Origin of the sequence: Castellaniella sp., from assembly GCF_041677825.1 — a bacterium.
Classification (GTDB): domain Bacteria; phylum Pseudomonadota; class Gammaproteobacteria; order Burkholderiales; family Burkholderiaceae_B; genus Castellaniella.
In genome coordinates this window covers 1-56,763 of sequence record NZ_JBAYPG010000008.1, presented here as the reverse complement: position 1 = coordinate 56,763, position 56,763 = coordinate 1, and the positions used below count along the sequence as shown (strand labels likewise).

Annotated in this window: 54 protein-coding genes, 1 pseudogene and 1 riboswitch (1 of these 56 only partly in view); of the genes and pseudogenes, 29 read left to right on the top strand and 26 right to left on the bottom strand. The window is 63.1% G+C overall.

From position 1 onward, the window contains the following. The 7 genes from WCY17_RS05315 to WCY17_RS05285 form a co-directional block, all read left to right on the top strand. A protein-coding gene (locus tag WCY17_RS05315; RefSeq protein ID WP_372701136.1) for an SMP-30/gluconolactonase/LRE family protein crosses the window boundary here: on the top strand, positions 1-863 show its 3' portion. It extends 13 nt beyond the left edge of the window; the window shows 863 of its 876 coding nt (coding positions 14-876); its start codon lies off the left edge, out of view; the stop codon is at positions 861-863. Positions 864-904: 41 nt separating this feature from the next. Further along, positions 905-1,828, top strand: coding sequence for a 3-hydroxyacyl-CoA dehydrogenase (locus WCY17_RS05310; RefSeq protein ID WP_372701135.1), 924 nt, complete (start codon positions 905-907; stop codon positions 1,826-1,828). A 67-nt stretch (positions 1,829-1,895) separates the two neighbouring features. Continuing rightward, positions 1,896-2,828: a 3-keto-5-aminohexanoate cleavage protein gene (locus WCY17_RS05305; protein ID WP_372701134.1), complete on the top strand. Its 933-nt coding sequence runs from the start codon at positions 1,896-1,898 to the stop codon at positions 2,826-2,828. A 285-nt stretch (positions 2,829-3,113) separates the two neighbouring features. Further along, a complete protein-coding gene (gene dctP / locus WCY17_RS05300; RefSeq protein WP_372701133.1) occupies positions 3,114-4,199 on the top strand; it encodes a TRAP transporter substrate-binding protein DctP in 1,086 nt (361 codons plus the stop codon). 98 nt (positions 4,200-4,297) lie between these two features. Further along, positions 4,298-4,813: a TRAP transporter small permease gene (locus tag WCY17_RS05295; protein WP_372701132.1), complete on the top strand. Its 516-nt coding sequence runs from the start codon at positions 4,298-4,300 to the stop codon at positions 4,811-4,813. After that, the gene (locus WCY17_RS05290) at positions 4,810-6,090 is read left to right on the top strand and encodes a TRAP transporter large permease (RefSeq protein ID WP_372701131.1); all 1,281 of its coding nucleotides are present in this window, start codon (positions 4,810-4,812) and stop codon (positions 6,088-6,090) included. The genes WCY17_RS05295 and WCY17_RS05290 overlap by 4 nt, the downstream gene beginning before the upstream one ends. Before the next feature lie 48 nt (positions 6,091-6,138). Continuing rightward, positions 6,139-7,404, top strand: a complete 1,266-nt coding sequence (locus WCY17_RS05285; protein ID WP_372701130.1) for an alanine racemase — start codon at positions 6,139-6,141, stop codon at positions 7,402-7,404. A gap of 923 nt (positions 7,405-8,327) precedes the next feature. Here the strand turns inward: WCY17_RS05285 and WCY17_RS05280 are convergent. The 3 genes from WCY17_RS05280 to WCY17_RS05270 form a co-directional block, all read right to left on the bottom strand. Beyond that, positions 8,328-9,551: a type II toxin-antitoxin system HipA family toxin gene (locus tag WCY17_RS05280; protein WP_372701129.1), complete on the bottom strand. Its 1,224-nt coding sequence runs from the start codon at positions 9,549-9,551 to the stop codon at positions 8,328-8,330. Further along, complete coding sequence (locus tag WCY17_RS05275; RefSeq protein ID WP_372701128.1) at positions 9,548-9,880, bottom strand: helix-turn-helix domain-containing protein; 333 nt, start codon at positions 9,878-9,880, stop codon at positions 9,548-9,550. Before WCY17_RS05275 ends, WCY17_RS05280 begins: the two co-directional genes overlap by 4 nt. A gap of 99 nt (positions 9,881-9,979) precedes the next feature. Then, positions 9,980-10,333 (bottom strand): hypothetical protein, encoded by a 354-nt coding sequence (locus tag WCY17_RS05270; protein ID WP_372701127.1) that lies wholly within the window; start codon positions 10,331-10,333, stop codon positions 9,980-9,982. A 34-nt stretch (positions 10,334-10,367) separates the two neighbouring features. Here WCY17_RS05270 and ada point away from each other — a divergent pair, with 34 nt between their 5' ends. From ada to WCY17_RS05255, 3 genes are all read left to right on the top strand, one after another. Further along, positions 10,368-11,456, top strand: a complete 1,089-nt coding sequence (ada, locus tag WCY17_RS05265) for a bifunctional DNA-binding transcriptional regulator/O6-methylguanine-DNA methyltransferase Ada (RefSeq protein ID WP_372701126.1) — start codon at positions 10,368-10,370, stop codon at positions 11,454-11,456. Beyond that, the gene (locus WCY17_RS05260) at positions 11,453-12,847 is read left to right on the top strand and encodes an MFS transporter (protein WP_372701125.1); all 1,395 of its coding nucleotides are present in this window, start codon (positions 11,453-11,455) and stop codon (positions 12,845-12,847) included. The genes ada and WCY17_RS05260 overlap by 4 nt, the downstream gene beginning before the upstream one ends. A gap of 309 nt (positions 12,848-13,156) precedes the next feature. Continuing rightward, positions 13,157-14,107: a hypothetical protein gene (locus WCY17_RS05255; RefSeq protein WP_372701124.1), complete on the top strand. Its 951-nt coding sequence runs from the start codon at positions 13,157-13,159 to the stop codon at positions 14,105-14,107. Positions 14,108-14,429: 322 nt separating this feature from the next. On the opposite strand, the pseudogene WCY17_RS05250 reads toward WCY17_RS05255, so the two are convergent. The 6 genes and pseudogenes from WCY17_RS05250 to WCY17_RS05225 form a co-directional block, all read right to left on the bottom strand. Beyond that, positions 14,430-14,750: pseudogene (locus WCY17_RS05250) on the bottom strand (MFS transporter); the annotation flags it as partial. Between the two features lie 71 nt (positions 14,751-14,821). Continuing rightward, entirely contained in the window at positions 14,822-15,937 is a 1,116-nt protein-coding gene (locus WCY17_RS05245) for a P1 family peptidase (protein ID WP_372701123.1), read from the bottom strand. A 57-nt stretch (positions 15,938-15,994) separates the two neighbouring features. Then, positions 15,995-16,723 (bottom strand): carbonic anhydrase, encoded by a 729-nt coding sequence (locus WCY17_RS05240; RefSeq protein WP_372701122.1) that lies wholly within the window; start codon positions 16,721-16,723, stop codon positions 15,995-15,997. Positions 16,724-16,868: 145 nt separating this feature from the next. After that, positions 16,869-17,525 carry a hypothetical protein gene (locus tag WCY17_RS05235; RefSeq protein ID WP_372701121.1) on the bottom strand — a complete coding sequence of 219 codons (657 nt, stop codon included), beginning with the start codon at positions 17,523-17,525 and terminating at the stop codon, positions 16,869-16,871. A gap of 489 nt (positions 17,526-18,014) precedes the next feature. Continuing rightward, the gene (locus WCY17_RS05230) at positions 18,015-18,596 is read right to left on the bottom strand and encodes a hemerythrin domain-containing protein (protein ID WP_372701120.1); all 582 of its coding nucleotides are present in this window, start codon (positions 18,594-18,596) and stop codon (positions 18,015-18,017) included. A 224-nt stretch (positions 18,597-18,820) separates the two neighbouring features. Further along, a complete protein-coding gene (locus WCY17_RS05225) occupies positions 18,821-19,558 on the bottom strand; it encodes a TrmB family transcriptional regulator (protein WP_372701119.1) in 738 nt (245 codons plus the stop codon). 216 nt (positions 19,559-19,774) lie between these two features. Between WCY17_RS05225 and WCY17_RS05220 the strand changes: the two genes are divergently transcribed. The 8 genes from WCY17_RS05220 (at position 19,775) to WCY17_RS05185 (ending at position 26,904) form a co-directional block, all read left to right on the top strand. Then, positions 19,775-21,064, top strand: a complete 1,290-nt coding sequence (locus tag WCY17_RS05220) for an ABC transporter substrate-binding protein (RefSeq protein ID WP_372701118.1) — start codon at positions 19,775-19,777, stop codon at positions 21,062-21,064. A gap of 81 nt (positions 21,065-21,145) precedes the next feature. Next, entirely contained in the window at positions 21,146-22,042 is an 897-nt protein-coding gene (locus tag WCY17_RS05215) for a branched-chain amino acid ABC transporter permease (protein ID WP_372701117.1), read from the top strand. After that, on the top strand, positions 22,042-23,013 hold the full coding sequence (locus WCY17_RS05210; RefSeq protein WP_372701116.1) for a branched-chain amino acid ABC transporter permease: 972 nt from the start codon (positions 22,042-22,044) through the stop codon (positions 23,011-23,013). Before WCY17_RS05215 ends, WCY17_RS05210 begins: the two co-directional genes overlap by 1 nt. Next, on the top strand, positions 23,010-23,789 hold the full coding sequence (locus WCY17_RS05205) for an ABC transporter ATP-binding protein (RefSeq protein ID WP_372701115.1): 780 nt from the start codon (positions 23,010-23,012) through the stop codon (positions 23,787-23,789). Before WCY17_RS05210 ends, WCY17_RS05205 begins: the two co-directional genes overlap by 4 nt. Then, positions 23,786-24,436 (top strand): ABC transporter ATP-binding protein, encoded by a 651-nt coding sequence (locus WCY17_RS05200; protein ID WP_372701114.1) that lies wholly within the window; start codon positions 23,786-23,788, stop codon positions 24,434-24,436. Before WCY17_RS05205 ends, WCY17_RS05200 begins: the two co-directional genes overlap by 4 nt. Positions 24,437-24,452: 16 nt before the next feature. Further along, entirely contained in the window at positions 24,453-25,427 is a 975-nt protein-coding gene (locus WCY17_RS05195; protein WP_372701113.1) for a carbon-nitrogen hydrolase family protein, read from the top strand. Positions 25,428-25,564: 137 nt separating this feature from the next. Continuing rightward, positions 25,565-26,110: a cytochrome b gene (locus tag WCY17_RS05190; RefSeq protein WP_372701112.1), complete on the top strand. Its 546-nt coding sequence runs from the start codon at positions 25,565-25,567 to the stop codon at positions 26,108-26,110. Between the two features lie 68 nt (positions 26,111-26,178). After that, a complete protein-coding gene (locus WCY17_RS05185; RefSeq protein WP_372701111.1) occupies positions 26,179-26,904 on the top strand; it encodes a uracil-DNA glycosylase family protein in 726 nt (241 codons plus the stop codon). A gap of 107 nt (positions 26,905-27,011) precedes the next feature. Here WCY17_RS05185 and tehB read toward each other — a convergent pair whose 3' ends face one another. Both tehB and queG read right to left on the bottom strand, forming a co-directional pair. Next, the gene (tehB, locus tag WCY17_RS05180) at positions 27,012-27,575 is read right to left on the bottom strand and encodes a tellurite resistance methyltransferase TehB (RefSeq protein WP_372701110.1); all 564 of its coding nucleotides are present in this window, start codon (positions 27,573-27,575) and stop codon (positions 27,012-27,014) included. A gap of 33 nt (positions 27,576-27,608) precedes the next feature. Then, complete coding sequence (gene queG, locus WCY17_RS05175; RefSeq protein WP_372701109.1) at positions 27,609-28,694, bottom strand: tRNA epoxyqueuosine(34) reductase QueG; 1,086 nt, start codon at positions 28,692-28,694, stop codon at positions 27,609-27,611. 217 nt (positions 28,695-28,911) lie between these two features. Between queG and WCY17_RS05170 the strand changes: the two genes are divergently transcribed. From WCY17_RS05170 to WCY17_RS05160, 3 genes are read left to right on the top strand one after another with little or no spacing between them, the layout of a single operon-like run. Continuing rightward, positions 28,912-29,796, top strand: coding sequence for an amino acid ABC transporter substrate-binding protein (locus WCY17_RS05170; protein WP_372701108.1), 885 nt, complete (start codon positions 28,912-28,914; stop codon positions 29,794-29,796). Next, a complete protein-coding gene (locus tag WCY17_RS05165; protein WP_372701107.1) occupies positions 29,793-30,917 on the top strand; it encodes a GGDEF domain-containing protein in 1,125 nt (374 codons plus the stop codon). Before WCY17_RS05170 ends, WCY17_RS05165 begins: the two co-directional genes overlap by 4 nt. A gap of 44 nt (positions 30,918-30,961) precedes the next feature. After that, entirely contained in the window at positions 30,962-31,798 is an 837-nt protein-coding gene (locus WCY17_RS05160; RefSeq protein WP_372701106.1) for a class I SAM-dependent methyltransferase, read from the top strand. A 47-nt stretch (positions 31,799-31,845) separates the two neighbouring features. On the opposite strand, the gene WCY17_RS05155 is transcribed toward WCY17_RS05160, so the two are convergent. Both WCY17_RS05155 and WCY17_RS05150 read right to left on the bottom strand, forming a co-directional pair. Next, positions 31,846-32,310: a YbaK/EbsC family protein gene (locus WCY17_RS05155; RefSeq protein WP_372701105.1), complete on the bottom strand. Its 465-nt coding sequence runs from the start codon at positions 32,308-32,310 to the stop codon at positions 31,846-31,848. Between the two features lies 1 nt (position 32,311). Beyond that, positions 32,312-33,388 carry a linear amide C-N hydrolase gene (locus WCY17_RS05150; RefSeq protein ID WP_372701104.1) on the bottom strand — a complete coding sequence of 359 codons (1,077 nt, stop codon included), beginning with the start codon at positions 33,386-33,388 and terminating at the stop codon, positions 32,312-32,314. A gap of 244 nt (positions 33,389-33,632) precedes the next feature. Here WCY17_RS05150 and WCY17_RS05145 point away from each other — a divergent pair, with 244 nt between their 5' ends. Next, entirely contained in the window at positions 33,633-34,445 is an 813-nt protein-coding gene (locus WCY17_RS05145) for an MOSC domain-containing protein (protein WP_372701103.1), read from the top strand. A gap of 141 nt (positions 34,446-34,586) precedes the next feature. On the opposite strand, the gene WCY17_RS05140 is transcribed toward WCY17_RS05145, so the two are convergent. After that, positions 34,587-35,018 carry a hypothetical protein gene (locus tag WCY17_RS05140; protein ID WP_372701102.1) on the bottom strand — a complete coding sequence of 144 codons (432 nt, stop codon included), beginning with the start codon at positions 35,016-35,018 and terminating at the stop codon, positions 34,587-34,589. A gap of 260 nt (positions 35,019-35,278) precedes the next feature. Between WCY17_RS05140 and WCY17_RS05135 the strand changes: the two genes are divergently transcribed. The 3 genes from WCY17_RS05135 (at position 35,279) to WCY17_RS05125 (ending at position 38,106) form a co-directional block, all read left to right on the top strand. Continuing rightward, positions 35,279-35,455, top strand: coding sequence for a hypothetical protein (locus WCY17_RS05135; protein WP_372701101.1), 177 nt, complete (start codon positions 35,279-35,281; stop codon positions 35,453-35,455). Positions 35,456-35,661: 206 nt separating this feature from the next. Further along, positions 35,662-35,773: riboswitch (TPP riboswitch) on the top strand. 91 nt (positions 35,774-35,864) lie between these two features. Next, positions 35,865-37,304, top strand: a complete 1,440-nt coding sequence (locus tag WCY17_RS05130; protein ID WP_372701100.1) for a sodium:solute symporter — start codon at positions 35,865-35,867, stop codon at positions 37,302-37,304. Positions 37,305-37,392: 88 nt separating this feature from the next. Continuing rightward, on the top strand, positions 37,393-38,106 hold the full coding sequence (locus WCY17_RS05125; protein WP_372701099.1) for a TenA family protein: 714 nt from the start codon (positions 37,393-37,395) through the stop codon (positions 38,104-38,106). Positions 38,107-38,158: 52 nt separating this feature from the next. On the opposite strand, the gene WCY17_RS05120 is transcribed toward WCY17_RS05125, so the two are convergent. The 7 genes from WCY17_RS05120 to WCY17_RS05090 form a co-directional block, all read right to left on the bottom strand. Continuing rightward, on the bottom strand, positions 38,159-39,157 hold the full coding sequence (locus WCY17_RS05120; RefSeq protein WP_372701098.1) for an asparaginase: 999 nt from the start codon (positions 39,155-39,157) through the stop codon (positions 38,159-38,161). A gap of 23 nt (positions 39,158-39,180) precedes the next feature. Next, positions 39,181-39,960 carry an IclR family transcriptional regulator gene (locus tag WCY17_RS05115; protein ID WP_372701097.1) on the bottom strand — a complete coding sequence of 260 codons (780 nt, stop codon included), beginning with the start codon at positions 39,958-39,960 and terminating at the stop codon, positions 39,181-39,183. Positions 39,961-40,001: 41 nt separating this feature from the next. After that, entirely contained in the window at positions 40,002-41,276 is a 1,275-nt protein-coding gene (locus WCY17_RS05110; protein ID WP_372701096.1) for a TRAP transporter large permease, read from the bottom strand. 44 nt (positions 41,277-41,320) lie between these two features. Then, the gene (locus WCY17_RS05105) at positions 41,321-41,827 is read right to left on the bottom strand and encodes a TRAP transporter small permease (protein ID WP_372701095.1); all 507 of its coding nucleotides are present in this window, start codon (positions 41,825-41,827) and stop codon (positions 41,321-41,323) included. 21 nt (positions 41,828-41,848) lie between these two features. Then, positions 41,849-42,868 (bottom strand): TRAP transporter substrate-binding protein, encoded by a 1,020-nt coding sequence (locus WCY17_RS05100; RefSeq protein WP_372701094.1) that lies wholly within the window; start codon positions 42,866-42,868, stop codon positions 41,849-41,851. Between the two features lie 122 nt (positions 42,869-42,990). Next, positions 42,991-44,517, bottom strand: coding sequence for an LVIVD repeat-containing protein (locus tag WCY17_RS05095; protein ID WP_372701093.1), 1,527 nt, complete (start codon positions 44,515-44,517; stop codon positions 42,991-42,993). 36 nt (positions 44,518-44,553) lie between these two features. Continuing rightward, a complete protein-coding gene (locus WCY17_RS05090) occupies positions 44,554-45,453 on the bottom strand; it encodes a polysaccharide deacetylase family protein (protein WP_372701092.1) in 900 nt (299 codons plus the stop codon). 381 nt (positions 45,454-45,834) lie between these two features. On the opposite strand from WCY17_RS05090, the gene WCY17_RS05085 reads away from it, so the two are divergent. Further along, on the top strand, positions 45,835-47,073 hold the full coding sequence (locus WCY17_RS05085; RefSeq protein WP_372701091.1) for a CynX/NimT family MFS transporter: 1,239 nt from the start codon (positions 45,835-45,837) through the stop codon (positions 47,071-47,073). 38 nt (positions 47,074-47,111) lie between these two features. Here WCY17_RS05085 and WCY17_RS05080 read toward each other — a convergent pair whose 3' ends face one another. Then, positions 47,112-49,997 (bottom strand): adenosylcobalamin-dependent ribonucleoside-diphosphate reductase, encoded by a 2,886-nt coding sequence (locus tag WCY17_RS05080; RefSeq protein WP_372701090.1) that lies wholly within the window; start codon positions 49,995-49,997, stop codon positions 47,112-47,114. A 414-nt stretch (positions 49,998-50,411) separates the two neighbouring features. Between WCY17_RS05080 and WCY17_RS05075 the strand changes: the two genes are divergently transcribed. Together WCY17_RS05075 and WCY17_RS05070 are read left to right on the top strand one after the other, a co-directional pair. After that, positions 50,412-51,683, top strand: coding sequence for an O-acetylhomoserine aminocarboxypropyltransferase/cysteine synthase family protein (locus WCY17_RS05075; RefSeq protein ID WP_372701089.1), 1,272 nt, complete (start codon positions 50,412-50,414; stop codon positions 51,681-51,683). Between the two features lie 47 nt (positions 51,684-51,730). Then, positions 51,731-52,105 carry a tautomerase family protein gene (locus tag WCY17_RS05070; RefSeq protein ID WP_372701088.1) on the top strand — a complete coding sequence of 125 codons (375 nt, stop codon included), beginning with the start codon at positions 51,731-51,733 and terminating at the stop codon, positions 52,103-52,105. 135 nt (positions 52,106-52,240) lie between these two features. On the opposite strand, the gene WCY17_RS05065 is transcribed toward WCY17_RS05070, so the two are convergent. Then, complete coding sequence (locus tag WCY17_RS05065) at positions 52,241-53,119, bottom strand: ZIP family metal transporter (RefSeq protein WP_372701087.1); 879 nt, start codon at positions 53,117-53,119, stop codon at positions 52,241-52,243. A 98-nt stretch (positions 53,120-53,217) separates the two neighbouring features. Here WCY17_RS05065 and WCY17_RS05060 point away from each other — a divergent pair, with 98 nt between their 5' ends. Beyond that, a complete protein-coding gene (locus WCY17_RS05060; RefSeq protein ID WP_372701086.1) occupies positions 53,218-53,820 on the top strand; it encodes a 2-hydroxychromene-2-carboxylate isomerase in 603 nt (200 codons plus the stop codon). A 35-nt stretch (positions 53,821-53,855) separates the two neighbouring features. On the opposite strand, the gene WCY17_RS05055 is transcribed toward WCY17_RS05060, so the two are convergent. The 3 genes from WCY17_RS05055 to WCY17_RS05045 all read right to left on the bottom strand — a co-directional run. Then, positions 53,856-54,914, bottom strand: coding sequence for a 5'-methylthioadenosine/S-adenosylhomocysteine nucleosidase (locus WCY17_RS05055; RefSeq protein WP_372701085.1), 1,059 nt, complete (start codon positions 54,912-54,914; stop codon positions 53,856-53,858). Continuing rightward, on the bottom strand, positions 54,911-56,485 hold the full coding sequence (locus tag WCY17_RS05050) for a DNA recombination protein RmuC (RefSeq protein WP_372701084.1): 1,575 nt from the start codon (positions 56,483-56,485) through the stop codon (positions 54,911-54,913). The genes WCY17_RS05055 and WCY17_RS05050 overlap by 4 nt, the downstream gene beginning before the upstream one ends. A 10-nt stretch (positions 56,486-56,495) precedes the next feature. Further along, a partial coding sequence (locus WCY17_RS05045; protein ID WP_372701083.1) for a zinc ribbon domain-containing protein occupies positions 56,496-56,763 on the bottom strand: 268 nt, incomplete at its 5' end.

Here is a 56,763-nt window from a genome sequence, read left to right as displayed (position 1 = left end):
TGTTTGTCGATGTCAAAACGACGCTTGGCGAGGGTCCTCTCTGGGATATCGACGAGCAGCGCCTCTACTGGATAGACAGTGCCGATGGCCGGATCTTCCGCGCAACCGTCGATGGCCGGGACATCAGAGCCTGGCAGGTGCCCCAGAAAATCGGCTCGATGGCCCTGCGGCGTTCAGGTGGGGCCATTGCGTCATTGGCCAACGGCTTGCACACCGTCGATTTCAAGACGGGGCACGTCGAACTGCTGCATGACCCGGAGCCCGATTCGCCCAACAACCGGCTCAATGACGGCAAGGTCGACCAGAGAGGTCGTTTTCTGTTCGGCAGCATGGATACCATGGAAGACGGCCCCAACGGCGCGTTATATCGCCTGGACACGGATCTTTCAGTGCACAAGCTGCAAGAAGGGATCGTGGTTTCCAATGGGCCCTGCTGGAGCCCCGACGGCCGAACGTTCTATTTTGCAGACACCTGGGCCGAAGAAATCTGGGCCTACGACTATGATCTGGACACCGGCGCCATCGCCAATCGGCGCACCTTCGCAACCATCCAGGGCAAGAATTTCCGCTCTCCGGATGGCTCGACCGTGGATGCAGAAGGCTGCCTGTGGAATGCCCAGGTGTATGAAGGCCAGTTGGTACGTTACACCCCCGATGGACAGATCGAGCGGATCATCGAGATGCCCGTCAAGAATGTGACCAGCGTCATGTTCGGCGGTGAAAATCTGGATATCCTCTTCGTCACGTCCATGTCGCGCCCTCCCCTGCCACGGTTCCCCACCGATTCGGTGCTGGGGGGCAGCGTCTTCATGATCACCGGGCTGGGCATACAGGGCGTGCCTGAACACCGTTTTGGGGGCTGACCCACACCCCCGCTCACCCACATTGTCAGGATCACGAAATCATGAAGATCGCAGTCATAGGCGCCGGCCTCATCGGCCAGGCATGGTCCATCGTATTTGCCCGAGGTGGCCTCGATGTCGCCCTCTGGGATGGTGACCCGCGAGCGCTGGAACGTGCGGATGAAATGGTGCAGCAGCTCACCGACAAACTGCAGCGCTCCGGTCTGCTGGCCTCCAGCACACAGACCCAGGCAAGGATCCGCTGTGTACCGACCCTGGAAGAGGCCCTTGCCGAGGCGGGATACGTGCAGGAATGCTTGCCGGAGTCCGTCGAGATCAAGCAGGAGATTTTCGCCCGCATGGACGCACTGACCCGTCCCGAGGCGATACTGGCCAGCTCCACATCCAGCATCGCGGCTTCGCGGTTCACCGAAAGCCTGCCCGGCCGTGCCCGCTGCCTGGTGGCACACCCGGTGAATCCGCCCTACCTGATTCCAGTCGTCGAGCTGTGCGGCGCGCCGTGGACGGATCCAGCGGTGATCTCGAAAGCGCATGACCTGCTGACGCAAGTGCAACAAACCCCCATCATCGTCAAGAAGGAAATCAAGGGCTTCATCCTGAATCGGCTGCAGGGCGCCGTATTGCGGGAAGCCTTCCGTCTCGTCGAGAACGACTATGTGTCGGTCGAGGATCTGGATCTGACCATCAAGAACGGCCTGGGATTGCGATGGTCATTCATGGGGCCGTTCGAAACCATCGATCTGAATGCCCCTGACGGTCTGCAGGATTATTGTGAACGATACGGCGGCATCTACAACGAACTGGCGTTGGAACAGACGGACACCACACCGTGGTCTGACACGCTGATCCACGCTCTGGACGCCGAGCGGCGTGACATCCTGCCGCGCGAGCAACTCCGGGAGAGGCGGGTCTGGCGCGATGAACGCCTGATGGCCCTGCTCAGGCACAAGGCAGGCAAGGATTGATGCCACCCGCGCAACGCCCGCATCCGCTGAACGCATATCAATCACGAATTTTTCAAGGAGCATCACCATGGCAAGCAAGAAGAAGGCCATCATCAGCTGCGCCGTCACCGGCGCCATTCACACCCCCAGCATGTCACCCTACCTGCCGGTCACGGCCGAGCAGATCGCCGATGATGCCATTGCGGCCGCACAGGCCGGCGCTGCGGTCCTGCACCTGCATGCGCGCGACCCGAAGGATGGCAAGCCCACTCAGGATCCGGAGTTCTTTCGCCCGTTCCTGGAGAAGATCAGGCAGGCCACCGACGCAGTGATCAACATCACGACGGGTGGCAGCCCGCACATGACGGTCGAAGAACGCATGCAGCCCGCGATGACCTTCAAGCCCGAACTGGCGTCGTTGAACATGGGTTCGATGAATTTCGGACTGTTCCCCATGCTGAATCGCTTCAAGACCTTTCAGCACGACTGGGAACGCCAGCACCTTGAAAACAGCCGTGACCTGATCTTCAAGAACACGTACAAGGACATCGAGGCCATCCTGCGCAAGGGTACCGAAAATGGCACGCGCTTCGAGTTCGAATGCTACGACATCAGCCACCTGTACAACCTCGCACATTTCATGGACCGTGGCCTGGTGCAGAGCCCGCCGTTCATACAGTCCGTGTTCGGCATTCTGGGCGGCATCGGCCCCAACCCCGAAGACCTAATGCACATGCGTCGCACGGCCGACCGACTGTTCGGCACCGACTACCAGTGGTCCATCCTGGGTGCTGGCCGCAACCAGATCCCGCTGGCCACCATCGGCGCCGCCATGGGCTCGAACGTGCGCGTCGGGCTCGAGGATTCCCTGTGGATGGGGCCCGGTGAGATGGCGCACTCCAACGCCGATCAGGTGACGCGCATCCGCACGATCCTGGAGGCACTGAACCTCGAGGTGGCCACGCCCGATGAGACCCGGGCGATCCTGCACCTGAAGGGGGGGGACAAGGTCGCTTTTTGATTTGGCTTTTCAAGGGATGTTCCTGCGACCGACAAATAGCTGAAACTGCAGTATTGTATTCTTGGAAATATCGATTTCGTGGCATATCATGCCGAAACATGATGACCACACCATCCGAATCGGCACCACATCCCAAAAAGCGTACCCTATAATGAACTCGTGCGGGCCCGGTCACCGGGCCCGCCAGCCATCACCAAGGAGACCCCTCACCCCCCTCACCAGCAGCATCAGAATTCAATAAAAACCAGGCCCGTACAAAAAGGGCGACTCATCGGAGGATCTGACATGCCCAAGCTGAACCCATCGCCGCTGCTGCGGCCACTGGCATCCCTGTTCATCGCGGTTTCCGCATCCGCCTACTGCGTGGGCGCGGCGGCAGCCAGCTACACCATGAACATCAACTACCTGTACCCATCGGACATCATGTCCAACGAGCAGGCGGCAGCACTCACACACTTCAAGGCGCTGGTCGAATCGGCCACCAACAATGATGTCGAAGTCAAGCTGTTTTCCAACCTGCAGCTGGGCTCCGAGGTCGAAACCACCAAGCAGCTCAAGGACGGCGTACTGGTCCAGTCGACACTGATCTCGTCGGGGGCCATGTCGTCGTTCTACAAGCCCTATCAGATCACGTCCACGCCATTCCTGTTCACGGATTACGCGACGGCCTGGACATTCTATGATTCGCAGTGGTTCGCCGACTTCATGAAACCCATGATCAAGGACAGGGGCATTCGTTACCTGGGCACGTTTGATGACGGCGGCGGCTTCGTGGCGTTCACCAACAACAAGCACCTGATCAAGACGCAGGACGATCTCAAGGGCCTGAACATCCGCGTCGAGCAGAATCCGGCGGCCGTCGAGATCATAAAATCGCTGGGGGCCAGCGCCACGCCGCTGGCCTGGGGCGAGGTGCAGACCGCCCTGGCCACCAACCTGGTCGACGGCCAGTACAACGCGCCGGGCACGAATGCGGCCTTCAAGCTGTGGGACGTCACCAAGTTCACCACACTGGCCGGGCTGGTCTACAACACGACCAGCTGGCTGGTGAGCGAGAAATGGTTCTCCAGCCTGCCCGACGACTACAAGGCGGCCATCGTGCACGCCGCCCGCGAATCGGTATTCCTGGGCCACGGGGTGTCGGCATTGGTGTCGCTGTACGGCTGGCAGCAATCCTGCCAGCACTTCGAGCAGTGCTACATCCTGCCCACGGCCGAGCGCGAAAAATGGAAGGCTGTTGCGCGACCGGCCTACAAAGAGTGGATCAGCGGCAGCTTCGGCATCCCGGCCGCTGATGTCGAGGCGTTCTGGGCCCAGGTCGATCAGGTGGCCAAAGAGATCGCCGAGGCCGAGGGCCCCTTCCTCGAATAGGCACACATAGCGCATCGCACACCGGTTTCCGTAGCCGGTCGCGATGCTTCACCATACCTGCGGCCGGTCACCCGGCCGCAGCGCACGGGACCTTCCCCATGCCATCTCCAGCCGTCCGCATCAGCGATGCCGCCAACCGTGTCGTGATTGTCCTGGCCGCGTTGCTGCTCACCGTCATCTTCGGCATCACCATTCTCGCAGCGGGCTACAAATACACGACAAACACCTCACTGACCTGGGCCATAGGCATCAACCAGGTCCTGCTGCCATGGGTGGCAGCCCTGAGCACCACGGTCGCCCTGAAATACGGCGAACACATCGCCATGTCCTTCCTGGTCGATCGGGTTCCGGCCCGCGTGGCTGCGTTGCTGCGCCACGTCAATTACGTGCTGGTGGGCCTGCTGGGGATCCTGCTGCTGGTCTACGGCTATGAATTCATGCTGTCGTCCGACCAGATGATCATGATCTCGAGCTCGCTGCAGATTTCCGGGCGCTGGCCTGCCGCTGCGCTACCGGTCACCGGCCTGGTCTATTGCATCCACTTGCTGGCCGGGCCACAACTGCTGGCCACGCATTCCATCGTCGAGGAACTCGAACGGGAGCTCACCCCATGACTGCAGCCCTGACCGCGTTCGCGGCGTTCCTCATCATCGGCGCCCCCATCGGCATCGTCATGATTTTCGGGGCACTCTCCGGGGTTCTTGGCCTGGGGGGCCTGAACCAGCTGATCATCCTCCCGTACCAGTTCTTTGCCGGGATCTCCGATTACGTCCTGATCGCCATCCCATTCTTCATCCTGACCGCCGAACTGATGAACCGCTCGCAGCTCACCAGCCGCCTGGTGGACTTCAGCAACAGTCTGTTCGGCACTGTTCCGGGCGCGCTGTCGCACATCAACGTCGTGGTCAGCATGCTGTTTGCGGGTATCACGGGCGCAGCGGTCACCGACGCCATTGCCATTGGCAAGACGCTGATCCCATCCATGAAGAAAGAAGGCTACAGCGCGGCCTACTGCGCTGCGGTCACGGCAAGCGGGTCGATCATCGGCCCTATCATTCCGCCCAGTATCGTGATGATCGTGTATGCCTCGTCGATGCAGAACGTGTCGGTCACCGCGCTGTTTGCGGCCGGCGTGATCCCGGGGCTGCTGATGGCACTGTCCCTGCTGGTGCTGAGCTTCTGGATCTCGGTGCGCAGGAACTACCCGCGCCATGATCCCATCCGCCTGCGCCGCATCCTGCAGACCGGCCTGCGGGCCGCGCCCACCATGGCCATTCCCATCGTCATCCTGGGCGGCATCCTGTTCGGCATCACGACCGTGACCGATGCCAGCGCCCTGGGTGCCCTGATGGCCCTGCTGCTGGGTACGGTCATCTACCGGACCCTGACGCTGCGCGACATCTGGGAATCCGTCGTTGCGACCATCTCGTTCTCGGGCGTGGTCTTCCTGCTGCTGGGCGCGGCCACCCTGCTGGGCTGGCTCATCACGCGCAGCGGCCTGGCGGCCGAGTCGGCCCACTTCATCGCCTCGCTCAGTTCGAACCGAACCATCGAGCTGTTCATCGTCGTGGCGTTCCTGATCGTGCTCGGGATGTTCATCGATGTCATTCCGGCGGTGGTGGTGGCCGGGCCGGTGCTGGTGCCCGCACTCATCACCCTGGGTTTCGACCCTTTGCACGTCGCCATGGTCATCATCCTGGCCCTGAACATCGGCAATCTGACCCCGCCGGTAGGCATGTCCCTGATGACGACGGCGCGCATCAGCAATGTGCCCTACGAACATGCCATCCGCGAAGTCATCCCCTTCATCTTCAGCCAGATCGTCATCGTGCTGCTGGTCTGTCTGCTGCCGGGCCTGGTGATGTGGCTGCCCAGGGTCCTGGGCATGTGACAGGCTGGCACAATACCCAAATCGAACTCGGGACGGAGCCCGCGCACCATGCTGCTTGAACACACCACCAAGGGCATTCCGCCCTACGCCTGCGTCGATGCACAAGCCATCGCCCACCAGCGCTGGAATCTCCTGCATGAGGATCTCGACCTCCCGGTCTGCGTCCTGGATCGCAGCGCCCTTGAAAACAACCTGGCATGGATGCAAAGCCTGGTCGACGACAAGGGGGCCCTGTTCGCCCCCCATGGCAAGACGACGATGAGCCCGGAACTGTTCCAGATGCAGATCAAGGCAGGCGCCTGGGCCATCACGCTGGCCACCGGGCATCAGGTCCGGGTGGCGCGGGCCTTCGGCATCCAGCGCATTTTCTACGCCAACCAGCTCGTGGGCGGGCCCCTGATTCGGTACATCATCCAGGAAATGCAGGCCGATCCCGGCTTCGAATTCATTTTCCTGGTCGATAACGAACAAAACATCCAGGCCATCGAAGCGCAGGCGCAGGCCATGGGCCTGGACAGGCGTCTGCAGGTGCTGGTCGAACTGGGCTATCCGGGCGGGCGCTGCGGCTGCCGTACGGCAGACGAAGCCCTGGCACTGGCGGCCCGCGTTGCCGCCAGCCCCGTCCTCGATCTGATCGGCATCGAGGGGTTCGAAGGCTATATCCACGCCGGCCCCGGCGAATCACAAGCCGCCCTGATCCGGGCATTTCTCCAGTCGATGGTCGATCTGATGCACGCGTGCCACGAGGCAGGCCATTTCGCGCCTGGCCAGACGCTGTTCTCGGTGGGCGGATCGGCCTTCTATGACCTGGTCTTCGATGAAACCGATGTGGGCACGCTGCCGGCCGGCACCCGGGTGCTCACGCGCAGCGGGTGCTACCTGACGCACGACGCAGGCCTGTATCAGCGGTACTTCAGCGAGATCATGGCCCGCAATCCGGCCATCGGCCAGCGCGGCCATGGTCTGTTGAATGCCCTCGAGGTCTGGGGCTATGTGCTGTCGCGCCCCGAGCGCGAAAGAATCATCGTCAATGCAGGCAAGCGCGACATCTCACCCGATGACCTGCCCGTGGTGCTGGGCATGGTGCGCTTCGGCGAGTCGGCGACAGGCCCGCTGCCCCTGCCCGGGCACAGCGTGGTCGACCTGAACGACCAGCACACCCACATCCGCTGCCCGGCCGATTCGCCCGTGCAGGCCGGGGATGCCATCCTGCTCGGCATGTCGCATCCCTGCCTGACCTTCGACAAATGGCGACGCATCCTGGTTCGAAACGATGCCCACGACATCGTGGGTGCGATATCGACCTGGTTCTGAGCATGACCCGCAGCCTGGCCCGACTCAGCCATGCGGTCGGATCGGGCCCAGCCGAGATCCTGTCGATGCGCCCCGGCGGCTTGTCTTCGCAGCAGCAGGCCCCGGCAGCGACTTGCCACAGGTCACCGGATCAGCGCCAGGCACATTTTCCTGCGATCGTCGTCTCGAATGGAATAACAGTAGGCGCTCCTGGAAGTCAGCACTGCCAGGCAGAAGTTCCTTTCATCCTGGTGCCTGACTGCATGGCAGTATGCCGATCGCCCCGTTGTGCGCGCCAGGCAGATGTTTTTCTTGTCCTGATTCTGAATCGCGTGGCAATCGGCCTCTGCAGCCAGGGCAAGTGACGTCAACAGACAGCCCCCGAGCACCCCTGTGGCCAAGGCTTTCATGGCGTTTTTCATTGGTCTGTGCACCCCCTGACGAGCATGAGATTTGAACGACATCCATATGCGGCATTGCTGCCGATATCCAACACTTCTTGCTGCAATGAATTGACATCCTCCCCTCCGTCTCGCTGATGCTCGGCACCCAAGGGTGCAAAGAAAGGGGATTCCTGCTGTGTTCAGCCCGACAGGGCTGGCTCACTTCGGTGGGTTCCTGAGTAAGCGCTTGCGGCGCAGCGCGGCTTCATGCCGCTTGAAACTGCCCAGCGGCGCGTAGAACGCGCGGTCCGAGAGCGTGGCACACGCTGCGCTCGCCGCCGGCCTTGCCGCCGGCGTACGGGCCACTGCACGACAGGATTTTCGCGCTGTATACCGCTAACGGTCATATAGCGCGAACTGATTGCCGTCAGCTTCCTCGTCACGCTAGGGGGTCATATCGGTGCCGAGGATGTCCATCCATAACCTACCCAAACAACATCGTTCATACGCCCTCAGAAAACATCTGATGCATGATCGGTCATTGGGCCACCGCTGACAACCTCAGCATTGCAGGCGCAGGCGACAGGCGTCAATGGCAGATTTGATCTCCTGTGCCATCATCTGCCTGATCGGAGCGCGCTCAAACCGCTCGCCCAATGAACTTGCCTGCAGCAACATCCGGTCGATAGCCTCTTTCGCCCGTTTCGTCGGGACGCCACCTTCCTTCGCCAAGCGCAACAGATGCCGACGTTCGATGGCAGCACCTTCACCGCAAACGTCCAGGTGGTGCTGGCCCATCGGGCCTTCGCTGAAGGTCAGATCGAATGCCGGCGCCAGACGCCAGCGCCGGTCACGCCCGAGACGCCAGGCGAAGTTCTTGGGGTGGTCATCACGATTGCGGAACAGCACATTGAAGACTGCTCGCGTGTAGGCTTTCTCGACTTCGCGTTCGTCTCGTGTCAAAAAGCGGGTAGCCCGCAGAAGGGCAGTGTAGTCGGTTGCGCCAGGTAATCGGAAATCCACCTGCAGCAATCCAGCCAGACTCTGCATCGGGACACGTTGCCCACCCTCCCGGTCGAAGCGCGCGACGCCGAAGGCGGCCAGTTCAGGACCAAGGTCGAACCAGCGGCTTTCGGGTACATCCAGTCCGCAATCACGAGCCAGCTCGGCATAGAGCTGCTCGATGGCACAGACTTCCTTGTGTTCGTTCCGCGCCGGAAACTTGACCAACCAGGGACTGCCGGGCGCATCCGAGCGAGTGCTGACGTGACCCGTCGCGACGTCGTACTGCACCAACGCCTTGGGTCGGGCCCCTTGGGGCGAACCGCCGGTGAGCGCGAGTTCACGCAGGGTGGCACCCGCCTCGCCCGCAAGCGCCAGCCGGCTTTGCTCGGCCAGCGCCAGCAAGGACCAGTCGGGCTCCTGTACACCGGCCTCGCTTGCCGGAACGAAGCGTAACGCGCCCATGGCGCGCTCACCAATGAAGGCCAGCCGGTCCAGCGGCCGGGGATGACGCAAGCCCTGTTGACGGAACAGGCGATCCATCAGCAGCAAACCCCAGCCGTCAGGCAGGCTGTCGGCGATCAAGCCAGGGAGTCGATGCAAATGGGCCGGAAAACTTCCGTAGGCATCTGCACGCAGCTTGAGGTGCAAGGGTGACAGTTCCAGATCCTGATCCAGGGCTTCGGGGGAATATTCGAAGAGCAGGGATTGACCGTCATCAGCCAGGCGCCCCAAGGGCCAGTCTTCTCCCCAGCCGCAATAATGCACAGTAAGCAACTTCATGATGTTTTCCTGCGCGGCGCACGCTGGCGTCGGCGGGCAAGCTCAGCCTGCTCCATCTGGGCGATGGATTGCCGTTTGAGTACGAATAGATCGTCCAGCTCCCCCTGCAACCCAAGCGCCTGCGTGACGCGGATCAGTGTTTCCAGCGAGCACTGCCCGTCAGTTTCGAGTTTGCGCAACGCCCCCAACGACAGCCCGGCCATTTGCGCCAGTTCGCGCTGCGTAAGCGACTGGGCAAGCCGCTGCTCGCGTAAACGAGTACCCAAGGCCTGTAGAATTTCTGTGAAAGTTGCGAGATTAAAAGTCGATTCCATAACTCTTAATGACATGAGCACTATTTAAGTGACATTGTAATGCTCTTTATCTGCTCTTGAAAATAAGTGACTGGGATAGCGGACGCGAGCGATCAGGCAGTGACCATCGTATCGTTACGTCAACTTTCGTGAGTCGGGGGTGCTGCGGCCATGTGTCGACAGGCAACCGCCAGACACAAGCACGGTTTGTCTGTGAAGTGAGCGATGCAGCAAGGTCGCCAGCAGCAGGAATCCTCTTCCTTTGCGCCTTTGCGTGCCGAGCATCAGCAAGAGAGAGAAGAAGATGTCGAACAAAAGATGATCGCGTAGACGGTTGGCCCAAAAAAAGGCGCCCCCGAGAACGTCAGGTACGATGTGGTCGATGACTTTGGCAGGCTGATGGAAATCGTGAAGTAGCCCTTCACCGATGCAATGCAGATGCAATTTGCAGAGACGTTTCGAGGTGCGCAATTGCGCCGCATGCGCCATCCTGCACACATGACGGACAACGAGGATGCGCGTGATGCCCTACACAACTGACGCCGAGCGCTGGCAGGCCGTGCAGCAGCGCGACACGCGCGCTGTGGGTGCCTTCTGGTATGCAGTGAAATCAACCGGCATTTATTGCCGCCCGGGCTGCCCTGCCCGCCTTCCGGCGCGTCACAACGTGGTGTTCCATGCCACGCCCGAAGCCGCAGAACTTGCGGGCTATCGCGCGTGCCTGCGTTGCCACCCCAAGGCGCCTGCGGCCAGGCACACCACGGCGGTCGTGCGTGCCTGCCGCCTGATCGAGCGCGCCGATACGGCACCAGCGCTGTCCGAACTCGCCGATGCAGTCGGGCTGAGCCGCTCGCACTTTCATCGTGTCTTCAAAGCCGAAACGGGTGTAACGCCGCACCAATACGCTGTTGCATGCCGGGCGGCCCGCGTGCGCAACGCCCTACGCGACAGCGCCAACGTGACGACAGCGATCCACGATAGTGGTTTCAGCTCCAGTGGCCGATTCTACGCCGCTTCGACAGCGCTGCTGGGCATGACACCACATGCATTTCGGGCAGGCGGCACGGGCGAGACCATCCGTTTTGGCGTGGGCGCATGCGCGCTTGGCGCAATTCTGGTGGCTGCGACCGCGCGCGGCGTGTGCGCCCTGTGGCTGGGTGATGATCCGGATGCGTTGGTGCGTGAACTGCAGGATCGCTTCTGCAGTGCGCACCTGGTGGGCGGCGACCCGGAATTCGAGCACTGGATGGCGCTTGCCGTCGCTTCGGTGGAATCGCCGTGCATGGGCCAGGACTTGCCACTTGACGTGCGCGGCACCGCCTTTCAGCAACGCACCTGGCAAACGCTGCGCACGATCCCTTTCGGTGCCACGGCAAGCTACGCCGAGGTCGCTGCACGGCTCGGCATGCCGCGTGCGACGCGGGCTGTCGCCAACGCCTGCGGCGCGAACCCCGTGGCCGTGGTCATCCCCTGCCACCGCGTAGTACGCCGCGACGGCGCGCCCGGGGGCTACCGCTGGGGCGTGGCACGCAAGCAGGCGCTGCTCGCACGCGAGCAGCCGGCGGACGATTCCGCCGAGCTTCCACAGCACCTTGATCGCACCTCATCGTGAAGCATACCCATCTGGTAACGACGGCCGGGCGACCGGGAACTGCACTGCTGTGCGTGCTGCTCGTGGCGCCCTTCATGGCACAGATCGACGCAACCATCGTGAACGTCACGATTCCGTCCATCCAGGCGGAGTTCAGGGCCAGCAGCGCGGTGCTGCAATGGGTGGTGGACGGATATCTCGTGCCGTTTGCGGTATTGCTGGTCACGTGCGCGCGGCTCGGGCGCATTCATGGTTACCGGCGTATCTACATTCTGGGGTGCACGGTGTTCGGGCTGGCATCGCTGGCGAGCACGCTGGCGCCGAATGGCCCGGTGCTGATCGCCGCGCGGGTGGCGCAAGGGGTCGGTGCCGCGCTCATGTACCCGCAGGCACTCACCGGGATTCAGCTGAATTTCGAGGGCAAGGCACGCACCCACGCGGTGGCGCTGCTGGCGATGGCACAGTCGGTCGGCGCCGTAGGCGGGCAAATCCTGGGCGGCGTGCTGGTGGCGTACGACCTTGCGGGTATCGGCTGGCGCGCGATCTTCATCATCAACGCCCCGATCTGTCTGGCCGCGACCCTAGGGGCGTGGCGCTACCTCCCGGATGCGCAGCGCCAGAGCGCGCCCCAGACGCTCGACGCCGTGGGGGTGGGGCTGTTGTCGATCAGCTTGCTGCTCCTGGTGCTACCCCTCTCGCTTGGCCACAGTGCGGGTTGGCCGCCACTTGCGTGGCTGGCGCTGGCGGCGTGCATCCCTGCATTTGCGCTCTTCCTGCGCAGCCAGGCGCGTGGCCGCAATGCAGCCCCCTTGGTCGATCTGGCATTGCTGCGCCGCCCGACGGTGTATTTTGGTGTGCTGGCGTTACTGGTGACCAGCGGCACTTATTACGCGCTGCTGTTCACGCTGGCGCAGTACCTGCAACGCGGCGCCGGGCGCAGCGCATTGTTCTCCGGCCTCATTCTTGTACCGTGGGTGGCGGCGTTCGGCCTGGCAGCGCACTTGATGCGCCTGGCGACGCCACCCCTGGCACCGCGACTGCCATTGATTGGCTGTATCGTGCTGGCGCTGGCATATGCAGCACTGGGTGTGAGTCTCACGTTCGCGCCCGGGGCCGACGCGTTGCTGGCCGCCCTGCTGGCGCTGGGCGGACTTGGGTTGGGGCTCAATTTCAGCGCGCTGATCGTGTATTTGACCAACGCAACGCCCGTCGCCCAGGCCGCCGACATGAGCGGGCTCATCACCACGACGGCGCCGGTGGGTGGTGCCGTGGGCGTGGCGACGCTGGGGTCCTTCTACCTGGCACAAATGGGGGTGGGCGCAGTCCCGGCATTTGCCTGGACTTGTGCTCTCATGGCGGTCGCTGCGGCGGGCGCGGCGCTGCTGGCACATGCGTCCACACGCAGGCCATGACAGTCGGACCACGATTCCCGATCATCGTCATCGCACGGCTCGTCTGCGTCTGAAACTGAATCTGCCGCTGCAACGCGCCTGGGCGCCACGGTTCATTACCTGCAAACAGGGGTATGTGCTCATGCACCTTTGGGCAACAATTCAGCTTGACCGAAAATATTTCAATTCGACGACGGAGACTTTGGTATGAAGCACGTGCTTGGCAGTCTGGCGCCTTTGGCATTGGCGGGCCTTCTGGCAGGTTGTTCCACGGTGCAGACATCGCATGATTCAACGACAGCGGAAGCCGAATCGCGTAGTTCCGGTTTCATGAATCTTGTCACGAACGATGATATCGAAGTCAAAAACGCCAAGGCGTTCGCCGGCATTCAGGATGTGGTGATCGGCGGCTTCAAGGTGGGTTTCAATGAAAGCAAGACGGTCACAGGTTCGTCCAGGCTGGTGGGTGGCAGAACCACAGGCGAAATGAAACTGGAAGGTATCGATGGTGCAACCTTGCAGCGCATTACCGACCAGGCCTATGAAGACTTTGTAAACCGACTTGAAGCCAGTGGCTACAGAATCCTGCCGCGCGAAACCTTCACCTCACACCCCTTGTACGCCAAGCTCAGCGAGCACGACTTTCCATTCCGTGACGACAATTCATCGCTGTTTTCCTCATATGGTGTGGGCAACTACTACATCCCGACCACAATGGGCAGCAAACAGGTGTTTTTCCCCGACGAGGTCCCACAGTCCAAATCCAGCGACCTGAGTGCAATGTTCAAAAGCACCCCTGGTCAAGGTCTGTCTGCCATAGGCCTGACAGGCACCCTCCAGGAGTTCAGCGAGAAAACCAAAGTGCCCCTGATCAACGTCACCTATCTGGTCGATTTCGCTGCAGGCAGCAGCGCCGGGTTTTCAATGCAGCAGCTCAAGCTTGGGCAACTGATGTCGGTGGATTATGGCGTGCTGGGTCTCACCACGGGTTACGGTGGCACGTTCAGCAGCAACAACGGCAAGCTTGCACTGGGCCAACCAGTGCCATCCGACAAGCCCTTTGCCACCATGGAAGACGAAACGTCCACCGGTTCGCAGGTAGCCGAAGGCGCTTTCAACCTGCTGTTCAAGGGCGGCATACTGGGCGCGGCCGGTGTAGGTGGCGATCATACCCGTACCTACGTATTTCGCACCGAACCTGAAAAATTTGCGGCGGCTGCGCTCGATGTGCTGGACAAGACAAACGAGCTGATGGTAAGCAAGCTGGCGCAATTGCACTGAGCCGGTGGCCATCGTCCACCTGTGCGCCCGCCCGGGCTTGCCTCATGAGGCGGGTCCAGGGCTGCCGCCCTGGGCACGTGGCCAGGGCGCCTAGCGTTGGGCGTATTTTCTGCGCACGACGCCCAGACCCACCAGGGAAACCACGGCGATGGCCATGGTAAAACACCATGATGGTACCCAGAACGGCAATGACGAAGATCATGGTGGGTACGGCAGGCGTCGAGATCATCAGGCGAAACAGGGGCCACGCCAGAATCAATGCCCCGAATGCAGCATACGTCATCAACCCGCCCCAGGCGCCGACCATGTCATGGCTGGGCGCGAGCGCCATGATCAAGGTACCCGCCATCATGAGCATCAGGGTCAGGCTCAGGGCTGCCCGGCGGCCCTTGCGGTCTGAATGGCTACCCAGTACCAGACCGCCCAGGGGGCGAATGACATAAGAAATGACGAAAGTGGCAAAGGTGAGGATGAGCGCGAAACCCGGGTCGGATTCGGGAAAGAAGACCCGCGCAATCACCGGAGCGAAAGAGGCATAGACAATGATATCGAACCATTCCAGCGTGGCGCCGATGGATGACGAAACAACGGCCTTGTATGCCGCCTGCACCTGGGCTGCCGTGACCTGATCCGGTGCGCTCATCGGTCTGTGTATGTTCGCCGCTCCTGATGGATATCTGTTGGAATTTGATCAGGCCGCAGCGTGCGGCTGGATCATGTCGTGGCGTGTGGGCGGAGCATGTCCCGGTGTGCGGGCAAATTCAGCTCGGCGATGCCCTGGGCGTTGATGGTGGCGTGGACCACGGCTTGTGCCATGACAATGGCGGCAATGGTTCCGAGCGCCGTGATGTCGGCGTCGTGGCCGCTTTCCCGGCCTGTTGAAACGGCGAAAATGGTGTCGCCGTCCCACATGGTATGGATGGGGTTGATTGTGCGCGCAAAACCATCGTGCGCCATGGCCGCGATTTTCCTGAGTTGCGCCTTGTTCAGGGATACATTGGTGGCAATGGCACCAATCGTGGTATTGGATGACTGAAGATTGCCGACCCGATAGCCCTGCATGATGGCCTGTGCCGTGCTGCGAAAACCCCGGCCATCTGGCGTACGGGCGCCGGCGAGAATCGTCGGCGAATCGGGCGCCTGGATATCCCCGACCGCGTTCACCGCCACGACGGCCCCCACCACGATGTTCGTACCTGGCACCGTGTGGCTGGCAGTGCCCAGACCCGCTTTCATGGCATGCGCCATGCCGAACATCTTGCCTACGGTTGCACCCGCGCCTGCGCCAATATTGCCTTGTGGCGACGGGGCCGCCGTGGCGGCCTGACAGGCCAGATACCCCGCCTGTGCGTCAGGACGCACGGCAAAATCCCCGACTTCCAGATCCATGAGAACCGCAGCAGGCACGATGGGAATGACGCCATTTCCGAGTGCGAACCCAGCCTTGTTTTCTTCGAGGTACTGCATCACGCCCTGCGCTGCTGCCAACCCATAGGCGCTGCCGCCCGACAGGACAATGGCGTGGACCTCCTGGACGAAATTCACCGGATCCAGCAGATCTGTTTCCCGTGTTCCGGGTGCTGCGCCACGCACATCGACGCTTGCACATGCACTGTCTTCAAACAGGAGCACCGAACACCCCGTCGGGCGGGCAGACAATGTGCAATGCCCCAGTCGGATCCCGGGCACATCCGTTATGCAGGTCTTTGCCCATTCTGTCACGGGAGTGCCTTGGCATGCTTCATGATCGTTGCTGGTGTGATGACTGCTCAGCGCAGCATGACTGCTCTTCGCAGCAGGTTCATTCCTGGTGTCATGTCCATTCTTCATGTGCGTTGCAAGCCTGTCTATATTGGAATACCCGGGTTCAACGGACAATACCCAGGTTCAACGGACAATCACCCGTCCGTTCAAGGGCTGAATCGGCCGATTGGTGTCCTGGCCCATGACGCTGCGAAAGGTCTCGATCTGCTGCGACGAGGCCTGCACCGGATTCTCCAGCACCAGCCAGCGCACGCCTTCCGAACAGGGCGGCGTCGTCAGGGATCCGGAGAAACGGTAGTGATCCAGTCTGGCAGGCAGCAGGCTGGACGGTAGAACCTTGATCTGCATGGGCTGGGTGACCCCTGCGTCGACGGGCATGTGGGACCACAGGCGCATCAGACCCAGATGGGGGGCACCTTCCTCGAACAGGACACCGAGCACAGCCAGATCGCCGTTGTCATTGGCATGAACCAGGTGCGCTTCAAACGGATATTGCCGGCCGTTGATGGTGTGTTCGGCGGGCGCATGAAAGTGCATCTGGACCAGCGCGAAACTTTCACCATCAAGAATCAGATCATTGCCTCGTTCAAAATCCACCTGAATCGTGTGGCCATTATTCGTGATCCGTGCGCCTGGACCTGCATCATATTGCAGGCTCAGGGGCGCCATGCTGGCGGGCAACGCATTGTGGATATCCACCGGAGACTGATTGCGACCTGTATCGCAAACGCCAAACTCCGGACTCAATGCCCCCCAATGCGAGGGCCCTGCATCCCCTTCATAGCCCCATGAGGCCGCCAGGACCGGCGTAGCCAGCCCGACCCATATCCACAGCAAAAGCAGTGCACGCATATCGAGTCTCCCAGGGAACACGCGGCAACGCACAAAGAGTGTTGAATGTTCATTAATATTCATTCGGCGCCTGCCCCCCAGGCTCCGCAGGGACACCATGGCGCTGGCCACAAGGTAGCGGCCCGGGATGAATGATACAGGAGGCTCAGCGCACCGAGAATGGCCGGATCATCCCGAGGTCGAAGTGCGGCTTGCCTGTTTTGGGGTCGGGTACAAAGCAGATCGCAAAATAATCGGCCGGCTCCAGATCCAGAACGGCCCAGTTGGTCCCGCCGGGCCCCATGGGTGCCACCCCCGCCATTGCCGTGAACGGAGCCGATCCGGCAAGGGTGCCCAGCGAATCCGGAGGGGTGTTCCTCAGGATTTCAGCGACCTGTGCGAACGTGACCCCTCGTGCAATGCGATTCAGTGCGAGTTCGTGCAACTGCCTGCCCGTGTCAATGACCTTCCACAGCTGCCGTCCCGCAGGCATTGTTTGCGGCATCCCTGCAAACGAGAAATCGATCATGTCGATCGCCACGGCGGCGCTGGGCTGCGGGCGTCCCGATGCGGCCGGGGTCACCATCAACGGTGACAGCATGTCCATCTTGTAATGAGGCAGGCCACTGGCCCCCGGTATGATGCAGATCACGACATGCTGACCGGCGGCCAGATCCACAATGACTGTGGATTCCTGGTCGTGATCTATCGAGCCTGGCCCTCCCACAGAAGATGAGACCGAGAACAGGGCACCCACATCGCCATTGCGCGCGATGTCCATGAATTCAGCCAGGGTCTTTCCGGGATTCAGACGCATGAGCATGGCGTGGTGCGCTGCAGAACCCCTGTTTTTCAATGTGATTTCCGTATGCCCTGCAGCGATCCGGCTCGGGAGTTCAAAGCGGAAATCTTCGGCCACGATATCAAGTTTCGGGTACCTGCCGGCCCCCTTCCGGATCGGGCTCGCAGCATGGACAGGCAGTACTGCCGCAAGCCCGGCCAGGCCCAGCCAGGCCAGGATGGCGCGACGCGCGCAATGCGGTTGCTCGCCCCCTGTCTGCGGGCATCGCGGGATGGTGTCCGGTACGGCGACTGCACGAGAAGACAGGCGGCAGGGACCGGACCGGCGGCAGGAACAGGCCGCCGGGCAGCGACGGGACAATGCACTGAATGACGATTCCATAGAGCCTCCAGGGCCCCGTCGTCCTTTCGGCGAGGTCTATGGAGTTACTTTAATCTTCAAGATCAGGCCGTCAAGCCAGTACAAACCCGTAGCCAAAGACATGGATCGGGATGGACATGCCTGCGTGGCTCACCCCAGGCCGAAAGGCGCCGGGGTCATCCTGAGAATCTGGGCAAACAGCTGTTCGTACTCTTGCGTGGGTGCCTCGGCCCTGGTCATCGTGTCCTGGTTGGCCTCGAAGGCCGCATCGAGCTCTTTCCAGTCGTCCTGCGTGAAATGGCGCTCGGCCAGGGGCAGGATTTCGTCTTCTTCCTGTTGCATGTGCGTCAGGTACAGCCGCACGTAGCGTTCGAAGCTGCGCACGAACGTGCCCTGACGCGAAGCGCCTATCATCTCCCAGGCGACCAGCTCGATGAGCAGCTGGGGCACGACTTTTTCGGTGAATTCGTGGTCGTGATCGAGCCGCATCACGATCGCCGACGCATCCGGCACCGCGCGCACGATGCGTGGAAACAGCAACTGCGTTTCCTTCGGATGATGCAGGCGTTCCGGAAATTCGTCGATGTACAGCAGCATGGCGCGCAAGGACCGGAAAAACGCCTCTGCGTCGTGACCAGGCCCCTGCTGGACCAGCATCAGGGCCGAGCGCAACATGACCGACAGGGATTTATGTTCGTTGCGTATGATCGTCAGACTGCTGTAGGTCGCCATGGTCGTCTTGCCTCTTTGGTTGATGGGTCGGGCCTCGATGATGCACTACCGAACCCTGGGCAGCCTGCAGCCCGGCCCAAGGACAGCAGATGCTGCAGCCTTGGCTGCCAGCTGCAGATGCTGATGATACCGGTCTTCGGCCCCGAGCGGGGAAACTGGCCCGATCGGGCCCTGGCCCGGTGCGCGGCAAACCGCGCCCGCGCGGGGCGGCGAGGATGCCAGGTTCAGGCCTGGCAACTGGCCCAGAGCGTCTCGAAAAGCATCTTCTGCAGGCCCGCAAATTCGGCACTCTGGACGATCATCGCAAAGTTTTCTTTCTTCGAGGAGATATACGCCACCTTGTCATCATAGACATAGCTGGTCATGGTGAAGGGGGCACCATGGCGCGACATGCGCACTTCGCGCAGTTCTTGTGCAGATGAAGGCCATATCAGTTCGATTTCTTCGCTCTCGCTGCGGATCACGTTCAGCCAGATGCCGGCTTCGATACGCCTTTTTATATGGTCGCGCATGAAATCCTTGCCCGGCACATTGAGCAGCTCGGCCATGGACAGAATGCCGTGCAGCGTTCTGGAACGGCAGGTGAGGCTGTCATTCATGACATTGACGATGCCCTCCACGCCGGAATAGTAGCGAATGCGCGGTTTGGTCAGCGAATCACTGTAGAGCGCCTGGAGGTCCGGCAGGATCGATTCCACACCATGCACGGCATTTTGCGCCTTGCCGAGCAGCGTATTGGGGTTCTCGGCCACGACATAGGTCTTGCCCGACTTCTCGATCTGGTTCAACAGCCCGTCTCGTACCAGTGCGTTCAGGATCTCGTAGGCATTGGTGCGGCCTACGCCGGCCCTCTTTGCAACCTGTGCAACAGTGGCTTCACCATGCGCGAGGGCCGCCAGGTAGAAACGCGCCCGTGAGCCACTCAGGCCCACCTGTTCAAGAATGCTGTCAACGTTCACCATATCCACCAAGATCTGTCAGGAAATTTCGACAACATGGATTATGTCAGGAAAATCCGACCGTAATGAACCGGTAGGCGTAAGTGTTAATACCTATAAAAACATATAATTTCATACAGTAGCATGGCTGATGCACGCTTTGAAGATACGTCCGAATACACCGACAACTGCAGTCCACGCATCTCGCAAAACCTTCTCGAGTTATCCTGGAGCACCCGCATGCACACCAAAACACGACTCCGCACCCTCAGTGCCCTGATTCTTGCATCCGGCATGATGGCCATGGCGCAAGGCGCACAGGCCCAAGACCCGCTGAAGCTCGGCTTGATTTCGTTCTACTCCGGCCCGGTCTCGGGCCCTGTCGGCATCCCGTCACGCAATGGCGCCGACCTGATCATCGAAGCGATCAACAACGGCACCCTGCCCGCGCCCTACACTGCAGCCGGCATTGGCGGGCGCCAGATCGAAACCGTCTACGTCGACGAGGCCGTAGACCCGGTGGCCGAATACCGCAATGCGGTGTTGCGTCAGGGCGTGGATGCCGTCGTCGGCTACGCCTCGTCGGGCTCGTGCCTTGCAGTGGCCCCGGTGGCCGAAGAACTGAAGACGCTCACGTTGTTCTACTACTGCGGCACGGTGCGCACCTTCGAGGAAGGCCCCAAGGAATACGTCTTCCGCACCATGAACACGCAAGACGTCGAGAACATCGCGGCAGCCCGCTATGTGCTCGCCACCCGGGATGACGTCAACACCATTTCAGGCATCAATCAGAACTACGGCTGGGGCCAGGAATCATGGCGGGATTTCTCCAAGTCACTGCAGCAGCTCAAGCCCGAAGTCGAAATCAAGTCCGAACTCTTCCCGAAATTCCTGGCCGGCCAATATGGTGCCGAAGTCACTGCCTTGTCGCGCAACAAGGCCGATCTCATCCATTCCAGCTTCTGGGGGGGTGACCTCGATGCGCTGATCCTTCAAGCGGCCCCGCGCGGCCTGTTCAAGAGCCAGACCGGTCTCCTGACCACGGGGGGCACGGCACTGAACACACTGGCCAAACAGATCCCCGACGGCACCATCATCGGGGTGCGCGGCAACGGCGGCATCCTGGCGCCCGATTCCGACTTCAACGACTGGTTCCGCGCCGAGTACGAGAAAAAATACGGCGAGCAGCCCACCTTCCCCGCCTACTACATGGCGCAGTCGGTCCTTGCGCTCAAGGCGGCGGCCGACAAGGCGGCCGCCGAGTCCGGCAGCAGCGCGCCCGACATGGAACAGATCCGCGCTGCGCTCAAGGGCATCGAGTACGACACCCCGGCCGGAAAGGTGAGCCTGAATCGTCACAATGGCCACCAGGCAGCCACCGAGCTGGCGTATGGCACCTTCAAGCTGGTCGATGGCAAGCCCACCCTGGAAAACGTCATCCGCTACCAGCCCAACTGCGTCATTGCGCCCGAAGGGGCCAAGAGCCTCGACTGGATCGAGGCCGGCTTCCCTGGCGCGCAGTGTGACTGATCCGGCAGCCTGCACAATCCCCCCGGATGCCCGCGGGCGCCCTGGGGGATCCCGTCACAATCTGCATTCCGATCCCAGAAGATGATGACCTTTCTCGCCATCGTCATCGATGGCTTCATCTATGCCTCCTGGCTGTTCATCATTGCCGCCGGCCTGTCGCTGATCTACGGCGTGATGCGCATCCTGAACATGGCTCACGGCAGTTTTTACGCCATCGGCGCCTATACCGTTGCCTCGCTGGCCGGATGGTACTGGTCCGCAGGTCTGCCCCCGTATGGCGGCATTGTCCTGATGTTCGTCATTGCCCTCGCCGTCGGCGCGCTGGTGGGCTTTGTCATCGAGCGCGGGGTACTGCGCTTTCTAATGGATCGTGACCAGATCGTCATGGTGCTCGTGACCTTCGGCCTGTTGCTGATGTTCGAGGACATCATCAAACTCATGTGGGGTGTCCAGTCCTATTACGCCCCCGAACCCTACTCGCTGTTCGGCAGTACCGACGTCGGCGACCTGGTGTTCGTCAACTACGATCTCGCCATGGTCGGCGTCGCGGCATTGGTGGCATTCCTGCTCTGGTTCGGCCTGAACCGCACACGCCAGGGCAAGCTCCTGAGGGCCGTCATCCACGATCGTGAACTCGCCATCACGATGGGCATCAATGTCCGCCGGCTCTTCGTCATCACATTTTCGGTCGGGGCGGCGCTCGGCACCCTGGCTGGCGGGCTGGTCGCCCCGGCCATTGCGGTGACCCCGGGCATCGGCATCGAAATCATCGTGCTGGCCTTTGCCGTGGTGGTGACCGGGGGGCTGGGCAGCATCCAGGGCGCGCTGGTCGGGTCGATCCTGATCGGCCTGGCGCGGGCGGCAGCGGTCAACCTGTATCCCGAACTCGAACTCTTCGTGATCTACGGCGTCATGGCGCTGGTGCTCATTTTCAAGCCTCGCGGCCTTTTCGCGCTCGCCAGCACGAGGAAAATCTGATGCGGCAAATCGACTACAGCTTCATCGCCATCGTGCTGGCCGCCCTGCTGCTGGCCCTCGGCGCTGTGGTATTCCCGTTGTGGCTGCTGTCCACCATCGTGAACATCATTGCCAAGGCGCTCGTCGTGATTGGCGTCATTCTCCTCATGCGCGGCGGGCTGGTGTCATTCGGGCAAGGCCTGTACTACTGCATCGGCGGCTATGTCGTAGGCCTCGGAGGGCAGTTGCTGGGCATCACGGACATCGTGCTGCTGCTGGTCTTCGCCGCCATCATCGGCATCGTCAGCGGCGCCGTCATCGGCCTGCTCATGAGCCGATTCCGGGAGATCTTCTTCGCCATGTTCAGCCTGGCGATTGCCATGATTCTCTACGGCATGCTTTCGCAGTCTCAGGCTCTGGGCAGCACCGACGGTTTCAATGTGGCCCGCGTCACCGCGCTGGGCATCGAGCTGACCGCGGGGCAGGCGAGCCTGCTGATCTACCTGGTGGCTTGCGCCCTGGCGGCGATTCTCTCGATTCTCACCCACATCTACTACAAATCAGAAGTCGGTTTCGCCTGCCTGGCGGCCGGGGAAAACGAAGTCCGGCTTCAATATCTGGGGGCGACCCCGAACCGCATCTTCTACGGCACCTACATCATCGCTGCAACCCTGGCGGCCCTGGGCGGCGCACTGACAGCGATCAACTACGGTCACGTGGGGCCCAACATGACGTACTGGACGCAATCCGGGGAATTCATCTTCATCGCGCTCCTCGGGGGATCCGGCAGCGTCATGGCCGCGTTCGTGGGTTCCACCCTCTTCGAGTTCGTACGCACCTATGCCCTCGAATTCGCACCCGATGCCTGGCAGTTGATCCTGGGCACGGTACTGGTACTGATCATCTTTTTCCTGCCCGATGGCCTGTGGTCGCTCATCCAACCCGCCCGGTCATCGGCCCGAATCAAGCGCCGCGGCAAGGCACCGTCATGACGCAGAAAACGATCCTCGAGGTCCGTGACCTGAACAAGGCCTTTGGCGCCGTCGTCGCGGCAGCCGATATCAACATCGAAGTCACCGAAGGCGAGATCATCGCCATCATCGGCGCCAACGGGGCCGGCAAGACGACCTTCGTCAACATGGTGACGGGTTACCTCACACCCACCACCGGCACGATCCGCTTCCTGGGGCAGGACATCACCGGGCGGGCACCCGCTGCGGTGTGCAAGGCGGGGCTGACGCGCTCCTTCCAGGTCGCGCAACTCTTTCCGGGGCTCACCGTCATGGAAAACATGCTGGTGGCCTTTGCGTCCCTGCGCATCGGTACGGCCAGCTTCTTCACACCGCTGAACAACGCGGCAGCCAGAAAGACCGCGCTCGGGGTCCTGAGCACGTTCGGCATCGACCCGCATGCCGATGCCCCGGTCAGCGCACTGGCCCAGGGCGTGCGCAAGCTGCTGGACATCTCCATGGCAATGATTTCGGGCCCATCGCTGTTGATGCTCGATGAACCCACCAGCGGTGTGGCCGTCGACGAGAAATTTCCCCTGATGGAAACCGTCATGGCCGGGGTGCGCCAGACCGACGCCACGATCATGTTCATCGAGCACGACATGGAAATCGTCACCCGCTACGCGAGCCGCGTCATCGCCTTCTACGAAGGCACCATCATTGCAGACGGCCCGGTGGCGCAGGTTCTCGACGACGAACGGGTACGCAAGTACATCGTCGGCCAAATACAGGCTGCAGCCACTGCAGACAGCCCATGATCGCCATCGAACACCTCAACGTGTCCATCCAGCAGGTGCCGATTCTGCGCGATGTCACCCTGTCGGTCCCCAAGGGGCAGATGGTGGGCCTGATCGGGCGCAATGGCGCGGGCAAGACCACGCTGCTGCGCACGACCATGGGTGTCATCCGGCCGGATTCCGGAAAAATCATCATCGGCGGGGTGCAAGCCACTCATCTGGAAGGGTACTGGCGCGCACGCAACCAGATCGGCTACATGCCCGAAGACCGGCGCCTCGTCCCGGACCTGAACGTCGAAGAAAACATCCTGTTGCCCACATGGGCAACCAGGCAGCCCGACACGGCCCGGCGCCTCGCGTGGATCTACGAACTCATGCCCGAAGTGGCCGGCTTCTCGCCACGCCTGGCGCTCAGCCTGAGTGGCGGGCAGCAGAAACTCGTGGCGCTGGCGCGCGCCCTCATGGTCGGGCAGAAGCTGCTTCTGCTCGATGAACCCTTCGAAGGCGTGGCACCCATGCTGGCCATGCGCCTGGTCGAAGTCATCAAGGCACTCAAGGCGCAAGGCCTGTCCGTGCTGATTGCCGAATCCGACTACACCTACACGTCAGGCGTGGTCGATCTTTCTTACGTCATAGAACGCGGAAGCGTCACGACCCAAACCCACTGATTGCCAGGAGTCACTGATGGATCATGTAAAAGTTGCTGTCATTCAAGCGTCTGCCGTCGCCTTCGACCCGGATGCGACCATCGACAAGATCGATACGCTGGTTGCCGAAGCCGCAGCCAATGGTGTCAAACTGGCGGTGTTTCCGGAAGCCTTTGTGTCGGCCTATCCCAAGTGGCTGGACTTCGGTTGCCGGGTCGGCATGCGCCGCCCCGAAGGGCGCGAAGATTTCAGGCGCTACTGGGAAAGTTCGATCGATGTCCCCGGCCCTCATACCAGGCGCATCGGCGACATCGCCAAAAAACACGACATGTACATTGTCGTCGGCGTCATGGAACGCGAAAGCCGCACGCTGTACTGCACCGTGCTGTATTTTTCCCCCACAGGTGAACTGGTCGGCAAACACCGCAAACTGATGCCCACCGCCAGCGAACGATTGATCTGGGGGTTCGGAGACGGCTCTACCCTGGCCACCATGGACACCCCCTATGGTCGCGTCGGTGGCGTCATCTGCTGGGAAAACTACATGCCCCTGCTGCGCACGGCCATGTATGCCAAGGGCGTGTCCATCTACTGCACCCCGACAGCCGACGACCGCCCCACGTGGCTGCCTTCGATGCAGCATATCGCACTGGAAGGCCGCTGCTTCGTGCTGTCGTCGTGCCAGGTGATGCGGCGCAAGGATTTCCCCGAACAATACGATACCGGCACGCAGGTCGAGCCCGACACGGTCATGATGCGCGGTGGCAGCTGCATCATCGGCCCGCTGGGCGAGGTCCTGGCGGGTCCAGTCTGGGACGAGGAAGCCATTGTGTATGCCGACCTCGACCTGGGCGACATCGCACGGGCCAGCCTGGATTTCGATGCCGTGGGCCACTACTCGCGTCCTGACATCTTCAAGCTGCTGGTCAATCAGACACCGCATACGCCCGTAGTATTTGAAAACAGGGCGGCAGATTTTCAGGAGCACTGCAGCGAGGAGGACGACCAGTAGGGCGGCGGCCTGCCCGCGCAGTCATCGACCACGCTGCGGCTGGCGCACAGCCGCAGCGATACAATACATCGGGCCGCGTTCAGGCTGCATTCATATCCGCTGTCATATCCTGAAACCATTCAGTACAGGAGACGGATATGCAATCCTCGACCCACCGATATGGCCGCTGGCAGATTGGCGTGCATTGGCTCACCGTGACGTTGGTCGCCGTGGCGTATGTATTGATCGAATGGCACGGCCTGCTGCCCAAGGGCAGCGACGCAAGAGCACTGGCAAAGACCTGGCACGAAATGGTGGGCCTGTCGGTATTCTGGCTGACCTTCATGCGCCTGGGCCTGCGGCTGGCGCGGCCCGCGCCTCCGATCGACCCCCCACTGCCATCCTGGCAGCATCGGCTGGCCAGGGCTGTGCATGCCCTGTTGTACGCATGGCTGTTTGTGATGCCGCTGCTCGGGTGGCTTTACCTGAGTGCCAAGGGCGCCGCAATCCCGTTTTTTGGCTTTGAATTTCCGGCGCTGATCAGCCAGGATGCCGATTGGGCAGGAACGATCAAGAGCGTGCATGAGTTCCTTGGGAACGCGGGCTATGCCCTGATCGGCGGACATGCACTGGTGGCGCTCCATCACCACTATATCGTGCACGACAATACCCTGGCCAGGATGCTGCCGGCAAGAAGCAAGTAATGGGCGCACGGTAGAATCACGCATACGAACGTTCATGTGGCACGATGCACCGGCATCCGACACGCGCCATGACCCCTCCATTCGACCCTGATCCGGACAACGCCGCCACGGCCATTGCACGCGTGCTGGCGGGCAGCCTGCAAGTGCTGGCCTTTCCGAGCGCGAGCCACGTCTACAATCCGCTCACCTATATGTGGGCGGCACACCGTGAATATCTGCAGCGACATGGCAGCCGGCAGGGCCGCATCCTGCTGGTCGGGATGAACCCCGGGCCCTGGGGCATGGCCCAGACCGGTATCCCCTTCGGGGCCATCGCCATGGCACGCGACTGGCTGAATTTCGAAACACCCCTGGGCGGTCCGCTGCCGGATCAGCATGAAAAATACCCGATCAGCGGCTTTGCCTGCCACCGCAGCGAAGGCAGCGGGGAACGCTTCTGGGGCTGGGCACAGCAGCGCTTTGGCACCCCGGACCGGTTCTTCCAGCGCCTCTTCGTCTGGAACTACTGCCCCTTGCTGTTCCTGCGCAACAACCGCAATCTGGTGCCGGAACAGCTGCACAAGGCCGAGCGCGAGCCCTTGTTCGGCATCTGCGATGCCGCGCTGACGGCCGTCATCCACGCCCTCAGGCCACGCGTGGTGGTCGGCATCGGCCGTTTTGCGCACGGTCGCGCACAGGGCCTCATGGGCAATGACCTGCCGACAGCCTACCTGCTGCACCCCAGCCCGGCCAACCCCATGGCCAACCAGGGCTGGGCCGGCATCGCCGACGAGACCCTGGCGCCCTGGCTTTGACCCCGTCTGTCGCCTGGCCGTGCGCACACGGGCCTGTCACCCGTTGTCGCACCGCACAGGCAGGCCGTCGGCCTGGATACGTGCGCAGCTCCCGCAGCGCGCCGGCCCTATTCCGGCTTGCGCGCCAGCATGGTGGCAAACTGCAAGCGGGCGCCGTTGTGCATGGTGCCGGGGTCTTCGTTGTACTTCAGCAGTTCCCAGCCGGCATACAGGTCGCGCAGTTCGCCCGGCTTCAGGGTGAACGGAAAATTCATGGGGCACGGATAGGCGTCGGTATCCATTGCACAGACGATCAGGTTGTATCCCCCAGGCAAGGTGTGCTGCTGCATGTCGGACACCACCGCCCCCACCCGCGACGGATCGATGAACATCAGCGTCACGGTACAGGCAATGAAGCCATAATCGGCAGCGAGGCTGGCGTGCTGGATGTCATAAACCTGAGCCCGGATGGTATCGATGCCCTCTTGATCGACCATCGACTGCAGGCGGCCGATGGCATTGGGGTTGGCATCGACTGCTGTGACATCGAAGCCACGCTGGCTCAGAAACAGGGCATTGCGCCCGGTCGAGCACCCCATGTCCAGGGCCGCACAGGGTTCGATCTGCTGGCAGGCCTCGACGACTTCGCTATGGGCAGGGTTCAGGCCATAGCGGCTGTTCAAATCTTCCATCGACTGTAATCCTTTGATGTGATCCTTTGGAAATCATCCCAGCGCCCAGGCCACGTGCTCACGGACCAGGGCGCTTTCGTGGTCTGCCCGGCTCAGCAAGGCCGCCCGCAGTGCCTCGGCCTCGGTAGCTCCGGCCTCGGTTGCCTCGGCCTGGCGCAGCGCGTTGCCCAGGGCCACGGCGATATTGCGCAGCCAGCGTTCATGGTTGATGCGCCGGATCGGGCTGCCTTCGGTGCGCTCGAGAAAAGTCGCCTCGTCCCAGGCGAAGAGTTCGATGAGCTGGCGCCCCACCAGGGGCGCACGTTCATCGAAATCCGGCAGTTCGGTGGTCTGCGCATATTTGTTCCAGGGGCAGATCGTCTGGCAATCGTCGCAACCAAAGATATGATTGCCCATGAGAGGGCGCAGATCTTCGGGGATCGAACCATGGTGTTCTATCGTGAGATAGGAAATGCAGCGGCGCGCATCCACCACGCCCGGCGCAATGATGGCCCCGGTGGGGCATACGTCGATGCAGGCCGTACAGGTGCCGCAATGCGCACTGACAGGCTCGGTGGGTGCCAGCTCGAAGTCGACGAAGATCTCGCCCAGAAAGAACATCGAGCCGGCGTCGCGGGCCAGCACCATTGAATGCTTGCCACGCCAGCCCTGCCCGCTTCGCTGCGCCAGTTCTTTTTCGAGCACGGGCGCCGAATCGGAAAACACGCGGTAGCCGAAGGGCCCCACCAGGGTCTCGATACGATCGCACAGCTTGCGCAGCCGGGCGCGCACCACCTTGTGATAATCGCGCCCCCGCGCGTAGAGGGACACCACGCCTTCACCCGGTCGATCGAGGCGCGCGCGTTCACGCGCCTGCCAGTCGGCCGTGGTGCTGCGTGGCAGATAAGGCATGCGTGCCGTGATCACGCTGAGCGTGCCCGGCACCAGCTCGGCTGGCCGTGCCCGTTTCAGGCCATGCCGTTCCATGTACTGGAGGTTGCCATGATGGCCTTGTGCCAGCCAATGCAGCAAGTAGGGTTCGGCCGCTGACAGATCCACACCCGAGACACCGACCCGGGAAAACCCCAGTTCCTGTGCCCAGGTCCGTATCTGATCGATCCACCGACTTCTGCCGTCCATGGAAGGATTGTAGTGGACACACGCAGCGACCCGGGCCACCATCCACATGCAGCGCATGGCTTTCCACAGCCACGGATCGCCGCCTGCATGGCTGGCCCTGTATGCTCCGCTCGGCACCGGCCCTGCGCGTTCGGCCAGACGCCCGCCCCGATCAGGGTAGGGCCACGAGCACGTTTGTTGCTATCCTATGCGCAATGGCACAGCCTTTTTCATCCGCATGAAATCACACCGACGTCGGCGCCTGCTGGCCCTGATGGCTGCAACCAGCCTGCCGGCCTTCGCCAGGGCGGACACACCCCGTTTCGTCCTGCAGAACGAACCCTCGCTGAAGCACTGCGTCGAGCTGTTGCTGGCCGCCACGAAGGCCGCCGGGTTTCCGGCCGCCTTCGACGATGCGCCCAAGGCATCCGAAGCGCGCAACCTGCACGAGACCATGGCCGGGCGCATCCATGTGAATCTGTTGCCGGCCTCACCTGCCCGGCTGGAGATGGTGCGCCAGGGCAAGCTGCGCATGATCCCGATACCGCTCGAGCGCGGCCTGCTGGGCTGGCGCGCGTGTTTCACACTGCAGGGGCTGCACGACAGGCTGGCCCAGGTCAGGAATCTGGCAGGCTTGCGCGCCTTCACCATTGGCCAGGGCACCAGCTGGTGGGATGTCGAAATCTACCGCAAGGCCGGGATCAGCACCCGCGAAGTCCAGGCCTGGCGTGATGGTGAGTTCGCAGAGCAGATGCACGCCGGCGTGATCGATCTCTTTCCCATGGGCCTGGAAGAATCCCTGAATTATTTTCTGCCACACTTTCGTGCCCATTACCCTGAACTGACCCTCGATCCGCACCTGCTGCTGCGCTACCCCTGGTATCGTTTCGTATGGGTCTCGGCACATCCCGGTGCGGATGCGCTGTATCAGGCGCTTCAGCACGGTTTCGACCTCATCGGTCATGATGGCAGGTTCGAATCCATCTGGAACCAATACCGCAGACTCCCTCCGGCCAGTAGCTGGCAGTCCCGTACGGTCATTTCGCTGCACAACCCCTACTACGCCGAAGACAGTGTGCCGGAACGCTACCGGCACCTGCTGCTGCACCCACACATTGCATGAAACCTGCTGATTCCAGAAAGCTGTATGCGCTTTTCGTGCGTCAGTTGCTGCCACTGCTGGCACTGGCCTTCATTCTGGCTGCCGCAGGCGCGGCATGGGTCTACTATCAGGCACACCGCAACGAAGCAAACACCCAGCGCGAGCAGACGCTGGACACATTTGCCCAGGTGCTCACCAAGCCGCTCTGGGATTGCGACAGTGTCACTGCGCAAGGGATCATCGAGGCCATGCAGCTGCAGCACACGGTACACGGTGCAAGCGCACCCGATCAATGTGCGCAGCGCCTGATCCAGGCGGGCCAATTGCCGTTGCAGGATACGGCCGACACGCTGCGCCGCACGATCCAGTACGTGGATGAAAACGGCCGTGTGCACACCCTGGGCGAACTGCGCGTCGCCTTCCTGCCGTTCTCCGTCCTGACGGCGATCACCGACGGCCTGATGCAGCAGTTGATCATTTTTTTCTCCATGCTGGTCGCGGCCCTGGCCAGTGCGCTCTGGACCATCCAGCACACGGTGGGCCGACCACTCGAGCAACTGCGCCAGGCCATGCGCCAGCATCACGAACTCGAACCGATACCCGCCGAGTGGGCCGAAGAACTCACCGAGGTCACGCAAACCTACAACGCCCAGGTCAAGGAATTGCGCAGCCAGGCACGGCATGATCCACTGACCGGGCTTGGCAACCGCCTGCTGCTCGAAGAGCACCTGCAGCGGGCCATCCGGCGTGCCCTGCGCACAGGCCGGCACAACCACATCCTGCTGCTCGATCTGGATCGCTTCAAGAGCATCAACGATGCCCACGGGCATGCGGCGGGCGACGAAGTGCTGCGCGTCACGGCAGGCCGCCTGCTGGCCAGCGTGCGGGCCAACGACACCGTCACCCGGCTCGGGGGCGATGAGTTCGTCATCATTACCGAGCACTCCGACCCTGACCTGATCCAGGCGCTGATCCAGCGCATCAGGCTGTCGGTAGCGCAACCCATTGCCTGGAATGGCATTGAACTCCAGGTGGGCGCAAGCATCGGGCTCGCACAATGCGGGCGTGATGGCGACACTGCCGAAGCCCTCCTGGCGCACGCCGACGCGGCCATGTACCTGAGCAAATCCACCTCACCCTGAGGCCGCCATCTACCTGAGCAAATCCACCCCATCCTGAGGCCCCCATGAATCCTGAACAATTTTTCAGCCAGATCCTGGACGATCACGTACCCGACCTCCAGCAACGAGAGGCACTCTGGGACCGCCGCGCCGATGAGGTCAGCACGTTCACGGTTGCGCCCGACGATGTGGCCATGCGCATGGTGCAGCAGCACATGGATCTGCGCGGCAAGTCCGTGCTCGACATCAGTTTCGGGGGCGGGCGCCATCTGCTTGAATTCCTGCAGCAGGGCGCGCGGATCAGCGGCGTGGAAATCTCTGCCGGCATGCTGGCGCACAGCCATCGCCGGCTGCAGGCCAGCGGCCTGGCCTACGACCCAGAAGCGCTTGTGCAATCAGCCTGGGAGACGCTGGACCTTCAGGCGCGTGGCTGGCAAGCGGCCTTCGATCTGGTGTTCCTGCACATGAGCCCGGCCATTTCCAGCGTGGCCATGCTGAAGAAGGTGCTGCAGGCCAGCCGCCAGGCGGTCTGCGTCACCCTCTACACCCACCGCGAGGACAGCCTGCTGCAGGACCTGCTGGCAGGCTTTGGCCTGGCATCGGGCCCTTCGGGCGTCAAGGTGGCCAATGACCTTTACGCCATATTCAACCTGCTGTACCTGTGGGGATACTGGCCTGAACTTCAGTTTGAAGAGCGGCGGCGCACCAGCCGCCACGAGCCCGACCATATCCTGGAACGCTACGCGAGCTGGCTATGGCCGGGCGCGCAGTGTACCGACGTGCGCCGCCAGGCCCTGCGCGATACCCTGCAGCACAGGGCTGTCGATGGCCTGGTGAGCACCACCAGCCGCGACATCATCGGCCACCTGTGGGTCGACTTGACGCAAGGCGTGGCGCCCTGACCGTTCACGCCCCTGCGCGCCCAGCCGGGCGCCAGGCAGCGCGCCGCTCAGGCATCCTGGCAGGCATCCACCCACTGCGCACCCACCAGTTCTGCCAGGTGCATGGGCGCGATGCGCACGGCGCTGTTCAATGACCCGGCCGCCGGCATGACCACGTCGTACTGTTGCAGGCGGATGTCACAGTAGATCGGCAGAGGCCGGGCCAGGCCAAACGGGCACACGCCACCGACCGGATGCCCGGTCAGCGCGGCCACCTCGACGGCCGGGAGCATTTTCGGGCGCCCGCCAAACAGCTGCCTGAGCTTCCGGTTGTCGAGCCGCGTATCCCCAGAAGCCACCACCAGCACGACATGCTCGCCCGCTTTCAAGGACAGGGTCTTGGCAATCTGACCCGGCGCCACACCATGCGCCCGGGCCGCCAGTTCGACCGTGGCCGTACTCTGCTGGAGTTCGATGATTTCAAGCTCGGGGGCGTGATCCTGGAAGAACTGGCGTACGTCTGCGATACCCATCTCAGAAGGACGCCTTGGCGGCCGGCGCAATCAGATCCTTCATGGGCACCATGGAAAATTGCGCAGGCTGCGCATTGGCATCCAGCCAGACATAATTCATGCCCCTGCTGTCGCGCAGGTACAGGCGCCGGCGTTCGATGTCGGTCAGGCTCGTCCAGCTGGTGAACTCGGTCGGGATGCCCTGTACGTCATGGCCGGCGACGTGCAGGTGCCCGCTGCCCTGATCCGGTGGATCGATGGTGATGCCCCGCGGCCGGTCGAAATTGTTCATGATGTGCGCCACCATTTCGACCGCCTTGTCCGGATCGGCCTGTTTCTCGGCAAAGCGCGCATAATAGGCCGCACGAATGAAGCGGTCGACTGAACTGTCGCTGCCGGGCACACCCGTCTTGGCAATGCCCGAGCCCGGCTGCTCGGCATCGTAGTTCATGAAACGTGCCCTGGAATGGTCGACATTCGAGAGGAACGTGTAGTTGTCGAGATTGGTGAGGTGCCACGAGAACTGGGGTGCATTGGTCATGACACCCACGGGGTTGTCATACAGCGACAGTTCGCCGCGGTGAAACTCGATCACCAGGCTGGCACCCGTGGCATCGTGCAACGCGAAGTGGAACGGCGTTTCGAGCCCGCCCAGCACGGGAATGCGCTCGAGCACCACCTGCTGCCCGGCCATGAGGGCCCTGGCCTCGGCCGTGGTGGCACACTGGCCGAGCAGGAAGGTGCCCAGATCGGCGGCAGCCAGCACCGCCAGGCCGGGGTCCAGCGACGGCTGCGCACCACCGGCCTGCGGGTAGGACTGCATGCTGAATGTCAGGCCGGCATCATTCAGGCCTTCGATCACCTTGAGATCGGTCGGACCAAAACCAGCCCCCGGGGCTGGCGGTGCGTCGGGCATGGTGACGGCCAATATCGCATGCCGGGTGACCCAGCCCAGTTCGGGGTAGCCCTGGGCTCTGGACACGAGCCGGGAATTTGCAGGAAAGCGCGCAACCAGATAGGGCAGTTCGAGGCTGAGCTCGAGGGTTCGGCCCAGATACGCGCGATTGCTGGCATCCAGATAAAGCAGGGAAGTGCACATGGTGAGGTGGCGGCCTTGTGATGAAAGAGGTATGCAGCGCTGCAACCGGCATGGATCCTGTACGATATTGCACTGGCATGCATCCATGCCTGGCGCCGATGCGTGAACCTGCGTGTGCAGATCAGGTCATATGTTGCCAGATCGTACCCATGCCCGGCAAGCTCGCCTGGCGTCATGCGCCAGCGCCGGCCTCCATTGCAGATCAGGATAGCCCCACGCGACCACACAGCCCTCGGGAGACACCGTGCCCATCACGATCCACCGCATCAACATTACGCCGATCAAGGGCACTGCCCTGCAACAAGCCGATACCGTCTGGCTCGATGATTCAGGTGTCTTCGCCAACCGGCGGTTTTACCTCATCGATGCCGACGGCATCATGATCAATGGCAAGCGGGCGGGCCCGCTGGTGACCTTGCAGACGCACTATGACGCGCCGACGCAAGGGCTGCGCATCCTGTTTCCGGACGGCACCTGCCTGACTGATACCGTACGCTGCACCCATGAGAGCGTCGTGACGGATTTCTATGGCCGCCCGGTCTGCGGGCAGCTCGTCGAAGGGCCCTGGAATCAGGCGCTCAGCGACTTCGCGGGGCGGCCTGTGCGACTGATCCGGGCAGCCGACGATACCATTGGCACCGATGTGCACCCGGTCACGCTGGTCTCGTGCGCCACGCTCGAGAAGTTGCGCATGGCCGCAAACGGGGCTGCCGAGCGCTGGGCCGACCGCTTCCGCATGATGTTCGAACTCGACGGGCCGGACGCATTTGAAGAAGACGGCTGGATCGGCCACCGCCTTGCGGCAGGCGAGGCCATCATGCGCGTCGTCGGCCTGGTGCCGCGCTGCCTGGTGACGTCACAGGATCCAGCCACCGGCGTGCGCGATACCGGCACCCTGGCGGCGTTGACGGGCCTGCGCAGCAATGCGTACCCCATCCCGGCGCAGGCGGGCGACCCCACCGCCCCACGCAGCCGCCTGATGCTGGGTCTCTATGCGATCGTCGAGCAGCCTGGCAGGGTCCGGGTGGGCGAGCCGTTGACAGCCTCTCCAGCCTGAATATCGGGCAGGCCTGGGCATTGCGTACCAGGCCGGCCTGGGCACTGTGTACCGGGCGGGCCGGGGCCCCCCGCAGGCCTGCGCATGCAGATTGCAGGGCGCCATGAAGCGGCCGCGAATGCCAGGGCCAAGACGACGCGCTCAGCCCGGTGAGCCCCCGCTGTCGCGATGCCGAGCCGGGGTACGCCGCAGCACGAACGGCAGGAACAACAGCCTCAGCCCGGGCCACAGGCCCGCTGCCAGCAGGACCCCGACCCCGTTGGCAACGATATCGCCCAGGCTGAAATCACGGCGGGGCTGCACAACGTGCTGCAGATACTCGGTTCCGGGAGCGACCACCAGCAGGACAGGCCATGCCAGCCAGGCCCATGGCCGCTGCATCAGCACCAGAGCCGTACACAGCGACAGGCCCAGAAAGGCCAAGACGTGCAACACCTTGTCCCAATGCGCAAAAGGCATCAACAGGACGGCAGGCGGCCTGGCACTGAACATGCCATAGCTGAAGAACAGCAGATAGGCCAGAAACAGAAGATGGCGAACCGTCCAGACGGACCGGAACAGAAGATGGGTCATGCCGATGGCCCCTGAACGCAGATCGGGCAAGCCCGAATGATTCCAATGGCACATGATAGAACATGCGCGCCCGAGCACCTGTATGATCCCGTTCGGCTACCGGCCGGGGCGCCGGTTGAACTCGGCTGCGGAACAACTCGCCTGCGGAACACGGCGATCTGGCCGAGTGCATGCGCCGGACAGACCCGGCCGGGGGCTCTGCGGACCGTTCTTTACAAATGTCCGGATTGGCGGTACGTTCGATACAGGAGGTGCACGTCATGAATCAAGCCAATAATGAACAGGGTCAGGCCCCGGGCAAAGCGCCGCAAGATCAGGCCCTGTGTCCCGAATGCGGGAAACCTGTCTACCAATGCGGCTGCATCGCACGCTGGGAAGACGAAGGGGGCGCCACCGAAGCCGGTCGCCTGGCCGAAGACGGCGAAACGTCGTCATGACACCGGCCACGCGCTGAACCCCATGGGTGCCTCAGGCACGCTGGCCGGCACACAGCCCGTGTGGGCATGTTCCGGCCGCGCGGCTGGTCCGCACGGCCTGCGCGGGCCCGATGGGCGCTGACCCTCGCGCCGATCGCTGGCCCTCGTGCCGCGGCATCGCGTGCCGGGGCATGATTGACATTGCCACGGATTTGCTCTAAATTTTCTGCAGTTCCTGGGGGGGTCCGATGATTCGGGCTGAGATTCCGCAAATGGCTGCGGTGACCCTTAGAACCTGATCCGGCTCATACCGGCGAAGGGAAGGACCACACCACTGCCAGCACCCCTTCCCCTCATTCCTGTCACAGGCAGCCTGCCCCGCATTGCGGCATGCTGCACGCCTGGCACGAACTGCAAGGGGGTTTCCTGCATGCCCGGTACCGGCACCGCCCTGGCGTGGGTCATTCTGTTTTCCGCAGGCTTTGCACTGGCTGGCGTCTGGTATGCTCGCCGCAGCCACGATACGCTCGAAGACTACATCGTGGCCCGCAACAGCCAATCGGCCACCGCCACCATCCTGACCCTGCTGGCCTCATCCCTGGGCGCCTGGATCCTGTTCGCGCCGGCCCAGGCGGCCACCTGGGGCGGCCTGGCTGCCATCACCGGCTACGCCCTGGGCGCCATGTCGCCTCGGCTGGTGATGATTCCGCTGGGGCAGCGCATGCGTGAACTCATCCCGCGCGGCCACACCCTCACCGAATTCGTCATGGCCCGCTACGGTCGCGGCCTGTATGGCCTGATCCTGGTGATCATGCTGTTCTATCTGGGGATCTCGATCACCGCAGAGATCACGGCCATGGCCAAGATCATTGCCCTCATGGCCCCGATCCCCCTGTGGCTCACGGCGGGCATCGTGCTCGGCTGCACGCTGCTGTACACCGCATGGGGGGGGCTGAAGGCATCCATCTTCACCGACAAGATCCAGATGATCATCATCCTGCCATTGCTGCTGGCCCTGGTCGTGCTCGGCTGGCAGGCCAGCGGCGGCATGGATGCCGTGCGCCTGAACCTGCAGGCCAGGGCCCCCCAGTTGCTCGCGCTGGACAATCTGGTCGGCCTGAAGGCGGGCCTGACCTTCTTTGTGGCCATTCTGCTCACCGGGCTGTTCCATCAGGGCAACTGGCAGCGCGTCTATGCGGCCCGCTCCACCAGGGCCATGCGGCGTGGCTTTCTGCTGGGCGGTCTGCTGGTGGGCCCCGTGATTTTCATCATGGGGCTGTTCGGGCTGGTCTTCGTCGCACAGGATGCCGGTTCGGACAGTTCGGTCGCCCTCTTCAGCGTACTGGCCCCCAGGATGCCCGCCCTGTTCATGCTGGCGCTCATCCCGCTGGGGCTGTCCCTGGTCATGAGCAGCGCCGATACCGCCATCAGCGCGGTATCGAGCATGATTGCCGTAGATGCCCGACGCCTCATGCCCGATGCCTCCGCCGCGGTCCTGATGCACTGGTCGCGCCTCGCCATCTACGTGCTGGCGGTGCCCGTCTGGATTGCCTCGGCGCAGGGCTACAGCGTGCTGTACCTGTTCCTGCTGGCCGACCTGTTCTGCTCGGCCGCCGCCTTCCCCGTGTTTTTCGGGCTCTACAGCACCCGCTGCAGCGGCCGCGTGGCCCTGCTGGCCACACTGGCCGGCCTGGCAGCTGGCCTCTGGCTGTTTCCGGCACCAGACGGGCCCATGGATACCCTGCTTGAATCCTTTCTGCTCGCTGCATTGGTGCCGGTATTGGTCACGCTCATATTCGGCCGGCTGTGGCCCGGCACGCGGTATGACCTGCATGGCATGCAGGATCAGATCCGCAGCCTGCCGAATTGACCCGCTGCGCGACAAGCCCCGCTGTTCATGGCAGACAAGGATGGCGCACCCTGCCGAAGCTGATTTTTCAATATGATGGAGATCGATCATGACCCCCGATTTTTCTGCCGGCCCGCTGACCCATGCCCTGTGGCAGGACACGCAGCCCATCGTGCAGCGCATCGAGACCCTGCCGTTTCTCAATGAGCTGGCCCACGGCACCCTCGACCCGGTGGCCTTCGTGCATTACATACGCCAGGACAGCCGCTACCTGAGCGGCTATGCGCGCGCCATGGCCCTGCTCTCGGCGCAAGCGCCCAACCGGGCCGAGTCGCGCTTCTGGGCCGAGTCCTCGGCGCGCGCCATCAGCGTCGAAGAAGGCATGCACCACAGCCTGCTGTCCGACGCGGCGCTGGCCAAAGCCTGTGAGCAACTGGCGGTGCATGCCGGGCCGGCTGAACCCTCACCCACCACCCTGGGCTACGTCTCGTTCCTGATCGCCACCGCCGCCACCCGACCCTATGTGCACGGGGTTGCAGGCGTGCTGCCCTGCTTCTGGGTCTATGCCCACATGGGCAAGGTCCTGGTGCGGCGCGCCGCGCATCTGGGCGCCACGCATCCGTATGCCACCTGGGTGGCCACCTATGACAGCGCCGACTTCGACCGCGCCACCCGTGAGGCGGTTGCGATACTGGAGGCGTGCCTGGCGCGGGCACCGGAATCCGAACGGGACGCCATGCAGGACATTTTCAGGCAGGCCTGCGTGTATGAATGGCATTTCTGGGGCACGGCGCACAACCGCCAGGGCTGGGAACTGGGCTGAACGGCCGCTCCGCGATGCCGAACGGCCCAGCTGGCTCCCGGCCCACAGGGCTCTAGTCGCTCGACCATGCACGGAACGCCTGCGCGATGGCATCACGGTCGGGCCCCTGATGCCGCAACAACAGGGTCAGCAAGACGCGCGCCTTGTGTCCATCGAGCATGCCGGCGCGGATCAGCCCACGCTGCAGCAGGTCCATTTCGCTGCCGCGGTAGCCATACGTATGGGTGAGCACGTCGCCGCTGCCGGTGCGCGACGCCAGGATGACCGGTATGGCCTGCGCCGCCGCCTCCAGGGCATCGGCCAGGGCTTCTGAAACATGGCCACCGCCCGTGGCCTGGATCACCAGGCCATCGAAGGCCTGTGCGGCCAGCAGCGCGCGCACCATTTCGCCCTGGTCGCCCAGGCCGGCGGGCAACAAGGCCACCCGCGCCGGATCCGGTTTGCGCGACTGCGCAATATGAGGCGCTTCGGGCAGACGGCAGGCCAGGCGCAATCGGCCTTCGGTGAGCCAGCCCAGGCGCCCGCATGCGGGTGAGGCGAACGCATCGGGCCGGCTGGTATTCAGTTTGCGCACATAGCGGGCGGCGTGTACCTCGTCATTCATGACGACCACACAGCCCAGACCGTGCGAGGCCGGACTGGCCGCCACCTGAACCGCCGCCAGCAGATTGGCGGGCCCGTCGGCACCCGGCAGGGTCGGGTTGCGCATGGCACCGGTGACCACGAGCGGCACGGCCAGGTCATGCAGGCAATCGAGGGCGAATGCCGTCTCGTCGATCGTGTCCGTACCCTGCGTGATCACGAACCCCTGTGCGCCCCCCTGGGCCAGGTGACGCACGGCGAGCGCCAGCTCTTCGATATCCTCGAACTGCAGCTGGGCGCTGGGCAGCTGCCGGAACGACTGCGCGGTGACCTGCGCCACCTGCTGCAGCTGCGGCACGGCCGCCACCAGCGCCTCGCCCGTGAGCGTGGGGACGACGCCGCCGGCATCGCCCTGGGTCATGGCAATGGTGCCGCCGAGTGAAAGAATGGTGATGGAAGGTCGAGCCATGGGGCCTCCTGAAGGTGAACGGATCAGCTTTGCAGCACAGTTTCGATGGCGTCCACGCAGCGGACCAGCAAACGGGTGACTTCCTTCTGACGGGCGTCCATCATCCGATGGCCGATCGAGGCGACAAACACCGACGCGATCGGCGTGCCGCTTCGATCATGCAACGTACGCCCGATGGCGGTGACATCCAGCGCTGCACTGCCCGCATCGATGGCGATATCACCGCGTGCCCGCGTGTCCTCGATCGATTTCAGGATGCTCTTCGCACTCAGCTGATACGCAGGCAAGCGGGGCTCGATGGCCTTGAGCACTGTCTGGATATCGGCATCGTGCATGGACGCCAGTATGGCCAGGCCGCCTGCGCCGACCCCGAGCGGATGTCGATCCCCTTCGGTGCGCGTCATGGTCTGGATCGGAAAATTGCCCGCAATACGGTTCAGGCAGATCGACTCATAGCCACTGCGGCCGACAAGAAACACCATGTCGCCCGTGGCCTGTGCCAGTGCCTGCAGATCGGGCAGCGAGATTTCGCGCAGATTGGTCTCGGGCAGCGCAGCCAGGCCCAGTTCGTGGATCAGCGGCCCGAGACGGTATCCACGCACCGGGTCGCGCACCACCATGCGTTCGATGATGAGCCGTTGCAACAGACGCTGTGCAGTCGATTTGTCCAGCGCCGCCATGGCGGCGATATCGATCAGGCGCAGGTTCTGATTGTGGCTGGAGGCGATGATCTGCAAAAGCAGCGCGGCGCGCCCGACCGTCTTGGCCGGGGATTGCGCAGAAATCTTCGAGGCAAGCGGCATGATGACACAAAGACAGGTGGGATCCGGGCTCGCAGGCTCGCTCAATACAGCAGATCACGCACCCAGAGCGTGGACACGGGCACATAGGTGACAATGGCCAGGGCCACCAGCATCAACAGCATGAAAGGCATCACGGCCTTGATCGCATCCTTGTAGCTCAGTTTGAATGTGGCCATGCCCACGAACAGGTTCATTCCAAAAGGCGGGCTGATCATGCCGATGGCCAGGTTCATGGAAACCACCGCGCCCAGCTGGATCGGATCGATCCCCGTCTTCAGTGCAGCGGGCATGATCAGCGGCGTGAGGATGATGATAGCCGAATTGACGTCGACCAGCATGCCGGCGATCAGGAAGATCACATTGATGACCAGCAACACCATGACGGCACTGTCGAAAAACCCCACATTGGCCACCAGCTGCGGCACCTGTTCAAGGGTCAGATACCATGTGAGCAGGGACCCCCCGACGATCAGGATCATTACCATGGCGATCACCCGCACGGAGGCGCGCGCGATCACGATCAGCCTGCGCCATGTCAGGCGTTTGTAGACGTAGATCTCGACGAGGACGGCGTATCCAACCGAGACCGCAGCCGCCTCGGTCACGGTCGTGATGCCGCCGTAAATGCCACCCAGTATGATCAGCGGGAAGAAGATCGCCCAGGAGGCGCGCCGCGCGGCCGCCAGAAACGCTTGTGAATCAAAGCGCTGCTGATTGGCCAGCCGGTGTACCCTGACATAGATCTGGGTATAGGCAATCAACAGAACGGCAAAGATCAGCCCGGCACCCAGGCCGGTCAGGAAGGTCTGGGCGATCGACTGGTTGGCCTGCAGCCCATACAGGATGATGGCGACACTGGGGGGTATCAGCATGGACAGCGTGGCCCCCGACAGGATCAGCCCCAGGGCGAAACCCCGGCCATAGCCCCGCTTGAGCAATACCGGATAGGCAATCGGGCCGATACTGACAATGGCCGCCACGCCGACCCCCGAGATCGCCCCGAACAGCATCATGGTCATGATGGTGGCAATCGCCATGCCACCCGGAATATGCCCTACCGTGGTTTCCATCAGACGGACCAGGCGATCGGCGATTTCGCCCCCGGCGATGACGTCGGCCGCGAACATGAACAGGGGCACCGCCAGCAATGCGGGCATGGAAATGCCGTTGACGGCATGCTGCACGACCGCGATGGGCGGTATGCTGAGTTCGAGCCAGCTCAGCCCGGCAATCGCCGGCAGCAGCAGCGACATGAATATGGGCACGGAGATCAACAGCAGGATCACCACGGCCCCAACCACTCCGATGAGCGCCATCTTTCAGTTTCCCAATTGTTTCAGGAGTGCTTGTGCAGCTACGGTCATGGCGCGTCATCCTGCAGATAGTCTCCCGGATAACTCGACCGATCTCCGATGAGCAGCCGCCAGCCGAGAATCAGGGCATTGCAGAACATCAGAACCATGGCCACGGTGATGAAGGCATAGATATAGCCCTGTGAAATGCCCAGGGTCGCCACCCGCCCGCCACGCATGAACAACTGGTAGGCCAGTTGCGCGCCGTACCAGATGAAAAAACCACTGATGACGAGCGCCGTGGCCACCGTCAGCAGGCCGATGGCACGCGACAGGCCCTCTCGGGTACGCGCCATCCGCAGGAAGAAATCCACGCTGACATGACCGTATTGCAGAATGATCACGGCCGCACCGATGAACGTGATCCAGATCATGAAATAGACCGCCAGCGTTTCCGTTCCTATGAACGATTGGCGGATGACGTTGCGGGCGAACACGTTGATGAGCATCAGCGCGCTCAGGGCCAATAGTGCGAGAGCCGCCGTCAGCTCCGCCAGACTGTTGATGCGTTTCATGACTGCGACTCTCTGGACCTGTCAGTTGATGCCCATTTTCTTGAATTCGGCCTCGAAGCCATCGACCAGTTCCTGCCCCTTGGGACCTACGAGTTCGACGTAGTAGTCTCTCACGGCCGGCTCCAGCACATTCTTGATGGCGGCGATTTCTTCAGGGCCGAGTTCAACGATCGTGGTGCCGCTCGCCTTGATCTTTTCCAGATCCTCCGTGATCAGCTTCTCGTTGGCTGCATAGGTGACCTTGCCGCCTTCGTTGATCGCATCGCGGATTTCGGTATGGCAGGCTTCGGGCAGCTTGTCCCAGAATATCTTCGAAATGGCGAAGACCTGGTCCAGGATACCGTGGTTGGTCATCGTGATGTATTTCTGGACCTCATGGAACTTCATGTTGTAGATCAGCGGAATCGGGTTGTCCTGACCACCGATCGTACCGCTCTGCAGCGCCGAATACGTGTCGCCGAAATTCATCGACACGTTCTGCATGCCCAGCAGCTCATTTTGCTTGTGCAGGATCTTGGAAGGCATCACGCGCACGATCAGCCCCTTGAAATCCTCGGGCGTATGCAGCGCCTTGTTCGACGTCCAGTTCTTGTATCCAGTGTGCCACACGCCAGGCACGATGAAGCCATGCGCTTCGGGCAGTTTCAGCAGGTCGTCCATCGCCTCGCTCTGGTAGACCTCGAGCAGTTGCTCGGGGCTGGCCGGCCAGAAGTAGGGTAGATCCAGGATGCCCATGAGTGGTTCATAGGGTACGAGATTGGCGGCCGGAGCGATCATGACCTCGACCCCGCCCAGCTGAACCTGTTCCCAGATGGTCTCGCTGCCCCCCAGTTGATCGGATGGAAAGACCTGTACCTTGATATCGCAGGTCTTGCTGTTGTTCAGCAACTCGGCTACCTTTTGTGCCCCCTGGTCTCTTGGATCACCAGGTGCAGCCGAGTGCGAAATCTTCATGGTGAATTCGGCTGCGTGAGCAGCCGGGGCAAAGGCCACGGCGCCTGCCAGGCAGGTCGCCAGACCCAATGCTGTGAATGTCTTCATTGCAATCTCCTGTGTGTTCATTGGTGTGAAGCGTACTTATTCGTGTGTATCCATCGGCGTCTCCTCAGTTGCTGCGCACCCGCCGACAGGCCGAGGCCCGCCGGCAGGAGGCCATCCATCGATCAGCTCGTGCCCCGATTCACATGGGGTACCGACCACTCTGTCACCTTGGCCGGCGCCAGCACGGGTTCGCCCAGGAACGGTGTCGAAAGGCAGTACAGGCCGCCGTGTGTGGCAACCCACATCAGGCGCCGGTCCCACTCGATGAAGACGGCCTCCGTGGTCCCGCGGCGCCAGCTCATGTAGTCGTCGATCTCCCCGTCCCGCGGCGGCACGAAATAGGCCACTTCCTTGGGCGCTGTCGGATCGGCGATGTCGAACAGGCGAACCCCCGCATTCAGGTAGGACATCGCAACCAGGTTCGGCCGTGCCTTGCCCGGTGCGATCCAGTGCTGCATGACGCGCGAGCTGAAGCGCCCGCGCGCCATGGCGAAATCCTTGTAGGGTGCTTCGGGGTGCGGCATGGGCCGTGGAAACAGCCCGATGATGCGTGGGTTTGTCGGGTCCTTGACATCGATGACGTACGGCAGGTGAAACGGCTCGCGGCAATCGGCCTCGAGCGCTTCGGGCAGTGCAATCACCAGATTCTGCAACTGGGGATGGTCAGTGGCGGATGCCGAGGTGACCGGGACGACATGGTGATAGGGAATCCCGCCAATGGCTTCCAGGGGATGGCTGACCTTGCCGTAGACCTTCGGGTTTTTGATGTCGGACAGGTCATGGACATAAAAACCGAAATGGCCCCAGCCGCCGTAACCGATCGTGCCCCCGTCTTCGACCCGGACCGGCACGATGCACGGGGTGCGGTTGCAGGTCCAGGAGCACTGATCGCCTGCGAACGGATAGGTGCTGCGGTACAGGGCCTCTTCTTCGAGCCGCTGGCCCGGCACCCACCAGCGCGAGACCTCGTGGACTGCGGACGGGTCCGTCATGTCGACGATCATCAGTGCATTGCTGTTGACCCGCTCGGAGCTTTCCATGCGCAACTGATCATCCCACCCGCAGGCCAGATAGGCGTAGCGCCCGCCGTCGTAGAACGGCAGATGAACGCCGTTGCCGGTACTGCCCGTGGCAAATTCATTCAGCAGCACCGGCTTTTCCGGATTGCTGACGTCATAGGTCTTGATACCGCGAAAGCCGGCATACGATGCAGCCTTCTCGCGATATTCGGGGTGATACTTGCCGCGCGGATAGTCGACCGTGCCCGGGGTGAGGGGAATCTGATGCGCCACCACCCGGATCCACTTCTTCAGGCGCTCGTTGTAGACGCAGCTCTGGAAGGGCGACAGGCCCGGCTCTTCGATGGTCGTGGCCGCCTTGGGCTCGGTGATGTCGATCCAGCCGCCCTCGTACGCCAGCAGACGCCGTTCGCCGCTGGTCCACATGCAGGAATGCTCGTCGCCGAAGAAATCCACCTTGATCGACGGATAGAAGGCCACGATTTCCATCGACGAGATGTACTGATTGCGGTCCAGATAGTTCAAGGCCCCGGCAGGCAGGCGCATCGGTACGGTTCCGCCGCCCTGCATGACCCCATGCACGATCTTTTCGCGGGGGGCGGAGGCCTCTTGCTTGTCATTGACGGACATTGTCATACTCCTGAAAAAAGCCATGAATCAGCGCGATCAGACGGCTGCGGGCTGGCCGTGCTGCGCCCGGTACCAGTCGAGCATTTCGGCCCCCGTCATGGGGACGACCCCTTCATGCCCGAGGATGTAGTCGAGCAGTTGTTCGAGATACTTGATCCGATGAGGCACACCAGTCAGGAAAGGGTGTATCGAAATGGACATGACACGCACCGAATCGCTGCTTTCCTGGTAGAGGCGATCGAACTGATCGCGCCCGCGGCGCCATATTTCATCGGAAGGCTGCAGCTGGACGGCGCTCATCACCACGTCGTTGATTTCGACCGGATAAGGCAGCGCCGTCATGGACCCGGCCCGCGTGTTGACGGGCACCGGCTGATCATCGAGCACCCAATTGGCCACGTACTCGATGCCGGCTTCGGCCAGCAGATCGACGGTTTCGTCGGTTTCGGTGAGCCCCGGGCTTTCCCAGCCCCTGGGCGCACGGCCCGTGAGCGCGGTGATGGCCTGCATGGTTCTGGCGATGACCTCGCGCTCGTCGTCGACCGTGTGCATGGGAGTCTGGACATAGCCGTGCCCGATGAATTCCCACCCCGCATCACGTGCGGCCTCACAGGCCTCGGGATAGACCTCGCAGGCACTGCCGTTGAGGGCGACGGTGGCCTTCAGCCTGCGGCTCTGCAGCGCCTCGAGATAACGCCAGAAGCCGACGCGCATGCCGTATTCATGCCAGGCCCAGTTGGGCACGTCGGGCAGCATGGGCTGGCCCATGGGAGGCGGCAGAATGACACGCGGCATGGGCTTTTCAGGGCGCCAGTTCTCGATATTCACGATCACCCAGAGAATGATCTTTCCGTCACCGGGAAGGTGCAGTTTCTTTCTTTTGTGGATCGGCACGTAAGGCACGCGTGCCCGTATGCTGCTTCCAACCTTGGACATCCTGCTTCTCCATCACTGAAGCGCGCCCAGGTTGCAATCCATGCATTCAGGGCTGGCGCTGAATTTGAGAATTCGTGGAACAGTCGGAACCTGCAGATGCTGGACAACCCGTCTGACCAAGCCTATTTCTCACATGAAATCATGCTAGAACCCGGAAAATAGGCTGTCAACAAGAAGAATCCAATTATCTCATTTAATGAGAATAATAGGTATAAACCCCAAGCGTGAAAGTGTGCCGAGACGCCCCATGACCGCACTCGGCGGTTTAAGCTTGAGTCACAGGAGGAAGGCGGCTCGATGCATGCCAATGCGACCAGCGTCTTGCTCGGCGAGAGGTCGTCACGCCCATGGCGGCCGCCCACAACAACGGATGTTTCCCCGATGTCAAACAAGGCCATCATCTCCTGGTCGGCGGCCTGTGCGCTGATTCTTCTTGCACTGAATGTGCGCCTGATTTTCCCCAGCCTGTCAGTGCTGTTGCCCGAGATCATGGAAACAACCGGTCTGTCGGCGGCCGATGCGGGGTATCTGACCACGCTGCCCATGATCTGTCTGGGCCTGTTCGCGCCGCTGGCACCTCTGTGTGCACGCTGGCTCGGCATCGAGCGCACGCTGGTCGCCGCGCTGGTTTTCCTCACCCTGGGCACGGCCGTGCGCGGGTTCTACGGGCTGGGTGGACTGTTTGCCGGGTCCTTGCTGGCAGGCGCCAGCATCGCCGTCTGCAACGTGCTGATGCCGGTACTGGTCAAGCGGGATTTTGCCCGCCATGTGGCCCTGGTCACCGGGCTGTACGTCACCGCAATGAACCTGGGTTCCGCGGCCGCCGCCGCATTCACAATACCGCTCATCCGCCGCCTGGATGCCGGCTGGACAACCGGTCTGGCCCTCTGGGCACTGCCTGTGGCGCTGGTCACCCTGATCTGGCTGCCACGCCTGCGGATCGGGCCCGACCATCACGCACGGGCCGCCCGGGCCGGTGGCATCTGGAAGAACCCCCTGGCCTGGCAAGTCACGATCTACATGGGGCTGCAGTCTTCCATGGCGTATACGGTGCTGGGGTGGCTCGCACCGATTCTGCACGGTCGCGGCCTCGACACGGCGGCAGCCGGCCTCATCACCTCGGCCTGCATCGTGGCCAACCTGCTCGGCAACCTGCTGGCGCCCTTTCTGATCCGGCGAACCGCGGACCAGCGGCTGTTGAGCGTGCTGCTGGCGCTGGCCTGCGGTATTCCACTGACCCTGCTGCTGTTCGTACCCGCCTCGTGGATCTGGCCGCTGGCCATCGTGCAAGGCCTGGCCCAGGGGGCCACATTTGCCACCGCCTTGACCATTATCGTCCTGCGCTCACCCGGTACCCAGACCGCCACCCTGCTCTCGGGCATGGCGCAGAGCGCAGGCTATACCATTGGCGCCCTCGCGCCGCTGCTGATCGGCCTGATCCACCACTGGACCGGCAGTTTTCAGCCTATCGCCGGCTTGCTGGCCGCGATCACGCTGGGCACCAGCGTGGCCGGATGGTCAGCAGGCCGCAACCGGTATGTACGCATTCAGGGGCTCGACCCCGAACCGGCCATGGGCCCCGCGGCCAATGCACAGGCCAAGGCGCCGATTGCGCCCTGACCACGTCGTGCAGCACGCCGGACCTGGTTCGGCCCCGCTCAGCCACAGGCCCCCTGATACCCGCAACTGGTGCAGAACTCACAGCCGTCGCGCCGGATCACCCGGTGCAGGTGACATTCGGGGCATTCGCTGCCGGTCATCTGTGCGGTGAGGTCGCCCGAAGCCCCCCGGGCGGCCGCGCCCGGCAGCCCGGGTGCGGTCTCGGCCTGCACCACGCCCATGGGATCGAGCGGCTCGCCTGATTCATCGAGGATGCCCAGCATGGCATACCGATGGATCAGCAAACGCGCAATGTACGCCTCGGTGGAAGGAAAGGAGCGCGACTGGTCGCTGCCCGGCACCCGCGCCATGAAATCCCCCTGCGGTTCGGCGTAACTCATGAGCTTGCGCAGTTTCATGGCGATCCAGGCCGGATCGACGATGCGCATGTCCAGGCTGAGCAGCTTGAAGAGGCCCTGGAACGCGTGCGGGAACTTGCCCGCCCCCCATACCGAATAGGGCCGCGTGGAGCCATCGGGCATGCGCAGTTCTTTCACCATCAGCACCAGATCGTCACCCGTGGCCGGATTGAGCACATCGCAGACCCAACCCATGGTGCCATCGGTACCGGTCTTGGGCTCGCGCGGCGCGATCAGGGCATCCATCATGGCCGAGGCGGCCGACTCGGGCGCCGCGATGCCCAATGAGCGATGCCGGAACGCCACCAGCCGGGCCAGTGCGGCCACCGTGGACGGCATGCTGATGCACTCGCCGGTTTCCGGATCCGTCATCTGGAACTCGGCCTGCCCGCTGGTGCGCGCCAGCACCTGCAGCTTGCGATCGAGCCAGGGGTAGTCGTCGGTATACATGTCGAGGCTGAGCATCTTGGCCACCGACCCCAGGCCGCGGGGCGGGCGCGCGCCATTGACCCAGATCTCGAACGGCCGGTTCTGCAGATCCGAGACGAACACCACGAAACTGCCCTCGGAGGTTTCTATGGCATCGGAGGCCCAGCAGGATGCCCCGCGCGGCAGGCGCGGCCGGTTGGGCCAGCGCAGGCTGTTGAGCACCGGCTCGATGGTGCGCTTGAGCACCAGGCGCCGATCGGCCTCGGACAGGGAAATCGCCTCGGGCTGTACCGGCGCGCCCGTACTGGCGGACCCGACCGACAGCACCGCGCCGCGCTTGCCGCTGGGCCGGTACGTGGTGATGCCCTTGAGCCCGAGGGTCCAGGCTTCGAGATACAGGTTCTTGAAGTCTTCGTAGGGATAGTCGGCCGGGACATTCACCGTCTTGGAAATGGCGGCATCGACGTGGTCCTTGACTGCAGCCACCATGAGCGCGTGGTCGCGCGCCGAAATCTGCAGCGCCGTGCGGAAATGGCCCGGCAGATCGCCCGAGACATCGCCACCCATGAGCCGGTACAGGCGATAGGCGTGATCCTCGACGGTGTAATCCTGGCGCGAGCCATCGGCCATGCGCTTGCTGCGCGTGTAGGTCCAGGAAAAAGGCGGCTCGATGCCGTTCGACGCGTTGTCCGCAAACGCCAGCGAGATGGTCCCCGTGGGCGCGATCGACGTCAAGTGGCTGTTGCGGATGCCATGCTCGGCAATGACCAGGCGGATGTCTTCGGGCAGACGGCGCGCGAAGCCGCTGTTCAGATAGGCTTCTGCCTCGAAACCCGGGAACGCGCCGCGCTCTTGGGCGAGGGCCACCGATGCCCGATAGGCCGCATGCGCAACCGCCTGCGCGAAGCGCCCCGCCATGGCACGCGCCGGTTCGCTGTCGTAGGGCAGCCCGAGCATGATGAGGGCATCGCCCAGCCCGGTCACCCCCAGGCCGACGCGCCGCTTGAGTGCGGCCTCGGCCGCCTGCTCGGGCAGCGGCCACTGGGTGGCATCGAGCACGTTGTCGAGCATGCGGATAGCCAGGGCCGTGACCTCGGCCAGGCCGGCCCAGTCGACCTCGGGCTCGCCCTGCAGCCCAAACGGATTGTGCACGAAGCGCGTCAGGTCGATGGACCCCAGGCAGCAGCAGCCGTAGGCCGGCAGAGGCTGCTCGCCACACGGATTGGTGGCTTCGAGTACCTCGAGATAGTGCAGATTGTTTTCGCGGTTGATCTGATCGTGGAACAGCACGCCCGGTTCGGCGTAATCGTACGTGGAACGCATGATCTGGTCCCAGAGGTCACGCGCCCGGATTTCGCGATAGACCCACAGGCCGTCGGCACGCTGCCAGGCACCCGCGGCCTTGAGGTCTTCGGAAGGCTCCGCAGGGTGCACCAGCGGAAACAGGGTGTCGTCGACCACCGCCTGCATGAAGGCATCGGTGACGCTGACCGACACGTTGAAGTTGGTGAGTTCCCCGGCCGTCTGCTTGGCCTGCACGAAGGCCTCGACATCGGGGTGCGACACCGACAGCACGCCCATTTGGGCGCCACGCCGCGCCCCGGCCGATTCGACGGTCTCGCAGGAGCGATCGAACACCCGCATATAGGAAATGGGCCCCGAGGCCTTGGACGCCGTACCCTTGACCTGCGCGCCCGCGGGGCGGATGTGGCTGAAGTTGTAGCCCACCCCGCCCCCGCGGCGCATGGTTTCCGCCGCCTTCTGCAAGGCATCGTAGATGCCGGGCAGGCCATCGACCGCGCTGGAGATCGAATCGCCCACCGGCTGCACGAAGCAGTTGATCAGCGTGGCTGCCAGATCGGTGCCGGCCGCGGAATTGATGCGGCCTGCGGGGATGAACCCGCGCTGCTGTGCCTGCAGGAACAGCGCCTCGTAGTGGGCCTGCTGATCGGCCGGCTCGACGGCCGCCAGCGCCCGCGCCACCCGCTGCTGGATTTCGCCGATGCTCGTCTCGCCGCCCTTGGCGTACTTCTCGAGCAGCACCTCGGTGGTGATGACCTGGGGCTCGAGGCCGGTGAATACGTCTTCACGCTTCATGATGGCTCCTGCCCCTGCAACCGTGCGCCCGCATTCCGGTGCCCACGCATTCAGGAGCGACAAGGATTTAAAAGGATTTTATACAATATCTAGTGCTGAGCTGTGTAATATACACTATATATAGACCACAAAACCACCCCATGGCAGCCGTGCCCAGCGCCGCGCCAGAGACCCGCGCGGCGCACCGCAGACCGCGCGGCAAGGCGCGCTGCAAGGTTTACTTTACGCCCATTGCGCGCCAGAAACCATGCGCGCAGAACAGCTTTTTCGGTGTGCTGCGGCCGCCATGGAATCGGGCAATCGAGCATCGAGCGCCCCGGAGCCCGGCCGCCCGGCCATCATACAGTTTGCTTATGATTTCCAGCTATATGAAGCTGTGTCAAAATGCGCAGGTCCATTGCACAAGGAGACGTCATGAAGCGCGACACCATCGCCATCCACGGCGGTTTTGCCGGCGATCCGCAGACCCACTCGGTTGCGGTGCCCATCTACCAGACCACCAGCTATTATTTTGATGACACGCAGCATGGGGCCGACCTGTTCGACCTGAAGGTCCCCGGCAACATCTACACGCGCATCATGAACCCCACCACCGATGTGCTCGAGAACCGCGTGGCACAACTCGAGGGCGGCGCAGCCGGGCTGGCGTTTGCCTCGGGCATGGCGGCCATCACGGCCTGTGTGCTCACGGTCGCCAAGGCGGGCGACAACATCGTGGCCACCAGCCAGGTCTACGGCGGCACCTATACGTTCCTGCGCCACACGCTGAACGACCTGGGCATCGAGGCGCGCCTGGTCGACGGCCGCGATCCACAGGCCTTCGAGCGCGCCATCGACGACCGCACCCGCCTGGTGTACTGCGAGTCGGTGGGCAACCCCGCCGGCAACGTCGTCGACATCGCCGCCCTGGCCGAAATCGCACACGCCCATGGCATCCCCCTGGCGGTCGACAATACCGTGCCCACGCCCGCCCTGTGCCGGCCCATCGAACACGGGGCCGACATCGTCATCCACGCCCTCACCAAATACCTGGGCGGCCACGGCACCAGCATTGGCGGCATCCTGATCGACGCGGGCCGCTTCCCCTGGAAAGACAACCCGCGCTTCCCGCAATTCAATGAGCCCGAACCCGCCTATCACGGGGTTGTCTACGCCGATGACTTCGCTGCAGTCCCGCTGGCCGGCCGGGCGCGTACCGTGGCCCTGCGCAACACCGGCGGCGCCATCTCGCCATTCAACGCCTTCCTGATCCTGCAAGGCATCGAAACCCTGGGCCTGCGCATGGAGCGCCACTGCCAGAACGCCCTGGCCCTGGCCAGATACCTGCAGGGCCACCCCAAAGTGGCCTGGGTCAACTTTGCCGGCCTCGAAGACAACCGGGATTACGCACTGGCACAGAAATACATCGACGGTGGTATTCCATCCTCGCTGTTCAGCTTCGGGGTCAAGGGCGGCATCGAGGCCTGCACGCGCTTCATGGACCAGTTGCAGATCATCAAGCGGCTGGTGAACATCGGCGATGCCAAGACGCTGGCCTGCCATCCGGCGACCACCACGCACCGTCAACTCAGCGACGAAGAGCTCGTCACGGCAGGGGTCAGCAAGGATCTGGTGCGCCTGTGCGTGGGGATCGAGCACATCGACGATCTGGTCGACGACATCGAGCAAGCCCTGGCCGTGGCCTGAGCACGCACCCGAACGATCCGTAGCCGATTTTTTTCCGAGAGACCCGAATGCCCTTCATCAAGATCCACCTTGCTGCCGAGCGAAGCAGCGAGCAAAAGAAAAGCCTGGTGCAGGAATGTGCCAGTGCCGTATCCAGCGCACTGGACGTTTCCGGCAGCGTCGTCCATGTGTTCCTGGATTCATACGGCGCCGACAGTGCGTTGATCGGGCAGGACCCTGCCGCAGAAATGGTGCTCTTCGAAGTCTATCTGCTCGAAGGCCGCAGCGCACAGGAAAAGGAAGCCGCCATCGCGGCACTGGATGCCGCCGGTGTACGCTGTCTGGGGGTCTCGGCCAAGGCATCGCGCGTCATCATCCACGATCTGGCGCGCGAAAACTACGGCACCACCGGCGGGATCAGCGCCCTGAAGGCCGGCCTGTAGGGCGCACAGGCAAGCTGCGCAGCATCGTGCCCGCTGCAGGCCAGCAGCACGGCCTGACAGCGCGCGATGCTGCACTGCACTAGGCACGCTTGCCACTGATGCAGATCGGGCTTGCGCGCACAGGCGAGCCCGCGCTCAGCCCAATGCCGTGTCGAGCAGCATCATCACCACGAAGCCTATCATCAGCCCGCAGGTGGCCAGGGCCTCATGGCCGGCACGGTGCGACTCGGGGATGATCTCGTGGCTGATCACGAACAGCATGGCGCCTGCGGCAAAGCCCAGCCCCCAGGGCAGCAAGGCGGCTGACCAGCCTACGGCGAGCGCGCCCAGCACGGCCGCGATGGGCTCCACCAGCCCCGAGGCCATGCCCAGCAGCACCGAAAACCGGCGTTCATACCCGACCGCCATCAACGCCACGGCCACGACCAGGCCCTCGGGAATGTCCTGGATGGCAATCCCCGTGGCCAGCGCCGTACCGCGCAACACGTCGGTGCCGGCGTAGCCCACGCCAATCGCCAGGCCCTCGGGCACGTTGTGCAATGCAATGGCGAACACGAACAGCCAGGTGCGGCGCAGACGGGTGGATTCCACCCCCTCGCGCCCCTTGACGAAGTGCTCATGGGGCAGGAAACGCTCGAAGCCGAGCAGCACGAGAGCCCCCAGCAGAATCGCCGAACCGACGATGAGCCCTGCCCCCCAGGGCCCATGGCCCAGGTCGGCAGCAGCCTCCAGGCCCGGCATCGTCAGCGAGAAGGCACTGGCCGCCAGCATGACCCCGGCCCCGAAGCCCAGCAGCGCGTCCTGTGTGCGGGTCGACAGCGCCCGCACCGTCAGGATGGGCAAGGTGCCCAGGGCCGTGGCACCCGCAGCCGCCAGGCCGCCGATCAGCGCCATGCCAGCCATGGGGTCGACGCGATCCAGCCAGCGCCAGAGCAGCCAGAGCGCTGCGAGCAGCACAATGGCGGCCACCAGCAGGGCCAGGGCAATAAATGTCTTGTGAAAGGATGAGCGCATGGCGGATCAGAGTAAAGTGGCATTCTAATCCATGGCGATTCCGACCCGACGCACCCCGGACCCGCGGCGCCATGGTTCTACAACCTGCAGGAGACCCCATGAAAAAACCGCTGGACTTCTACTTCGATTTTTCCTCACCTTATGCTTACCTTGCCAGCACCCGGATCGAGGCGCTGGGCCAGGAACTGGGCCGCGATGTGGTCTGGCGCCCCATCCTGCTGGGCCCGATGTTCCAGGCCATGGGCAGTGGCCCCCTGGTCGACATCCCGCTCAAGGGCGCCTACGCCGAGCGCGACTTCGCACGTTCGGCGCAGCTGTTCGACATCCCTTACCAGCGGCCCGACCCCTTTCCCATCGCCACCGTCGGCGCGGCGCGCGCCACGCTGTTCCTGCGCGCGCAAGGGGGCAATCTGGCGGCCGCCTTCGCCCACCGCGTGTTCGATGCCTACTATGTGCAAGGGCAGGACATCCGCGACGCCGCGATACTGCGGGCGCAGGCACAGGCCATCGGGTTCGATCCGGCCGCGCTCGAACAGGGCATGGCCGATCCCGCCATCAAGGCGGCGCTCAAGCAGGACGTCGCCGATGCCATGGGCCGCGGCGTGTTCGGCTCGCCGTTCGTATTCGTGGACGATGAACCCTTCTGGGGCTTCGACCGCTTCGACCACATCCGCCGCTGGGCCGCTCGTCAGGCGGGCTGACCCGTCGACCGCAGGTCGGCAGCGGAGCCAGGCCCTCAGCGTGCAGCGGACAGGCTCCCGGCCTGGTTTGGCCAGGCCCGCAGGAACGCCATCAGCACCCGGGCGGCATTGTCGGCGGCGATATTCATGAAAGCGTACATTTCATTTTCGGCGGCACCGCCACCGGCCAGATCACTCAGCGACCGAAAGGCGATGAACGGGACACGATTGCGCCAGGCCACCTGGGCACAGGCGGCGCTTTCCATGTCGAGCACGTTGGCCTCGAAGGTATCGAACACGTAGCGCCGAAAATCTGCGTTGTCCATGAACGCCTGACCCGAGACACCGTTGCCGCCCACGATCACCCTGGGTGTGTGTTGAACACAGCGCTGGCGCTGATCGCAGGCGCGCAGGGGTTCGCTGCGAATCCGGCGCGCCACCTCGAGCATCTGCGCATCGGCCGCAAACCAGAATTTCTCCTGGATCGGCGTCTCGCCAGCTCGCCGTACACGCACGGGCCGCGGCTGCATGGCGCCGTAGGGCGCGAAATCCAGTGTCGTCTTGCCCCTGGGCGGCTGGAACTGCCCCGGCGCGCGTTCGCGCATCATCACCATCTCGAGATACTGCCCCCAGCGCTCCGGCACGGCGACATCACCCAGATTCAGGGCAGGATTCACGCCTCCGGCAATGCCACTGAAGACCAGGTGCGTGGCATTGAACCGATCGAAGAGCAGCTGGGTATTCATGGCGGCGTTCACCATGCTCACACCGCTCAGCATGAGCACGACGGGCTGGCCTTCGAGTACCCCCAGATCGAAATCCACCCCGTCCGAGGTCAGGCGTACGGCCTGTTCCAGATGTTGCCGCAGCAGCGCCAATTCAGGAGCAAAAGCCGACATGATGGCCATGCGTGGGGTGCCCTCGAGCCAGCCTGCGGAGGCCGCACGAACCTGGGCGACAGGCGCCGCCTGTACCGGACCGGAAACATCCGTGTCTTGCGCATGGGCCCCGGTGCACGAGAACACGCCCAGCGTGCCCAGCACGAGCAGCACGCCCAGCAGCCACGACCGGCAGAGCCCGCGCACGCGGCATGGAAAGCGGGATCGTGCACTCATGACAGGACCTCCGGGCCTGGCGTCGGCCCAGAGCCCGGCCCCATGTGCGCCCCGACCCGATGCTCATCCGACACGCTGCCGGATCGTGCGCTGTCGGACCGCACGCTTTCCTGCCGCACGCTTTCCGGCTGCACGCTTTCCGGCTGCACGCTTTCCTGCCGCACGCTTTCCGGCTGCACCCCTGAAGGCGCTGGCTCGGCCGCGCCATCCGGCAGGATCTCGGTCAGGCGGTGGACTTCGATATCGGCATGCAATCCGGCCAGATCGGGCATCTCGGCCCCCGCTCGAATGGACAGGTCCGAAAACCGGTTCACCTTGCCGTACAGGCCCTGCTGGCCCGCCACCGCCGTGACCGCGCGGTTGTAGTGGCCCACCGCGCTGCCCAGCGTCTGGCCCAGTTTCTGCAGCCGCTCGGCCACCCGGACCACCTGGCGGTAGACATCGCCTGCCATGTCGCTCAGGGCACGCGCCTGCTCATTGCTGCGCGCCAGCATCCAGAGGCTCGCCACTGTACGCAAGATCGGCATCAGGGTCGTATGGGATACCAGAACCACATTCTGGCGATAGGCCCAGTCGAACAGTGCCTTGTCGTGGCGCAGTGCCTCGATGTAGGCGGGTTCCACCGGCATGAACATCAGCACGAAGCCCGGGCTGCGCAAGCCGATCAGGCGCGCGTAATCCTTGCCGGCCAGATCGGCCACGTGCTGGCGTACGGCCTGCACATGTGCCGCCAGCGCCTGGTTGCGCGCCTCGGGGGTCTCGGCGGCCACGGCCTGTTCCCAGGCCACCAGGGAGACTTTGCTGTCGAGCACCATGTGCTTGCCATCGGGCAGCAGGACCAGAAAATCGGGCAGCCGACGCTGGCCGGACTCGTCGCGCAGGCTGGCCTGGCTGCGGTAGTGCTCATCGCGCACCAGCCCCGCCACCTGCAGGCTGCGCTCGAGTTGCATCTCGCCCCAATTGCCGGCCGTTTTCTTGTCGCCACGCAGGGCCGAACTGAGCGCCTGGGCCTCGGCACTCATTTTCAGGCCCATCTCGCGCACCTGCCCGATGTCTGCAGACAACCGGGCCTGGCCGCGCACGGCGGCCTCGTGCACCTCGTTGATGCGCTGGCGGAACTGCTCGACCTGCTCACGAAACGGCAGCAGGACGTGCGTGAGTTCGCTGCGCCCGGATTCCGCAAAGCGGCGCGACTTCTCTTCGAGCACCTGGCTCGCCAATTGCTCGAACTCGACCCGCAGACTGGCCCGGGCGGCCTCGAACCCGGCCTGCATGACCTGCAGCGCCGCCTGCTTTTCATCGAGTGCCGCCTGCGCCCGGGCGAGGGCCAGTTCGGCCTGCTGCGCCTGCTGGCGCCAATGCTCGATGGCCTGCACCTGCCCGTCGCTTTGCCCCTGCAGGGCTTCGACCTGCGCCTGCAGCCGGGCCGCGTGCTCGAGGCGCCCGGCATCCACAGCCAGGCGCCTGAAGTGCCCTCGAAGGGCCACGCCACCCGCCACCAGAATCAGCACCAGGAGGCCCAGAGCGGCGATGGCCTGCATATCGGGATTCAATGAAAACACGGTTGACATCCTCTCCCGCCTAAAATCGGGGGATTCCTACGGCGCTCACCCCAGCATCGAGCCGGAATGAGCTGCTTCGGTGGGTTCCTGCTGCTGGCGACATTACTGCATCGCTCACTTCACAGGCGAACCGGGCGTGTCCCGCCCTTAGTACATTGATCGCGCCGACCAGATCGGCGTGTTCCTCGAAACCGCACGCCACGCACCGGAACTGTGCCTGCGTCTGGCGGTTGTCCGCCGACACATGACCACAGCACGGACAGGTTCGACTGGTGTTCTGCGGCGGC

Coding starts and splice junctions, on each gene's coding strand:
- WCY17_RS05310 (WP_372701135.1), top strand. CDS start 905: ATGAAGATCGCAGTCATAGGCGCCGGCCTCATCGGCCAGGCATGGTCC.
- WCY17_RS05305 (WP_372701134.1), top strand. CDS start 1,896: ATGGCAAGCAAGAAGAAGGCCATCATCAGCTGCGCCGTCACCGGCGCC.
- dctP (WP_372701133.1), top strand. CDS start 3,114: ATGCCCAAGCTGAACCCATCGCCGCTGCTGCGGCCACTGGCATCCCTG.
- WCY17_RS05295 (WP_372701132.1), top strand. CDS start 4,298: ATGCCATCTCCAGCCGTCCGCATCAGCGATGCCGCCAACCGTGTCGTG.
- WCY17_RS05290 (WP_372701131.1), top strand. CDS start 4,810: ATGACTGCAGCCCTGACCGCGTTCGCGGCGTTCCTCATCATCGGCGCC.
- WCY17_RS05285 (WP_372701130.1), top strand. CDS start 6,139: ATGCTGCTTGAACACACCACCAAGGGCATTCCGCCCTACGCCTGCGTC.
- WCY17_RS05280 (WP_372701129.1), bottom strand. CDS start 9,551: ATGAAGTTGCTTACTGTGCATTATTGCGGCTGGGGAGAAGACTGGCCC.
- WCY17_RS05275 (WP_372701128.1), bottom strand. CDS start 9,880: ATGTCATTAAGAGTTATGGAATCGACTTTTAATCTCGCAACTTTCACA.
- WCY17_RS05270 (WP_372701127.1), bottom strand. CDS start 10,333: ATGGCGCATGCGGCGCAATTGCGCACCTCGAAACGTCTCTGCAAATTG.
- ada (WP_372701126.1), top strand. CDS start 10,368: ATGCCCTACACAACTGACGCCGAGCGCTGGCAGGCCGTGCAGCAGCGC.
- WCY17_RS05255 (WP_372701124.1), top strand. CDS start 13,157: ATGAATCTTGTCACGAACGATGATATCGAAGTCAAAAACGCCAAGGCG.
- WCY17_RS05245 (WP_372701123.1), bottom strand. CDS start 15,937: ATGAAGAATGGACATGACACCAGGAATGAACCTGCTGCGAAGAGCAGT.
- WCY17_RS05240 (WP_372701122.1), bottom strand. CDS start 16,723: ATGCGTGCACTGCTTTTGCTGTGGATATGGGTCGGGCTGGCTACGCCG.
- WCY17_RS05235 (WP_372701121.1), bottom strand. CDS start 17,525: ATGCTCATGCGTCTGAATCCCGGAAAGACCCTGGCTGAATTCATGGAC.
- WCY17_RS05230 (WP_372701120.1), bottom strand. CDS start 18,596: ATGGCGACCTACAGCAGTCTGACGATCATACGCAACGAACATAAATCC.
- WCY17_RS05225 (WP_372701119.1), bottom strand. CDS start 19,558: ATGGTGAACGTTGACAGCATTCTTGAACAGGTGGGCCTGAGTGGCTCA.
- WCY17_RS05220 (WP_372701118.1), top strand. CDS start 19,775: ATGCACACCAAAACACGACTCCGCACCCTCAGTGCCCTGATTCTTGCA.
- WCY17_RS05215 (WP_372701117.1), top strand. CDS start 21,146: ATGATGACCTTTCTCGCCATCGTCATCGATGGCTTCATCTATGCCTCC.
- WCY17_RS05210 (WP_372701116.1), top strand. CDS start 22,042: ATGCGGCAAATCGACTACAGCTTCATCGCCATCGTGCTGGCCGCCCTG.
- WCY17_RS05205 (WP_372701115.1), top strand. CDS start 23,010: ATGACGCAGAAAACGATCCTCGAGGTCCGTGACCTGAACAAGGCCTTT.
- WCY17_RS05200 (WP_372701114.1), top strand. CDS start 23,786: ATGATCGCCATCGAACACCTCAACGTGTCCATCCAGCAGGTGCCGATT.
- WCY17_RS05195 (WP_372701113.1), top strand. CDS start 24,453: ATGGATCATGTAAAAGTTGCTGTCATTCAAGCGTCTGCCGTCGCCTTC.
- WCY17_RS05190 (WP_372701112.1), top strand. CDS start 25,565: ATGCAATCCTCGACCCACCGATATGGCCGCTGGCAGATTGGCGTGCAT.
- WCY17_RS05185 (WP_372701111.1), top strand. CDS start 26,179: ATGACCCCTCCATTCGACCCTGATCCGGACAACGCCGCCACGGCCATT.
- tehB (WP_372701110.1), bottom strand. CDS start 27,575: ATGGAAGATTTGAACAGCCGCTATGGCCTGAACCCTGCCCATAGCGAA.
- queG (WP_372701109.1), bottom strand. CDS start 28,694: ATGGACGGCAGAAGTCGGTGGATCGATCAGATACGGACCTGGGCACAG.
- WCY17_RS05170 (WP_372701108.1), top strand. CDS start 28,912: ATGAAATCACACCGACGTCGGCGCCTGCTGGCCCTGATGGCTGCAACC.
- WCY17_RS05165 (WP_372701107.1), top strand. CDS start 29,793: ATGAAACCTGCTGATTCCAGAAAGCTGTATGCGCTTTTCGTGCGTCAG.
- WCY17_RS05160 (WP_372701106.1), top strand. CDS start 30,962: ATGAATCCTGAACAATTTTTCAGCCAGATCCTGGACGATCACGTACCC.
- WCY17_RS05155 (WP_372701105.1), bottom strand. CDS start 32,310: ATGGGTATCGCAGACGTACGCCAGTTCTTCCAGGATCACGCCCCCGAG.
- WCY17_RS05150 (WP_372701104.1), bottom strand. CDS start 33,388: ATGTGCACTTCCCTGCTTTATCTGGATGCCAGCAATCGCGCGTATCTG.
- WCY17_RS05140 (WP_372701102.1), bottom strand. CDS start 35,018: ATGACCCATCTTCTGTTCCGGTCCGTCTGGACGGTTCGCCATCTTCTG.
- WCY17_RS05135 (WP_372701101.1), top strand. CDS start 35,279: ATGAATCAAGCCAATAATGAACAGGGTCAGGCCCCGGGCAAAGCGCCG.
- WCY17_RS05130 (WP_372701100.1), top strand. CDS start 35,865: ATGCCCGGTACCGGCACCGCCCTGGCGTGGGTCATTCTGTTTTCCGCA.
- WCY17_RS05125 (WP_372701099.1), top strand. CDS start 37,393: ATGACCCCCGATTTTTCTGCCGGCCCGCTGACCCATGCCCTGTGGCAG.
- WCY17_RS05120 (WP_372701098.1), bottom strand. CDS start 39,157: ATGGCTCGACCTTCCATCACCATTCTTTCACTCGGCGGCACCATTGCC.
- WCY17_RS05115 (WP_372701097.1), bottom strand. CDS start 39,960: ATGCCGCTTGCCTCGAAGATTTCTGCGCAATCCCCGGCCAAGACGGTC.
- WCY17_RS05110 (WP_372701096.1), bottom strand. CDS start 41,276: ATGGCGCTCATCGGAGTGGTTGGGGCCGTGGTGATCCTGCTGTTGATC.
- WCY17_RS05105 (WP_372701095.1), bottom strand. CDS start 41,827: ATGAAACGCATCAACAGTCTGGCGGAGCTGACGGCGGCTCTCGCACTA.
- WCY17_RS05100 (WP_372701094.1), bottom strand. CDS start 42,868: ATGAAGACATTCACAGCATTGGGTCTGGCGACCTGCCTGGCAGGCGCC.
- WCY17_RS05095 (WP_372701093.1), bottom strand. CDS start 44,517: ATGTCCGTCAATGACAAGCAAGAGGCCTCCGCCCCCCGCGAAAAGATC.
- WCY17_RS05090 (WP_372701092.1), bottom strand. CDS start 45,453: ATGTCCAAGGTTGGAAGCAGCATACGGGCACGCGTGCCTTACGTGCCG.
- WCY17_RS05085 (WP_372701091.1), top strand. CDS start 45,835: ATGTCAAACAAGGCCATCATCTCCTGGTCGGCGGCCTGTGCGCTGATT.
- WCY17_RS05080 (WP_372701090.1), bottom strand. CDS start 49,997: ATGAAGCGTGAAGACGTATTCACCGGCCTCGAGCCCCAGGTCATCACC.
- WCY17_RS05075 (WP_372701089.1), top strand. CDS start 50,412: ATGAAGCGCGACACCATCGCCATCCACGGCGGTTTTGCCGGCGATCCG.
- WCY17_RS05070 (WP_372701088.1), top strand. CDS start 51,731: ATGCCCTTCATCAAGATCCACCTTGCTGCCGAGCGAAGCAGCGAGCAA.
- WCY17_RS05065 (WP_372701087.1), bottom strand. CDS start 53,119: ATGCGCTCATCCTTTCACAAGACATTTATTGCCCTGGCCCTGCTGGTG.
- WCY17_RS05060 (WP_372701086.1), top strand. CDS start 53,218: ATGAAAAAACCGCTGGACTTCTACTTCGATTTTTCCTCACCTTATGCT.
- WCY17_RS05055 (WP_372701085.1), bottom strand. CDS start 54,914: ATGAGTGCACGATCCCGCTTTCCATGCCGCGTGCGCGGGCTCTGCCGG.
- WCY17_RS05050 (WP_372701084.1), bottom strand. CDS start 56,485: ATGTCAACCGTGTTTTCATTGAATCCCGATATGCAGGCCATCGCCGCT.